Source organism: uncultured Roseibium sp. (genome assembly GCF_963675095.2).
In the GTDB taxonomy this organism is placed as follows: Bacteria; Pseudomonadota; Alphaproteobacteria; order Rhizobiales; family Stappiaceae; genus Roseibium.
Window position 1 is genome coordinate 1 of record NZ_CAXXSJ010000031.1, and the last position, 51928, is coordinate 51928.

Annotated in this window: 47 protein-coding genes, 1 tRNA gene and 3 pseudogenes; 28 read left to right on the forward strand and 23 right to left on the reverse strand. The window is 61.2% G+C overall.

Annotation, left to right across the window (positions count from 1 at the left end):
- The 4 genes and pseudogenes from ABIN98_RS12195 to ABIN98_RS12210 all read left to right on the forward strand — a co-directional run.
- The coding region (locus ABIN98_RS12195) for a GntR family transcriptional regulator (protein WP_346910307.1) at positions 1–265 on the forward strand (265 nt) is incomplete at its 5' end.
- Positions 190–672, forward strand: a complete 483-nt coding sequence (locus tag ABIN98_RS12200; RefSeq protein ID WP_346910309.1) for an FCD domain-containing protein — start codon at positions 190–192, stop codon at positions 670–672. The genes ABIN98_RS12195 and ABIN98_RS12200, both read left to right, overlap by 76 nt.
- Positions 669–1358, forward strand: a pseudogene (locus tag ABIN98_RS12205) (flavin reductase family protein). Before ABIN98_RS12200 ends, ABIN98_RS12205 begins: the two are co-directional and overlap by 4 nt.
- A 141-nt stretch (positions 1359–1499) precedes the next feature.
- A pseudogene (locus tag ABIN98_RS12210) lies at positions 1500–2599 on the forward strand (BMP family ABC transporter substrate-binding protein).
- 365 nt (positions 2600–2964) lie between these two features.
- Here the strand turns inward: ABIN98_RS12210 and ABIN98_RS12215 are convergent.
- A pseudogene (locus tag ABIN98_RS12215) lies at positions 2965–4513 on the reverse strand (2-isopropylmalate synthase).
- A gap of 482 nt (positions 4514–4995) precedes the next feature.
- On the opposite strand from ABIN98_RS12215, the gene ABIN98_RS12220 reads away from it, so the two are divergent.
- Entirely contained in the window at positions 4996–5334 is a 339-nt protein-coding gene (locus ABIN98_RS12220) for a Kazal-type serine protease inhibitor domain-containing protein (protein ID WP_346910311.1), read from the forward strand.
- A 31-nt stretch (positions 5335–5365) separates the two neighbouring features.
- The gene (locus tag ABIN98_RS12225) at positions 5366–5716 is read left to right on the forward strand and encodes a hypothetical protein (RefSeq protein ID WP_346910313.1); all 351 of its coding nucleotides are present in this window, start codon (positions 5366–5368) and stop codon (positions 5714–5716) included.
- 33 nt (positions 5717–5749) lie between these two features.
- On the opposite strand, the gene ggt is transcribed toward ABIN98_RS12225, so the two are convergent.
- The 3 genes from ggt to ABIN98_RS12240 form a co-directional block, all read right to left on the reverse strand.
- A complete protein-coding gene (gene ggt / locus ABIN98_RS12230) occupies positions 5750–7567 on the reverse strand; it encodes a gamma-glutamyltransferase (RefSeq protein ID WP_346910314.1) in 1818 nt (605 codons plus the stop codon).
- 38 nt (positions 7568–7605) lie between these two features.
- The gene (locus ABIN98_RS12235; RefSeq protein ID WP_346910316.1) at positions 7606–8028 is read right to left on the reverse strand and encodes a hypothetical protein; all 423 of its coding nucleotides are present in this window, start codon (positions 8026–8028) and stop codon (positions 7606–7608) included.
- A 163-nt stretch (positions 8029–8191) separates the two neighbouring features.
- Positions 8192–8956, reverse strand: coding sequence for an SDR family oxidoreductase (locus ABIN98_RS12240; protein WP_346910318.1), 765 nt, complete (start codon positions 8954–8956; stop codon positions 8192–8194).
- 176 nt (positions 8957–9132) lie between these two features.
- Between ABIN98_RS12240 and ABIN98_RS12245 the strand changes: the two genes are divergently transcribed.
- On the forward strand, positions 9133–10032 hold the full coding sequence (locus ABIN98_RS12245; protein WP_346910320.1) for an AraC family transcriptional regulator N-terminal domain-containing protein: 900 nt from the start codon (positions 9133–9135) through the stop codon (positions 10030–10032).
- On the opposite strand, the gene ABIN98_RS12250 is transcribed toward ABIN98_RS12245, so the two are convergent.
- The 3 genes from ABIN98_RS12250 to ABIN98_RS12260 form a co-directional block, all read right to left on the reverse strand.
- Positions 10029–10940: a PhzF family phenazine biosynthesis protein gene (locus tag ABIN98_RS12250; RefSeq protein ID WP_346910321.1), complete on the reverse strand. Its 912-nt coding sequence runs from the start codon at positions 10938–10940 to the stop codon at positions 10029–10031. The two genes, ABIN98_RS12245 and ABIN98_RS12250, sit on opposite strands and share 4 nt — an antisense overlap.
- 134 nt (positions 10941–11074) lie before the next feature.
- Positions 11075–12241, reverse strand: coding sequence for a GNAT family N-acetyltransferase (locus ABIN98_RS12255; RefSeq protein WP_346910323.1), 1167 nt, complete (start codon positions 12239–12241; stop codon positions 11075–11077).
- 167 nt (positions 12242–12408) lie between these two features.
- On the reverse strand, positions 12409–13311 hold the full coding sequence (locus ABIN98_RS12260; protein ID WP_346910325.1) for a pirin family protein: 903 nt from the start codon (positions 13309–13311) through the stop codon (positions 12409–12411).
- A 232-nt stretch (positions 13312–13543) separates the two neighbouring features.
- Here ABIN98_RS12260 and ABIN98_RS12265 point away from each other — a divergent pair, with 232 nt between their 5' ends.
- The 3 genes from ABIN98_RS12265 to ABIN98_RS12275 are packed head-to-tail and all read left to right on the forward strand — an operon-like array spanning position 13544 to position 16154.
- Positions 13544–14470, forward strand: coding sequence for an ABC transporter ATP-binding protein (locus tag ABIN98_RS12265; protein ID WP_346910326.1), 927 nt, complete (start codon positions 13544–13546; stop codon positions 14468–14470).
- A complete protein-coding gene (locus ABIN98_RS12270) occupies positions 14467–15228 on the forward strand; it encodes an ABC transporter permease (RefSeq protein WP_346910327.1) in 762 nt (253 codons plus the stop codon). Before ABIN98_RS12265 ends, ABIN98_RS12270 begins: the two co-directional genes overlap by 4 nt.
- Before the next feature lie 11 nt (positions 15229–15239).
- A complete protein-coding gene (locus ABIN98_RS12275) occupies positions 15240–16154 on the forward strand; it encodes a D-alanyl-D-alanine carboxypeptidase family protein (protein WP_346910329.1) in 915 nt (304 codons plus the stop codon).
- Between the two features lie 21 nt (positions 16155–16175).
- Here ABIN98_RS12275 and ABIN98_RS12280 read toward each other — a convergent pair whose 3' ends face one another.
- Positions 16176–17321: a GGDEF domain-containing protein gene (locus ABIN98_RS12280; RefSeq protein WP_346910330.1), complete on the reverse strand. Its 1146-nt coding sequence runs from the start codon at positions 17319–17321 to the stop codon at positions 16176–16178.
- Between the two features lie 572 nt (positions 17322–17893).
- Here ABIN98_RS12280 and ABIN98_RS12285 point away from each other — a divergent pair.
- From ABIN98_RS12285 to ABIN98_RS12295, 3 genes are all read left to right on the forward strand, one after another.
- A complete protein-coding gene (locus tag ABIN98_RS12285; protein ID WP_346910332.1) occupies positions 17894–19093 on the forward strand; it encodes a tetratricopeptide repeat protein in 1200 nt (399 codons plus the stop codon).
- Entirely contained in the window at positions 19008–20735 is a 1728-nt protein-coding gene (locus ABIN98_RS12290) for a tetratricopeptide repeat protein (protein WP_346910334.1), read from the forward strand. The genes ABIN98_RS12285 and ABIN98_RS12290 overlap by 86 nt, the downstream gene beginning before the upstream one ends.
- Positions 20736–20876: 141 nt before the next feature.
- Positions 20877–21344, forward strand: a complete 468-nt coding sequence (locus tag ABIN98_RS12295) for an SRPBCC family protein (RefSeq protein ID WP_346910335.1) — start codon at positions 20877–20879, stop codon at positions 21342–21344.
- Positions 21345–21406: 62 nt separating this feature from the next.
- Here the strand turns inward: ABIN98_RS12295 and ilvC are convergent, their stop codons facing one another.
- Positions 21407–22426: a ketol-acid reductoisomerase gene (gene ilvC / locus ABIN98_RS12300; protein WP_346910336.1), complete on the reverse strand. Its 1020-nt coding sequence runs from the start codon at positions 22424–22426 to the stop codon at positions 21407–21409.
- A 99-nt stretch (positions 22427–22525) separates the two neighbouring features.
- Positions 22526–23164, reverse strand: coding sequence for a TetR/AcrR family transcriptional regulator C-terminal domain-containing protein (locus ABIN98_RS12305; protein ID WP_346910376.1), 639 nt, complete (start codon positions 23162–23164; stop codon positions 22526–22528).
- Between the two features lie 195 nt (positions 23165–23359).
- Here ABIN98_RS12305 and ABIN98_RS12310 point away from each other — a divergent pair, with 195 nt between their 5' ends.
- Positions 23360–24160 (forward strand): siderophore-interacting protein, encoded by an 801-nt coding sequence (locus ABIN98_RS12310; protein WP_346910338.1) that lies wholly within the window; start codon positions 23360–23362, stop codon positions 24158–24160.
- Positions 24161–24188: 28 nt separating this feature from the next.
- Here ABIN98_RS12310 and ABIN98_RS12315 read toward each other — a convergent pair whose 3' ends face one another.
- Positions 24189–24647 carry a DUF805 domain-containing protein gene (locus ABIN98_RS12315; protein ID WP_346910339.1) on the reverse strand — a complete coding sequence of 153 codons (459 nt, stop codon included), beginning with the start codon at positions 24645–24647 and terminating at the stop codon, positions 24189–24191.
- Between the two features lie 187 nt (positions 24648–24834).
- Here ABIN98_RS12315 and ABIN98_RS12320 point away from each other — a divergent pair, with 187 nt between their 5' ends.
- Complete coding sequence (locus ABIN98_RS12320) at positions 24835–25428, forward strand: DJ-1/PfpI family protein (RefSeq protein WP_346910341.1); 594 nt, start codon at positions 24835–24837, stop codon at positions 25426–25428.
- 93 nt (positions 25429–25521) lie between these two features.
- A complete protein-coding gene (locus ABIN98_RS12325) occupies positions 25522–25872 on the forward strand; it encodes a ribbon-helix-helix domain-containing protein (RefSeq protein WP_346910342.1) in 351 nt (116 codons plus the stop codon).
- Here the strand turns inward: ABIN98_RS12325 and ABIN98_RS12330 are convergent.
- Together ABIN98_RS12330 and ABIN98_RS12335 are read right to left on the reverse strand one after the other, a co-directional pair.
- Positions 25869–26408 carry an NADPH-dependent FMN reductase gene (locus ABIN98_RS12330; protein WP_346910343.1) on the reverse strand — a complete coding sequence of 180 codons (540 nt, stop codon included), beginning with the start codon at positions 26406–26408 and terminating at the stop codon, positions 25869–25871. The genes ABIN98_RS12325 and ABIN98_RS12330 overlap by 4 nt on opposite strands.
- 84 nt (positions 26409–26492) lie before the next feature.
- Positions 26493–27239, reverse strand: a complete 747-nt coding sequence (locus tag ABIN98_RS12335; protein ID WP_346910344.1) for a pyridoxine 5'-phosphate synthase — start codon at positions 27237–27239, stop codon at positions 26493–26495.
- An 810-nt stretch (positions 27240–28049) separates the two neighbouring features.
- On the opposite strand from ABIN98_RS12335, the gene ABIN98_RS12340 reads away from it, so the two are divergent.
- Entirely contained in the window at positions 28050–29696 is a 1647-nt protein-coding gene (locus ABIN98_RS12340) for a HAMP domain-containing methyl-accepting chemotaxis protein (protein WP_346910346.1), read from the forward strand.
- A gap of 60 nt (positions 29697–29756) precedes the next feature.
- On the opposite strand, the gene serA is transcribed toward ABIN98_RS12340, so the two are convergent.
- A complete protein-coding gene (gene serA, locus ABIN98_RS12345) occupies positions 29757–31001 on the reverse strand; it encodes a phosphoglycerate dehydrogenase (RefSeq protein WP_346910347.1) in 1245 nt (414 codons plus the stop codon).
- A gap of 391 nt (positions 31002–31392) precedes the next feature.
- Positions 31393–32223: an arylamine N-acetyltransferase gene (locus ABIN98_RS12350; RefSeq protein WP_346910349.1), complete on the reverse strand. Its 831-nt coding sequence runs from the start codon at positions 32221–32223 to the stop codon at positions 31393–31395.
- Positions 32224–32318: 95 nt separating this feature from the next.
- Here ABIN98_RS12350 and ABIN98_RS12355 point away from each other — a divergent pair, with 95 nt between their 5' ends.
- Positions 32319–32690, forward strand: a complete 372-nt coding sequence (locus ABIN98_RS12355) for a hypothetical protein (RefSeq protein ID WP_346910351.1) — start codon at positions 32319–32321, stop codon at positions 32688–32690.
- An 85-nt stretch (positions 32691–32775) separates the two neighbouring features.
- Here the strand turns inward: ABIN98_RS12355 and ABIN98_RS12360 are convergent, their stop codons facing one another.
- The 4 genes from ABIN98_RS12360 to ABIN98_RS12375 form a co-directional block, all read right to left on the reverse strand.
- Positions 32776–33186 (reverse strand): hypothetical protein, encoded by a 411-nt coding sequence (locus ABIN98_RS12360; RefSeq protein ID WP_346910352.1) that lies wholly within the window; start codon positions 33184–33186, stop codon positions 32776–32778.
- 18 nt (positions 33187–33204) lie between these two features.
- The gene (gene ilvN, locus ABIN98_RS12365) at positions 33205–33780 is read right to left on the reverse strand and encodes an acetolactate synthase small subunit (protein ID WP_346910353.1); all 576 of its coding nucleotides are present in this window, start codon (positions 33778–33780) and stop codon (positions 33205–33207) included.
- Positions 33781–33792: 12 nt separating this feature from the next.
- Positions 33793–35568, reverse strand: a complete 1776-nt coding sequence (locus ABIN98_RS12370; protein ID WP_346910355.1) for an acetolactate synthase 3 large subunit — start codon at positions 35566–35568, stop codon at positions 33793–33795.
- A gap of 809 nt (positions 35569–36377) precedes the next feature.
- Complete coding sequence (locus ABIN98_RS12375; RefSeq protein ID WP_346908921.1) at positions 36378–37424, reverse strand: IS110 family transposase; 1047 nt, start codon at positions 37422–37424, stop codon at positions 36378–36380.
- A 297-nt stretch (positions 37425–37721) separates the two neighbouring features.
- Here ABIN98_RS12375 and ABIN98_RS12380 point away from each other — a divergent pair.
- A tRNA-Lys gene (locus ABIN98_RS12380) sits at positions 37722–37797 on the forward strand.
- A 119-nt stretch (positions 37798–37916) separates the two neighbouring features.
- Here the strand turns inward: ABIN98_RS12380 and ABIN98_RS12385 are convergent.
- A complete protein-coding gene (locus ABIN98_RS12385) occupies positions 37917–38201 on the reverse strand; it encodes a hypothetical protein (protein ID WP_346910357.1) in 285 nt (94 codons plus the stop codon).
- Between the two features lie 260 nt (positions 38202–38461).
- Between ABIN98_RS12385 and ABIN98_RS12390 the strand changes: the two genes are divergently transcribed.
- The 4 genes from ABIN98_RS12390 (at position 38462) to ABIN98_RS12405 (ending at position 44710) form a co-directional block, all read left to right on the forward strand.
- On the forward strand, positions 38462–39589 hold the full coding sequence (locus ABIN98_RS12390) for a tetratricopeptide repeat protein (RefSeq protein WP_346910359.1): 1128 nt from the start codon (positions 38462–38464) through the stop codon (positions 39587–39589).
- Positions 39590–39708: 119 nt separating this feature from the next.
- Entirely contained in the window at positions 39709–42540 is a 2832-nt protein-coding gene (locus ABIN98_RS12395; RefSeq protein ID WP_346910360.1) for a hypothetical protein, read from the forward strand.
- Positions 42541–42704: 164 nt separating this feature from the next.
- Positions 42705–43613 (forward strand): DUF1932 domain-containing protein, encoded by a 909-nt coding sequence (locus ABIN98_RS12400; RefSeq protein ID WP_346910362.1) that lies wholly within the window; start codon positions 42705–42707, stop codon positions 43611–43613.
- A 116-nt stretch (positions 43614–43729) separates the two neighbouring features.
- Positions 43730–44710, forward strand: a complete 981-nt coding sequence (locus tag ABIN98_RS12405; RefSeq protein ID WP_346910363.1) for an FUSC family protein — start codon at positions 43730–43732, stop codon at positions 44708–44710.
- Here the strand turns inward: ABIN98_RS12405 and ABIN98_RS12410 are convergent.
- Positions 44685–45440, reverse strand: coding sequence for a helix-turn-helix transcriptional regulator (locus ABIN98_RS12410; protein WP_346910365.1), 756 nt, complete (start codon positions 45438–45440; stop codon positions 44685–44687). The genes ABIN98_RS12405 and ABIN98_RS12410 overlap by 26 nt on opposite strands.
- Before the next feature lie 73 nt (positions 45441–45513).
- Between ABIN98_RS12410 and ABIN98_RS12415 the strand changes: the two genes are divergently transcribed.
- The 5 genes from ABIN98_RS12415 (at position 45514) to ABIN98_RS12435 (ending at position 50354) form a co-directional block, all read left to right on the forward strand.
- Positions 45514–47130 (forward strand): FAD-dependent monooxygenase, encoded by a 1617-nt coding sequence (locus ABIN98_RS12415; protein WP_346910367.1) that lies wholly within the window; start codon positions 45514–45516, stop codon positions 47128–47130.
- Entirely contained in the window at positions 47127–47309 is a 183-nt protein-coding gene (locus ABIN98_RS12420) for a hypothetical protein (RefSeq protein ID WP_346910369.1), read from the forward strand. The genes ABIN98_RS12415 and ABIN98_RS12420 overlap by 4 nt, the downstream gene beginning before the upstream one ends.
- A 112-nt stretch (positions 47310–47421) precedes the next feature.
- Positions 47422–48210 carry a rhodanese-related sulfurtransferase gene (locus ABIN98_RS12425; RefSeq protein WP_346910370.1) on the forward strand — a complete coding sequence of 263 codons (789 nt, stop codon included), beginning with the start codon at positions 47422–47424 and terminating at the stop codon, positions 48208–48210.
- Between the two features lie 116 nt (positions 48211–48326).
- Complete coding sequence (locus tag ABIN98_RS12430; protein ID WP_346910372.1) at positions 48327–48917, forward strand: hypothetical protein; 591 nt, start codon at positions 48327–48329, stop codon at positions 48915–48917.
- 243 nt (positions 48918–49160) lie between these two features.
- Positions 49161–50354: an IS481 family transposase gene (locus ABIN98_RS12435; protein WP_346910373.1), complete on the forward strand. Its 1194-nt coding sequence runs from the start codon at positions 49161–49163 to the stop codon at positions 50352–50354.
- Between the two features lie 208 nt (positions 50355–50562).
- Here ABIN98_RS12435 and ABIN98_RS12440 read toward each other — a convergent pair whose 3' ends face one another.
- The gene (locus tag ABIN98_RS12440; RefSeq protein ID WP_346910378.1) at positions 50563–51423 is read right to left on the reverse strand and encodes an SMP-30/gluconolactonase/LRE family protein; all 861 of its coding nucleotides are present in this window, start codon (positions 51421–51423) and stop codon (positions 50563–50565) included.
- A gap of 126 nt (positions 51424–51549) precedes the next feature.
- The coding region (locus ABIN98_RS12445; protein ID WP_346910375.1) for an Lrp/AsnC family transcriptional regulator at positions 51550–51928 on the reverse strand (379 nt) is incomplete at its 5' end.

Consider the following 51928-nt stretch of genomic DNA (forward strand, 5'->3'; position numbering starts at 1 on the left):
CATGGAACAGGATCTCAAGCCCGGAGCAAAGCTGCCGGAGGACGAGATCGGTGCGCCGTTCGGCATCAGCCGCACCATCGTGCGTCAGGCGCTTGCCCGCCTGCAGAGTGACGGCCTGGTCGAGGCCGGTCGCAAACGCACCGCCACCGTCGCACGTCCGAGCCTGAAGAGGCCAAGGATGTTTTCCGTGTGCGCCGCGCGCTGGAACGGGAGGCAATCCGCATCATCTCGGAGCGCTGGTCCGAAGAGGTTGCTGCGGCCTTGAAGGCGCATGTCGCGGAAGAGGACGAGGCGCGCAAGACCGGGGATCTTCGTATTTCCGTCCGGCTGGCCGAACGGTTTCACATTCTGCTGGCCGAACTGACGGAAAATGAAATTCTGCTCGGCTACATGACCCAGCTCGTATCGCGCTGCTCGTTGATCCTGGCCATTTACGGACGACCGCACTCGAGCGACTGTGCCGTGTGCGAGCACGGCGACATCCTGACCGCGCTGGAAAAGGGCGACCCCGAGGCCGCTGTCCGGCTCATGGACGACCATGTCGGCTCGCTTGAGGCCAGGGCGCTGAACCAGGATGCGGGCGAGGGGCCGAGCCTTGTCGATATCCTGTCGCGCCATGCCGGTGAAATCGGCCTGGATACGCCCGCCAACAAAAGAAAGCTTCATTCATGACCGGGCAGGACTACGAGCATTTCGATTTCGCAGAGCTGTCCCCGCGCGACCGCTACAAGCTGTTGATCGGCACAGTGGTGCCGCGGCCGATCGCTTTCGTGACGACGGTCAGCCCGGATGGCATCGTCAATGCCGCGCCCTGATTCGTTCTTCAACTGCCTGAGTGCCGATCCAGCCATTGTCGCGCTCGGCGTGGAAAACCATGCCGATATGCGCTTCAAGGACACGGCCTACAATATCCGGATGACCGAGGATTCACGGTCAACATCGTCGACGAGAACCTCGTCGAGGGCATGAATGTCTGTGCCGTGAAGTTTCCGCCGGAGGTGGACGAACTGGAGATGGCTGGTCTGACCGCGGTCGCCGGCACACAGGTCTGCAGCCCGCGCATCGCGGAGGCGCCGGCGGCGCTTGAGTGCCGACGCTACATGACACTGGAACTCGGAAAAAGCCGGGAAATCATCCTGGGCGAGGTCAAAGGCGTCTTCCTGCGCCCGGATCTCGTCGACCGGGGCAAGAAATACGTTGATCAGCTCGGGCTGAATGCGGTCGGGCGCATGGGCGGCCACGGCTATTCGACGACGCGCCAGCAGTTCGACCTGGTGACGCCGTCGCTTGAGGATTGGGAGAATGGATTGGCGGCGGGAATGCCGGTCATTCCGGGTCTTGGCGAAAAACAGACCTGACAGAAGCCGCACCAAGCGGACTCATTGAGACCAGAAACCGGCCGATGCGCCGGCAGCAACGCAGGGGCTGACGCTCAGGCGAACGGGAATTTGCGTCCGGACGGAATGCCGGCGCTTCGGTTGAAGAAGAGGGGAAGTGACATGAACAGACTGAACGTAACCCGCCGTGGTTTTCTGGCCGGAACGGCCGGCAGCGCACTCCTGGCGTCCGGGCTGCTGCCGGCACGGGCGGAGGCGACAACCATCGGCATGATCTATGTCGGGCCGAAGGATGACTTCGGCTGGAACCAGGCCCATGCGGTCGCGGCCCAGGCGCTGAAGGAGATCCCGGACGTCACCGTGGTGGAAGAGGAAAACGTGCCGGAAACCAACGCGGTGATGAAATCCATGGAGTCGATGATCCAGCTAGACGGCGCATCGCTCCTGTTCCCGACCTCGTTCGGCTATTTCGATCCGTTCATGATCGAGGCGGCGAAGAAATATCCGGATGTGGAATTCCGCCACCCGACGTCGCTGTGGTCCGCGGACAAGCACCCGCAGAACCTCGGCGGCTATTTCTGCTATCTCGATCAGGCGCATTACGTGAACGGTGTGGCCGCCGGCCTGTCTACGACCACCAACAAGATCGGTTTCGTTGCGGCCAAGCCGATTTCCCTGGTTCTGCGCAACATCAACGCCTTCACCATGGGCGCGCGCAAGGTCAATCCGGATGTGACGGTGCAACTGATCATCACCGGCGAATGGTCCCTGCCGGTGCGCGAGGCGGAAGCTGCCAATGCGCTGGTGGATGCCGGCTGCGATGTCATTACCTGTCACGTGGACAGCCCGAAGGTGGTGGTGGAAACGGCGGAAGCACGTGGCGTCAAATGCTGCGGCCACAATGCGGACCAGTCGCCGCTGGCGCCGAACGGCTTCATCACCGGGGCGGAGCTGAAGTGGGGCACGGTCTACTCGGCTTACGCGGGCATGATCCAGCGGGGCGAAAAGCTGCCGAACCTCAACGAAGGCGGATACGACAAGGACATGGTCGCCTCTTCCCCGTTCGGTGCGGGCGCGACGGAAGGTGCCAAGGCTGCGGCCCTGGCCGCGATCGACGAACTCAAGGGCGGGGCGCCGATCTTCGTCGGTCCGCTCAAGGACAACAAGGGCAACACGGTAATCGAGGGAACCCTCGGCCTCTACGACGGCGCGCTGTGGGAACGGATTACCTGCTCGAAGGCGTCGTCGGTTCCATCACCTGACCGGCTGCGGATGCCTGCTCAAACAAAAAACGGTGGCGCCAGATGCCACCGTTGAGGTTGACGGCAAAGCCTGAGCCGCTCATCAACTCCGTTGTGTGAAATGATTTCAGCAATACCCCTTGCACCCGTCTCACCCCTTGAGGGGGAGATGTCTGCGTCCGCAGACAGAGGGGGGTGTCCGGCCTCACAGCGCAATTTAGCGCTTCTGTATTTTGCTGCTGCCGTTACCCCCCTCTGTCACCTTTGGTGACATCTCCCCCTCAAGGGGGGAGACGGGAGCGAGCGGCACGACCATCAATCACAAAACAAAAAACGGTGGCGCCTGGCGCCACCGTTTCGTTTTTCAAAGCGCCTTTGAGCGCGGATCAGCTTGCCTTCAGTGCGCCCGGGTTGCTGCCCTGCTGGCGCAGGGCCAGCTTGTTGAGGGCGGAGACATAGGCGCGGGCCGAGGCGACCAGCGTGTCGGTGTCCGCGCCCTTGCCGGTTGCGATCCGGCCGCCGGATTCCAGACGAACGGAGACTTCCGCCTGGGCGTCGGTACCCTCGGTCACCGCATGCACCTGGTAGAGCTGCAGGGTAGCATCGTGGGGGATGATCGCCTTGATGGCGTTGAAGGTCGCGTCGACCGGGCCGTCGCCGGTGCATTCGCGGGTTTCGTGATGGCCGTTGACGTCCATGGTCAGGATCGCCTTCTGTGGGCCGCCGGTGCCGGCGATCACGGTCAGGGCAATGACGCGGGTGTTCTCGCTGGCGATGGAGATTTCGTCCTCGACCAGGGCCTCGATGTCCTCGTCGTAAACGTGCTTCTTGCGGTCGGCCAGGTCCTTGAACCGGCGGAAGGCATCCTGCAGGGCGTTGTCGCCCAGTTCATAGCCCAGTTCGCGCAACTTGTCCTTGAAGGCATGGCGGCCGGAATGCTTGCCCATGACCAGCGACGTGGCCTTCACACCGACATCCCCGGGCCGCATGATTTCGTAGGTTTCGGCATTCTTCAACATGCCGTCCTGGTGGATGCCGCTTTCATGGGCGAAGGCGTTCTTGCCGACGATGGCCTTGTTATACTGGACCGCGAAACCGGACGCGCCGGCGACCAGCTTGGACGCGCGGTCAGGTACTGCGGATCGACGTTGCAGGCATAGGGCAGCACGTCGGCGCGGGTGCGGATCGCCATGACGACTTCTTCCAGCGCCGCGTTGCCGGCGCGTTCGCCCAGGCCGTTGATGGTGCATTCGATCTGGCGGGCACCGCCGGCCACACCGGCCAGCGAGTTGGCAACTGCGAGCCCCAGGTCATCGTGACAGTGGACGGAGAAGATCGCCTTGTCCGCGTTCGGCACCCGGTTGCGGATGTCGACGAACATCTGCTTGTACTCGTCCGGCGTGGCGTAGCCGACCGTGTCCGGCAGATTGATGGTGGTCGCGCCGCATTTGATGGCGGCTTCCACGCAGCGGCACAGGTAGTCGATCGGCGTGCGGGTCGCGTCCATGGCGGACCATTCCACGTCGTCGATCAGGTTGCGCGAACGGGTCACCGTATCGGTGATGATATCGAGAACCTCGTCCTCGGTCTTGTTCATCTGAACTGCAGATGGATCGGTGAGGTGGAGACGAAGGTGTGGATGCGGCCCTTGCCGGCATGCTTCACGGCGTCGCCGCAGCGGTCGATGTCGGCGTGGATGGCGCGAGCCAGACCTGCGATCACCGAATTCTTGGAACGCTTGGCGATTTCACTGACGGCCTCGAAGTCGCCGTTGGAGGCGATCGGAAAGCCGGCTTCGATGATGTCGACGCCCATGGCGTCGAGGATCTCGGCGATCTGCAGCTTTTCTTCCAGGGTCATGGAGGCGCCGGGCGACTGTTCGCCGTCGCGCAAGGTGGTGTCGAAGATGCGAACCTGATCTTTTTCGGCAGTCATTCGTTTATTCCTTCCCGGGATCGGCGGCCTTGAGAGCGGATATCGGACAGTGCTCCGGCGCGCGATCAGTCTGTCTTTAACTGGTGAATGCGCTTTGTCTCCCCTAAGTGCCCGTCCGCAGGATACGGATCAGCCGACGCTCAGGGGCAGCTAAGCAGAAGGAGGTCGCCAAGTAGAATAAGGCCGCCGCGCGGGGGAAGCGCGTCGTTGAAAGAACCGGTCATGTCGCGCGTTGCGATCATCGGTGTTTCAGGGCCTTTGTTCAGGTCACTTGGGATCTTTGGCTTTGAAGCGTGCCGCAGAAACGTGACCGGGACGTTAATCTTTGATCAGGTTTCTAGGGGATCGGAAAATAATTGGCAAGAGGGAATGGGCTGCCGATTGGCTTGGTGGCCCACGGTCGAAAAAATAATACTGCGCCAATTCGAACCGAGGCATTAGGATTATTCCTGCCGTTGGTCCTGTCTTGAAAGGTCCTGCAGATGAGAGTTCCGGCTGTCCTGCTTCTGTTTCTTTTTGCTGTCTCTGTTGCTCGGCTCCCCGTTGCTTCGGCCGAAGTCGGCGCCCCCTGCGGCGGGATCGCAGGGGCAATCTGCGGCGATCTCGAGTTCTGCAAGTTCACGCCGGAGGCGAGCTGCGGCGCCGGAGACCGGAAAGGCGTCTGCGTCAGGAAGCCGGATCTCTGTACCCTGCAGTTCGATCCTGTCTGCGGCTGCGACGGCAAGACCTACAGCAATGCCTGCCAGGCCCATACCGCCGGCCAGAACGTGGCTCAGAAGGGCTTCTGCCCCGGAACCGAGACTGCGCCTCCGGTAAAATGAGCGGCTGACCGGAGCGTGCTATCATCCCGCCATGACGATCCTCGCGAAAAGTCTGTTCTCCGGAATGTTCTTCCTTTGCATCGGCGTGACCGCAAAGGCCGAAAGCGGATCCTGCTATTCGGCAAGGCAGATGGAAGATACCTTCACCGGCAACATGGTGCGCGATCTGATCGAGAAGGGGCATGCCTTCCGTCTTGCCAATGGCGACATCTATGCGGTTTTCGAAAACCTGCCGGGCGCCGCCATTTGCGATCTTGAAGATACCGATCTGTCCGACCTGGACCTATCGCAGGTCGACCTGGATCCGGCCGAGCTGAACGACGCGGTGTTGTGCAACACCGTCCTTCCCGGCGGAGCGATCAGTCGCCGGGATTGCCGATAGGGGATACCCGTTCCGGCAATATGCCGAAACGGCTTAATCCCCGAGGGCAATACCTTCCCGCCGCGGATCCGCGCCGCCCTGGAGCGTGTCGCCCACGGCAATCGCGTGGAGGCCGGAGTTGAGGTCGCGGGTGTTGACCTTGTAGCCGAGGGCTTCCAGCGGTTCGGCAAGGGTTTCCGCCTTTGTGCCGGCTTCCAGGTCATAGGTGCCGAAACGGTTGATCAGATGGGGCAGGGAGACGGCCTGCTGGACGTTCATACCCCAGTCGAGATGGGCGATGATCGCTTGCGCCACATAGCCGATGATCCGGCTGCCGCCCGGGCTGCCGACGACCAGTTCCGGTTTGCCGTCCTTCATGACGATGGTCGGCGCCATGGACGAGCGCGGCCGCTTGCCCGGCTCCAGCCGGTTGGCGATCGGCACGCCGTCCTTGTGGGTGCGGAAGGAGAAATCCGTCAGTTCGTTGTTGAGCAGGAAGCCGCGCACGAACAGCCGCGAGCCGAAGCCGTTCTCGATGGTGGTGGTCATGGAGAGCGCATTGCCGGCCGTATCCACGATGGAAATGTGGGAGGTGGAGGGAAGCTCGATTGCCTCGTCGTCGGAGAGCAGCATCGCGTGATCCCACGGCGGGGTGCCGGGCGCGACTTCGGGCAGGGCGACGTCGCTTTCAAGAAGCTCCGCGCGGTCGTCCAGATACTCCTCGTCGACAAGGCCCTTCAGCGGCATCGGCACGAAGTCATTGTCGGCCATGTAGCGGCCGCGGTCGGCGAAGGCGAGGCGGGAGGCATCGCCGATGAGCCGCCAGCTTTGCGGATCGAGTGGCCCGAGCGCCGCCAGGTCGTAGTGGTCCAGCATGCCGAGGATCTGGCCGACGGTAAGCGCGCCGGAAGAGGGCGGGCCCATGCCGCAGACGTCCCGGTCGCGATAGTCGACGCAGACCGGCTCACGCTCGATCACTTCATAGAGGGACAGATCCTTGTCGGAGAGATATCCCGGATTTCCGGGGGCGGTCTGAACCGTCTTGACGATGTCGCGCGCGATCTCGCCGTAGTAGAAGGCTGAGCTGCCGTTGGCTGCGATGGCTCGAAGGGTGGCGGCATAGTCCGGATTCTGGAGTATGTCGCCGGCCTTGATCGGTGTGCCGTTCGGAAAGAAATAGGCGCGCGTGGCGGGGAAGCGCTGCAAGCGTTCGGGATCTTCGGCGACCAGCGAGGCAAGGCGTGGGGAGACGGTGAACCCCTTGTCGGCAAGCTCGATCGCATCCTGAAACAGGGGCGCCCAATCCAGCTTGCCCCAGCGCTTGTGGGCCTCTTCCAGAAGCTTCGGCGTGCCCGGCGTTCCGACCGAACGTCCGCCGACGACGGCATCGAAGAATTTCAGCGGTTCGCCCTCGTCGTTCAGGAAGGCAGTCGGGCGCGCGGCCAGTGGCGCGGTTTCGCGTCCGTCGAGCGTGGTGAGCTTGCCGGTTGCCGCGTCGTACCAGACCAGGAAGGCGCCGCCGCCGAGGCCGGAGGATTGCGGTTCGACGAGGCCGAGCACGGTCTGGACCGCGACCAGGGCGTCGGCTGCACTTCCGCCGGCCCTAAGCACCTTGGCGCCCGCTTCCACCGCCAACGGGTTGGCGGCGGCAATCATCCAGTCTTTCGCCTCGACAGGTTTGCCGAGGGTCTTGGTCTCAATCGCAGACAGAGCTTTGGGCGACAGGGCATTGTAGCCTTGCGCGACCGTGCTTCCGCTTTCCGGAGCGACCGTATCGGTTGCCTGTTGCGCAAAGGCGGGAAGCCATCCGGCAAGAGCGAGAGCACTTGCGAGAACCAAGCGGGCGAGAAAGGTTTGCGGAGCCGAAGTCATCGAAATTTCCCTGCTGAAAATGCTTGCTGCGGAGGCGCTTACGAGAAGGCCAGGACTGCCAGAACGATGGTGCTAACGCCGAATAATGAGCCGAGCATGGCAATCTTCGGCATGTGTGGAGCAAAACGGGCCGGCTTTCCGGCCTTGATCCGGCTGATGGTGATCCGGCCCGTCACCGAGACGACGGTCAATAGCACGACCGACAGCATCTTCAGGTGAAATAGGGGGGCGAGCCCGGCGCCGCCGCTATAGGCGAGCCATAACAGCAACGGCCCGGTAATCCACAGCAGGATGACCGCATGAAAGCTCATGGTCGCGATACGCGGCATGATCCCGCGCAGGATCTTGGCGGCATCCGCATCGGCAGCCATGGCCGCGCGCAGGACCAGCAGGTTGGCAAGCCCGCCGCCGACGCCTGCGGTGAAGGCCAGAATGTGCAGCAATTTCAAAAGCGTAATCATGACGCCGTCATCTCTCCTCTTGGCCGCCTGTTCCGGCCCGATAGCGCACAGGCTAGACGATGGAAACGGGCGGTGCCATGGGGAAGTGTGCGGGGGAAGTGCTCGGGGGAATTGCCTTCCGGCGGCGTCAGGTTCGCCGGAAGGCATCCTCACCGGCGATGCCCTAGAGGCTCTGGCCGCCGGAGACCTCGATCCTCTGGGCGGTCATCCAGCCGAAGTCGCCGGCAAGCAGGCTGGAGATGGCGCCACCGATATCGTCCGGCAATCCGACCCGGCCCATGGCCGTCGCGGCGGCGATGTGGCGGTTGAGGTCTGCGTTGTCACGGACCACGCCGCCGCCGAAATCGGTCTCGATGGCGCCCGGAGCGACGGCGTTGACGGTGATCCGCCGGCCTCCAAGCTCCTTCGCCTGGTAACGGGTCAGGACCTCGATCGCTCCCTTCATCGCTCCGTAAGCGGCATAACCCGGCAGGGCGAAGCGGGCGAGGCCGGAGGAGATGTTGACGATCCGGCCGCCGTCCTCGATCAGCGGCAGCAGGCGCTGGGTCAGGAAGAACACGCCCTTGAGATGGATGTTCACCAGCCGGTCGAACTCGTCCTCAGTCGTCTCCGCGAAGGGTTTGAACACGCCGATGCCGGCGTTGTTGACGAGGAAGTCGATGCTGTCGCGGCCGCAGGTGTCTTTCAGGGCTGTCTTGAGGCGCTCCGCGAAAGCTGTAAATCCGCTGGTGTCAGACGTGTCGAGCTGCAGGGCGACCGCCTTGCCGCCGAGGGCTGCGACCTCAGCGGCCACGCTATCGGCATCCGTCTTGCCGGAATGATAGGTCAGAACCGTGTCGATCCCCTTGCGGGCAAGGTGAACGACGGTGTTGCGGCCCAGGCCACGGCTGCCGCCGGTGATCAGGGCGATTTTTCGGGTATCGGTCATATTGTCTCTCCGTTGGGGTGGAGTGGTTGGCGATAGCTCCGAAATAGGCGAAAGGGCGCGGTGGAACCTGCCGCATCCTCCTGAAAATCTGCCTGATCCTCCAAAAGATGGCTTTCCAGCGCTTGCGTTCGGCGCCTGCTGGATGTAGCCCGGAAACAAGCAGGAGAATAAGATCGGTGACGGTTGAGGAATTAGCCCGGAAAGTGCTGGAGTTCGCGGATATCCGCCAGGCGGGCGATCAGCCAATGCCGGTCGGGGTAGACGGACTGAGCCTGGTGCGCCAGCGTGCTCCCTCGGAGATTTATCCGGTGGTCTATCAGCCGATTTTCTGCCTGGTTCTCCAGGGGGCGAAGGAAACCTATCTGGGCAATCGAACGGTCAGGTTCGCCAGAATGGAATCGCTGATCGTCGGACTGGACCTGCCGGCGCTCGCCCGGGTGGTGCAGGCAAGCCAACGCGAGCCTTACGTGGCGCTGGCGCTGGCGCTCGACATGACGCTGATCCGGGAACTTGCCGGGGAGACCGGCAGCTGCGCGGGTTCCGGCCCACGGGCGGCAGAGGCGGTGGTAACGGGTCAGGCCGATGAGGCGGTGCTCGATGCCATGGGACGCCTCTTTGCCTTGCACGACAAACCGGACGCTGCCCGGGTTCTGGAGCCGCTGATCCGGAAGGAAATTCATTACTGGCTGCTGACTGCCCGCCACGGTCAGATCCTGCGCGATCTGGCGGAGCAGGACAGCCACGCGGCCAGGATCGCCCGGGCGATTGCCGTCATCAGGCGCAGCTTCTCCTCGCCGCTCAGGGTCGAGGATCTGGCTCGGGCGGCCGGCATGAGCGGGTCGGCCTTTCATGCCCATTTCAAGGCGATCACGGGGACGACGCCGCTTCAATTCCAGAAGCAATTGCGGCTGATGGAGGCGCGACGGCTGATGCAGGCGGAAAAGCTTTCGGTGGCCAGTACCGCGTTTCAGGTCGGCTATGAAAGCCCGACCCAGTTCAGCCGGGAATACGCCCGCCACTTTGGTGCCTCGCCACGGAGCGACCGGGCGAAGACACCGGTTGAAGCGCTTATCTAGACGAAGAGTTCGCCGCGGGCCACGAGGGTGGCCTGGCCGCCGATGCGGATGGCGTGCATGGCGCCGTTTTCGATGTCGATCTCCAGGTCGATCAGCGACGGGCGGCCCATTTCGAAGCCCTGCTCGATGCGGATATGGTGGGTGCCGCTGGGCAGATCGTCGAAAAAATGGACGGCGCCGGCGAAGGCTGCGGCCGCGGATCCGGTCGCGGGATCCTCGGTGATGCCCATGGCCGGTGCGAACATGCGCGCATGGAACGCGCTTTCATGGGCGCGGGTCTCGCGGCAATAGACGTAGGCGTCCGTGTGGGTGTCGTTGCCGAAGGCATCGTGCCAGACGGTGAGGTCCGGCTTGGCGCGGGCTAGCGCGCCGAGGTCGCGAACCGGAATGAAGTTGAACGGGGCGCCGACCTGATAGCGGGACGGTGCGTGGTTTTCGAAACCGATATCGACCGGATCGAGGCTGAGAGCGGCTGCGATCAGTTCCTTGTCGCGGGTCGGTCCGGCGGGTTCGGGCAGCTTCGGCACGTCGAATTCGGCGAAGGCGGCGGCATTTTCCCTGAGCACCACGGCGCAACGTACGGCACCGATCTGTTCCTTCAGAACGACGACCGCATCCTGTTCGCCGCTGATGTCACCGAAACGTTCCATCGCCATCAGGATCGCGGTGCCGACGGTCGGATGCCCGGCAAAGGGCAGTTCCAGCGTGGGCGTGAAAATGCGGATGTTGGCCGTATGCCCGGGATTTTCCGGCGGAAACACGAAAACCGTCTCGGAGAGGTTGAATTCCTTGGCGATCGCCTGCATTCGCTCGTCACTCAAGCCTTCCGCATCGAGCACAACGGCGAGCGGGTTTCCGGCGAGGGATTTGTTGGTAAAGACATCGAGGACGGCGTAGCGACGGCCCATCGGCAGCTTCTCCATTGGTTTTCAAAGGCATCGAACGAGACCGGACTGTTGCACGGAAGACTGCCGACTGCCACCCCGTAGCTTTGCGCATTGGACAATAAAAGATTAACCGGCTCATGGTCCGGACCCTGGTATCAGGCCGGCGCGGCGGCAGGCAGAAGCATTCTTGCGATGTCCCGGGCAAACGGTACGAAATTCGGAGATGTCAGATCCTGTGGATGACGCAGGATCCGGATATCGGAGAGTTCCTGTTCCTCACTCGCCATCGAATGCCGCAGGATCCGGTCGCGCAAGGGTTCGGCGGCAAGCGGAACGTCGAGGACACGGGCGATGGAGATCCGGGGCCCGTCCATGATCGCGTAAAGTGGTCCGGCGGTGATGTCGTCGGCGCCAAGGCCCGTTTCCTCGTCGAGTTCGCGTAAAATGGCACCGAGAATATCCACGGTGCCGTCTTCCCGAATATCCGAGGGATCCAGGTTGCCGCCCGGCGGATAGATCCTGCCGGCATTGGCCGTGTTTTGCGACATGACCCCGTAGAGCAGGGCGCCGTCCGACGATCTCAAGACCGCCGAGCCGAAAATATTGTGCGTGTCGAGGTCCGGAGCGCCCCAGTCGCGCCAGGTCAGAAAAGCGGCATAGGAGCATTCCCGGCAGGTGCCGGTGAAATGGCCGTCGGCGAGCGTGTAGCCAGCAAGTTTCAGCGTGCGACCGTTCCAGAGGGAGGGGTTCTTTCGGAGGAGTTCGGCCCAATGGGCTTTGACTTCCCCGGCATGCCGGCGTTCGAATGCCCATGGCGTAGCGCGGTCAATGGTGAGCCTTACCGACTTCAGGGGAAAGATTTCGGCGCGAAGCGGCTTTTCCATGATCGGAATGACCCCGTCGGGAGACATCCGGCCCGGCCGCTCGGACAGGGTGGAGAAGCCCCGGTTTTCGTAAAAGGCGCGCGCGAAGTGGTCGCTTTCGAGTACGATCCGGTTTTTGCCGCAGGCCCGGGCCCGATCGGCCATGCGTTGCAACAGCAGACTGCCGATGCCTTGCCGCATCGCCTCAGGCGCAACGAACAGGAACTCAAGATAGAGGCAGTCCTCACGCATCTTGCCGCCGGCGAAGGCGACGGGCCGGCCGTTTTGCTCGGCGACGATCAGATCAAGGGACGCGAGCGTTGCATGGGTGATGCGGTACTCGCTGCGAAACGCCTCGATACGCTCCAGGGGGTATCCCCAGGAGGCTTTGGACCGGTGCAGGATATCGGTGAGTATGCCGGTATCGCCCGCATGCGCCGGGCGGAGTTTCAAGGTCATCCGCAGTCTTTGGCCCGTTCCGTTGTCTCCCCTCAGGGGTAGCCTGCCAGCGTAAATCCGGCAAGCAGGAGGCTGCCGGGCAGACAAAAAAGGCGGCATCCATCGGAGATGGACGCCGCCAGTGGTTGCTTGGTGGGCAAGCAAAGCGGGAAGTTAGGGGCCTGGCCCTAGCGGATGAACGTGCCGCTGCGCAGTTCGTTGACGGCCTGTATCAGTTCCTCACGGGTGTTCATGACGATGGGGCCATGCCATGCGACCGGCTCCCGGATCGGGGCGCCGGAGACGAGAAGGAAGCGGATGCCTTCTTCGCCGGCCTGGACGACGATTTCGTCGCCGGAACCGAACATGACCAGGGTTCGGTTTCCGGTCTGGTCACGCACATGCAGTTCCGTGCCGTCCAGTTCCTTTTCGGTCAGAACCCCAACGGGATCGGAGGCATCAGCAAAGGCTCCCGAGCCTTCGAAAACATAGGCGAAGGTCTGCTTGTAGGTGTCGACCTTCAGCCGCTTCTTCACCCCGGCGGGCACGGAGACATCCAGGTATTGCGGTTCGGCGGCAATCCCGTCGACGGGGCCGGATTTACCCCAGAAATCGCCGCAGATGACGCGCACAGTGGTGCCGTCGTCGTCGACGACAACGGGGATGTCGCCTGAGCTGACGTCCTGGTAGCGCGGTTCGGACATTTTCAGCGACGAGGGCAGATTGGCCCAGAGCTGAAATCCGTGCATGCGTCCCTTGTCATCGCCCTTGGGCATTTCCTGGTGCATGATGCCGCGCCCGGCGGTCATCCATTGAACGTCCCCGGCGCCCAGGTTTCCGGTGTTGCCCAGGCTGTCGCCATGGGCGACCGTCCCCGCCAACACGTAGGTGATCGTTTCGATCCCGCGATGGGGATGCCAGGGAAAGCCTGCGAGGTAGTCCTCGGGCCGTTCGCTTCTAAAATCGTCGAGGAGCAGAAACGGGTCAAGCATCTCCGGATCCTGAAATCCGAACACGCGTTCCAGTTTCACTCCGGCCCCTTCAAGGGTCGGCTGGGTGCTGCCGATATGAGTTATGGGCCGAATGGACATTAAACCTGACTCCAGTATGTATTGGTCCTAAAATAGTGGACGGCATGCAGGTTCCCATCGGCCTGAGACAAACAGTCTGTTCACTGTGGGGAAACAATAGCGGGCCGGTCTTGGAAGTGGCCGAGGTGAGGCCTATCTTCTGCAAACAGCCTCAGGCAGGTTCGGCGCATGTGGCCCGAACCCAAAACGTCCTGTCTCCGTCTTCTCAAACGCTTCAAGATCCAAACGATTTATGTCCGCGATCATTTCTGTCCAGTCCCTTACGAAATCCTATGACGGCGGATTCCAGGCGCTCAAGTCGGTGTCGCTCGACATCGCCGAGGGCGAGGTTTTCGCTCTGCTCGGTCCGAACGGCGCCGGCAAAACGACGTTGATCAGCACGATCTGCGGGCTGGTCCGGCCGACTTCGGGGAGCATCACCGTCGGAGGCTTCGATGCCATCCGGGACTATCGGGAGGCACGAAAGCTGATCGGTCTGGTGCCCCAGGAAATGCCGGTCTCTCATTTCGAGAAGGTCATCGACATGGTGTCCTTCAGCCGCGGGCTGTTCGGCCTGCGGAGCAATCCCGCCCTGGTCGAGGGGATCCTGAAGGACCTGAGCCTGTGGGACAAGCGCCGGGCGCCGATCATGGCGCTGTCGGGCGGCATGAAGCGGCGGCTCCTGGTCGCCAAGGCGCTGGCCCACGAGCCGAAGGTGTTGTTCCTGGACGAACCGACAGCCGGCGTGGACGTGGAATTGCGCCGCGACATGTGGCGTATCGTCGAAAGCCTGCAGGACCGGGGCGTGACGATCATCCTGACCACTCACTACATCGAAGAGGCGGAGGAGATGGCCGACCGGGTCGGGGTGATCAACAAGGGCGAGATCATCCTGGTGGAGGAAAAGAACGAGCTGATGCGCAAGCTCGGCCGCAAGGAACTCACTCTATACCTGCAGTCCCCGATCAGTGAACTGCCGGCAGGGCTGGAGGCGCATGACCTGACCATCGGCGCGGAAGGCAGGTCGCTGGTCTATACCTACGACACCAAGGGCGACCGCACCGGCATCACCACGCTTTTGAACGATCTGTCGAAGGCCGGCGTTCATTTTCACGATCTGAACACGACCCAGAGTTCCCTGGAGGACATCTTCGTCGATCTGGTAAAGGCAGAGACATGAATTTTCAGGCGGTCAAGGCGATCTATTTCTACGAAATGGCCCGTACGGGCCGCACGCTGATGCAGTCGATCATCTCGCCGGTGATTTCCACGACGCTTTATTTCGTCGTCTTCGGCGCGGCGATCGGCTCGCGGATCAGCGAGGTGGACGGGGTTTCCTACGGCGCCTTCATCGTGCCGGGTCTGATCATGCTGTCGCTGATGACACAGAGCCTGTCCAACGCGGCCTTCGGGATCTATTTCCCGAAATTCACGGGCACGATCTACGAGATCCTGTCGGCGCCTGTGTCCTTTTTCGAAATCACCGTCGCCTATATCGGGGCTGCGGCGACCAAGGCCGTTCTCGTCGGGGCGATCATCTTCGTGACCGCCACGTTTTTCGTGCCGATCGAAGTGCAGCACCCGGTCTGGATGGTGGCGTTCTTCCTGCTGACCGCGATGACCTTCGCCCTGCTCGGCTTCATTATCGGGATCTGGGCCGATACGTTCGAGAAGCTGCAATTCGTACCGCTTCTGATCGTCACGCCGCTCGCCTTCCTCGGTGGCAGCTTCTATTCCATCAGCATGTTGCCGGATTTCTGGCAGAAGGTGACGCTGGCCAATCCGGTCGTGTATCTCATCTCCGGCTTCCGCTGGAGTTTCTATGGCAAGGCCGATGTCAGTCTTCCGCTGTCGCTCGGCATGACCCTTCTGTTCCTTGTTATCTGTCTTGTAATCATTCGCTGGATATTCAAAACAGGGTACAAGCTGAAGGCCTGAGGGGCAAAAACGTGGCAGACAAGGTGAAGCGGATCATGTCGGGAAATTCGGGAAGGCCGTTGCTTGCCGTGGCCATGGCGCTTGCGCTTGCCGCCTGTCAGACGGCGGGCGGAGCGGTGGCGCCAGCGCCAACGCCTGTCGTCTCGCAGGCTGCCCCCCCGCCACAGGTTGAGGCGGTCGCCTATACGTCGTCGGCACCTGCGTCGGCTGCGAGCTACTCGGAAGTCGTCATTGATATGGCAACCGGGTCGCAGCTTTATGCCCATGACGCGGACAAGATCCGCTATCCGGCCTCGCTTACCAAAATGATGACGCTCTATCTGCTGTTCGATGAGGTCGGCAGCGGCCGGTATTCGCTTTCAAGTCCCTTGATGGTCTCGGCGAAAGCGGCAAGCCAGCCGCCGGCCAAGCTCGGCTTGAAGCCGGGGTCGACGATCACGGTGGAACAGGCTGCCCGGGCGCTGGCTGTTAAGTCGGCGAACGACGTGGCGGTGGCGATCGCGGAGAATATCTCCGGCAGCGAAGACGCCTTTGCCGCCAAAATGAACGCGCAGGCGCGGGCCCTGGGCCTCACCAGAACCCGGTTTGTCAATGCCAGCGGATTACCGGACGCGGGTCACGTGTCGACCGCGCGGGACATGGCCCGGCTCGGTCGGGCGCTGAAAACCCGGTTTCCCCAATATGCCGGCTATTTCCGGGCGAAGTCCTTCACCTACGCGGGCCGGACCTACAAGACGACGAACAACCTGCTCGGCAAGGTGCCCGGTGTCGACGGACTGAAAACGGGACACACCAACGAGGCGGGCTATAATCTGGTGGCGACAGCGCACCGGGGCGGCGAACGGCGCCTCGTCGTGGTCATGGGCAGCAGGAGCGAAGGCGCCCGCGACAAGGAAGTCACCCGCCTTCTTGAGGCGTCCTTCTAGCCTACCGGAAAAGGCCGGCGCTCAGGCGGCGTCGGCAAGGCAGACACGGTTGCGGCCGGTGTTCTTGGATTGATAGAGGCCCTGGTCGACACAGCGCATCAGGCCCTTGTGGCCGAGATCGCCGCCCGTGCCGTGATAGACGCCGGCCGACAGGGTCAGCCGGAATTCGGCCGGGGCGAAGTCCAGAGGGGCCTCGGCCACGCTCTGGCGGATCGCTTCGGCGATCCGGACCGCATCTTCCTGGGAAACGTCCGGCAGAATGGCCGCGAACTCCTCGCCGCCAAGGCGGGCGAGACAATCTTCGTCGCGCAGGTGCCATTTGATCAGGTCGGCGCAAAACTGGAGCGCCTCGTCGCCCGCAACATGGCCGAAACGGTCGTTGACCTGCTTGAAGTGATCGAGATCGAACTGCAGGACTGCGAAGGCCTTCCGGGCTTCATCCGACAGCAGGGCCTTCAAGCGGAGTTCGAATTCGCGCCGGTTATAGACGCCGGTCAGGGGATCGCGATGGGCCGCATCGCGCTGTTCCGCAACCGCTTGCTCAAACGCAATGGCGAGAGAAAAGGCGCCGCTCGCGCTCACATAGATCAGGGATATTAGCATATGGAATGTCTGGACCGCGTCGCTCGGCAGACCGATGTCCACATTCTGCCAATTGGCAACCCCCTGGATGACGCGCACCAAGAACGAGATGCCGACCAGGACATAAGCAAGGGTCAGACCGTGTCGGGAAGAAAGATGGGTTGCCTTCATGTCCCAATATTCCCGTGCCGTGCCGAAAGCGAGCGCTGACAGCATGACACTGGTCACGGTGTAGATCAGTGCGTAGTCGTGCATGGCGAGCGCCGGTAGGCCGGCTGCGACCAGGATGGTCAGAGGCATCCAGATTCTGACACCGCAGGGTTTGTTGCCGGCAAATTGGCGGGCCGCGTTCCAGTGCAGCGCGAAGCCCGCCAGAAAAAGGCCGTTGGGAACGAGATGAGCGACGGCCGCAGGCAGGTGCGCTCTGGCGAAAACGAAAATCAGGGCGGAGGCCAGGACGAGGTTCGCAACGGTCCATGTCCGCCAGTAGCGGGCCCGTTTCATGTCGCGGAAAGCGGCCAGGAAAGCGATTGAAAATACTACCAGAATAACGGCATTGGCCGCCAAAAGGGTAAATTTGTCCACGGCAGAAAAGCCTTCGAATGGGAATGATAAGGTAAAAGACGTATCGATGTGATGTCGCGGACTCTAGGCAGGACCCCTTGCAGCGTGTTTAACGGACTCGGTAAAATTTTATCGACCCGGGCAGGAAATTGTTTCAGCCGTGTGAGGGGGCGTGAGGAGGTTGGTGCTAAGCCTTTGAAAGCGTGGCTTGATCAGGGACGGAAACATTCAGAAATGCGGCAAAACCGCGCTTTTGGGCATTGTTATTTTTTCCAATGTTTTTTTGACGTTGCCGGGTCACGGTTCGGTTTTCCTGCATTCAACTGGAGGTCGTGGAGTTAACAAATCCAAACCGGATACCTCGTCGGTCGGATTGCCGGCCAGGGCGTGTTAACGCCTTATGACCCCGGGTCACTGTGTTTTTGCCAGCACAAACAATACCTTGCAGTGGCAAATGGATCATCGGCGGCCACAATTAAGAGATGCGGGCGGTTTTGAGGTGTCGGGATTGAATATGATCCGCAGGATGAGTCATTATCAAAAGCGGTCGGTGTCGGGTCTCGGGCTATATGAACAGGAAGACGTCAGCGTTTTTGCTCTGTGCCTTTTGGCTTTCGGCGGCGGCATCGCCTGCCGGCGCGGTCGAGAGCGGCCATGACGTGCTCAAGTCCCTGAGCCGGGAGACGGTCGAAGACAGCCTGTCTTCCCGTGGGCGCGACAGTCTGGATGAAACCCTCGAGCCTGAATTTCTGGAGCTGGATACCTTGCGGGCCGCGGCTGGGGAAGGGGATCCGGAGGCGCATTTCCGCTTGGGGTTGGCCTATGAAAACGACCGGTTCTGGACGCCGGACTACGACAAGGCCTTCGCTCATTTCAAGGCGGCGGCGGATGCGGGTTATCCGGCAGCCAAGGGCGCTCTGGGGCAATATTACCAGCTTGGTCTGGGGGCGCCGAAGGACCTGAAAAAGGCGGTCTGGCTTTATCAGGATGCCGCCGATTACGGCCACTACTGGAGCGGAATGCGGCTCGGAGCCATGTACCTGAATGGTCTGGGCGTGCGCAAGGATCTGGGCCGGGCCCATTTCTGGATCAAGTGGGCGTCCGAAAATGGTGTGCTGCAGGCGACCGACTGGTTGGGCTGGCTTTACGAGAACGGCTGGGGCGTCGAGCAGAATTACGAAACCGCAGCGAAATACTACAGGCAGGCGATCGAGGACGGCTACACCGACAGTTATGCTTCGCTCGGGTTGCTTTACGAGGATGGTATGCTGGAGCCAGGCGGCGCTGAGAAGGCCGTGGAGTTTTACCGGCAGGGGGCGGATCGCGACGATCCCCGCTCGATCCACTACCTGGGCGAAATGTACTGGGCCGGGTCGGGTGTGGCGCGGAACTACGCGAAAGCGGCTGAGCTTTTCCGGCGGTCCATAGCGCTGGGCCGGGAGCGTGCGAATATCTCTCTCGGTGTCGCCTATGAAACCGGTAAGGGGGTGACCGAGGATGCCGCAGCCGCCTTCAAACACTACAAGGCGATGGTGGATTATGACCGGGACCCTCAGGCGGTCGCCTATATGGCGTCCCTGATGGATCGAGGTCTGGGCACGCAAAAGGATCTGGAAAAGGCGCGCGCGCTTTTCATCGAGGCGGCAGACAGAGGCTACGGCTACGCCCAATACGAAGCCGGACGGATGCTGCTCTACGGGCTGGGCGGTGAGGCACAGCCGCAACGGGGCGCGCAGATATATCCGGGCGGCGGCAGAAGACGGGCGCTCCTATGCGCAGGTTCTGCTGGGTAACATGTACTACTGGGGCAATGGGGTCGCGGAAGACGACAAGGAGGCGTTCGACTGGTTCACGAAGGCCTACGAAATCGATCCAGAGGCCGGCGCCTTCGCGCTCGCACAGTGCTATCAATACGGTGTCGGCGTTGAACAGGATGTCGCAAAGGCCCGCGAGATTTATCTGCAAGTTGCCTCCGAAGATGCCGATGCGGCAACCGGGCTCGGCGATATTTATGCGGACAAGAATGCGGGCTTTTATGACCTGAAGCAGGCGTACGCTTATTACCGGCAGGGCCATGAAGGCGGGGATATCGACGGAACCGTGATGCTGGGCGAGGCCTATTTCAAGGGCGAAGGCATCGGGCGGGATTACAAGCGTGCGGCGGAGCTTTTCCGGAAAGGCGCCGAACACGATAATGCGCTTGCGATGGCCTATCTCGGCCACATGGCGGAGGACGGGCTTGCCACCGCAAAGGACGTCAAGGCCGCGGTCGGATGGTACGAAAAGGCTGCACTTGGGGACAACGCCTATTCGGCGCGACGCCTTGTCGACATCTACACCAACAGCCGGGACGCGCTGCGGGATCGGAAAAAGGCGCTTCACTGGCAGATCAAGCTTGGAGCAGGCGGTGACACCAAGCTGGCTTTCGAAGCGGCAGAGGCATTGTCGGGTAGCGCCATGCTCGGCGATAAACAGACGGCGCTGGACCTTTACAAGGTCGCCGCGGATGACGGGAACCTGGAGGCGACGGTCAAATGGGGCCGGGGGCAGATCCTGGAAGAGGCGTCCGAACCGGATTTTCACGGTGCTGTCGAACGGTTACTGAAGATCTCGAAGTCCGATCCCCTGGCGAGCCTCGGGCCGCTGTCCGGTCTGGTGCGCAACACGGAAACCGGCAAGTGGCAGAAGCAGGGGGAGCGGAACAGGAACCTGTTTCTCGGTCTGGCTTATCAATACGGGATCGCGCTACCGGTCGACCCGGGAAAAGCGGAAAAGCATCTGAGGCTGGCCGCCGAAGACGCGGATCATCTTCCCTCGGCCCGCTATGCCCTGGCCGATTTTCTGCTGACGCAGGTGGCAGACCGTCCCGGTGCGCAGGAAGAGGCGTTTGGACACCTGGAATTTGCGGCCAATCGTGGCCTGACGGTCGCCCAGCAACGTCTGGGGGCTGCCTATTTCGACGGGACCGGGACACCTCGCGATAAAGATAAGGCTGCATTCTGGTGGCAGCTTGCGGCCAGGAAATCCAACAAGGCGCGGCTTGCCACCGCGGACCTCGTTCTTGACACCAAAACGGATGCAGACGAGCGGGAAGAAGCTGTGAGTTTTCTGGAAGACGAGGCCGAAACCGGAAATGCGGCGGCCGCGGCGGCTCTGGGCACCTACCATGCCTATCGGGCCGACCAGCCGCGCTTCGATCTGGCGCTGCACTGGTTCGAAAAGGCCGCCCGGTTCGGGGAACCGCATGCGCTGACGGATATCGGCTATCTCTACAAGAACGGCAAACTCGACAAGACGGATGCTGCGCTTGCGTGCGACTATTTCCTGAGAGCCGTCCAGGCGGGAGATGAGCAGGCGGCGGCGGAAGTGGAACTGTGTACCCAGGCCGGGACCAGAGTGGCGCATGGCAAATCGAAGGCGCCGAATTCACACTGAGGTCCTTCGGGGCCTCGCGGTGTTCGGCCTTATGTGCAATGTGAACCGGCAAGCGGGCAGGTGCGTGCAGGCTTAAGCCGGGGGCTTTGGCTGTCAGGCGAATGGCCCGATCGGAGGCAACACGATGGAACGGAGGGGGCCATGAGCGAACGCGGTGTTGTCCATGCCATGTTTACATTGGAACGGGTCTACAGGGCGCCGAGGGATCGGGTTTTCGATGCCTTTGCCGATTTCGAAAAGAAACGGCAATGGTTCGGAAACCGGGAGGCGACTTCGGCCGCATCGATGGACTTCCGCGTCGGCGGGCGCGAACACAGCCACGGCGTCGTGAACTATCACGACCACAGCCATTCCTACCGGTTCGATTCCATCTACCTGGACATCGTCGCGGATGAGCGGATCATTTATGCCTATGACATGGATGCGGACGGCCGGCATATCTCTGCATCACTGACCACCATCGAGCTGTTCGATGTGCCGGGCGGTACAAGGCTGAAATTCACCGAGCAGGGGGCCTTTTTCGATGGCTACGATGACCCGGAGATGCGCGAGGCCGGGACCGGCGATCTCCTGGACGCGCTGGGGCGGGTGGTGGAGGGTATGGCCTAGCGCGCACAAAGCAAAACGGCCCGCCGGTGGGCGGGCCGCTGCAAGCCGGTTGATACCGAAACTTAGTTCTTGGTCTTGTCAACCAGGGCGTTGGACTTGATCCACGGCATCATGCCGCGCAGGCGCTCGCCGACTTCCTCGATCTGGTGCGCGTCGTTCAGACGGCGGGTTGCCTTGAACTTGGCGGCACCTGCCCGGTACTCTTGCATCCAGTCGGAGGTGAACTTGCCGGTCTGGATGTCGGTCAGGACGCGCTTCATTTCAGCCTTGGTTTCGGCGGTGACGATGCGCGGGCCGGTGACGTATTCGCCCCATTCAGCCGTGTTGGAGATGGAGTAGTTCATGTTGGCGATGCCGCCTTCGTAGATCAGGTCCACGATCAGCTTCACTTCGTGCAGGCACTCGAAATAGGCCATTTCCGGAGCGTAACCGGCTTCGACCAGGGTTTCGAAACCGGCGCGGATCAGTTCGACGAGACCGCCGCACAGAACGGCCTGTTCGCCGAAGAGGTCGGTTTCGCACTCTTCCTTGAAGGAGGTTTCGATGATGCCCGAACGGCCGCCACCGACGCCGCAGGCGTAGGACAGGCCAAGGTCATGGGCATTGCCGGAGGCGTCCTGGTGGACGGCGATCAGGCAGGGCACGCCGCCGCCGCGCTGGTATTCGGAGCGCACGGTGTGGCCCGGGCCCTTCGGCGCGACCATCAGAACGTCGACGGTGGACTTCGGCTCGATTAGGCCGAAGTGGACGTTGAGGCCGTGGGCAAAGGCAATGGCAGCGCCGTCGCGGATGTTGGCGGCGATGTGATCCTTGTAGATGTCGGCCTGGAGTTCGTCCGGGGTCGCCATCATCATCAGGTCGGCCCAGGCAGCGCCTTCCGCCACGTTCATGACCTTGAAGCCGTCGGCTTCGGCCTTCAGAGCGGTGGTGGAGCCTTCGCGCAGCGCAACGGCGATTTCGGTGCAGCCGCTGTCCTTCAGGTTCATGGCATGGGCACGGCCCTGGGAACCGTAACCGATGACGAGGACTTTCTTGGACTTGATCAGGTTCAGATCGGCATCGCGATCGTAATAAACACGCATGGGTCTTCCTTTCTCCCGTTTGTCATGGGGGACCCGGCCTTTTTTCCGGTGTCCCGATCTTTCGAACGTATTCCGTGGTTGTTGGCTTTCCGGTGCCTGTCAGGCCCCGAAGAGCCGGTAAAACCTGTCGACCGCGTCTCTTGCCTGGGCTTCGAGATCGCGTTCCGCATCACTTGGCGTATCGCCGAGCAGCAGGCGGATATGAACGTCGCGGACGGCCAGGCCGTAGAGCACCTGATAGGCCTCTTCCGCGTCGTTGAACTTGATCAGTCCGCGGTGGCGGCCGGCTTCCAGCAGAGAGCGGGCGCGGGCGGAGATCATGTGCTTGCCGCGCACCAGAAGCAGCCGTCCGAGACGGCTGTCGTCCCGGTTCGACTGGCCGATGGAAAGCCGATTGAGCGCCAGCGACGTCTCGCCGAACAGAACCGCAAGCAGTTCCGTGGCGAAGGCGACCAGATGTGCCTTGAAGGTTTCCGCATCCGCCGTGGCGCCGCTTTCAGGCGGGAAATGCACCTTGCTCGCCTGATAGGCGACGACTGCGGCCAGCAAGCCGTCCCGGTCGCCGAACCACTTGTAGAGGCTTTCCTTGGAGCAGTTGGCGGTGCGTGCCAGACCCGCCGTCGTCAACGCCTTTTCTCCACCGCCGACGAGCAGCGCGAGCGCATGCTCCAGCACCGCTTCCTGGCGCGGCGTGAAGGCGATGTCTTCGAACTCGGGGTCGATGGTGCGGGCGGACATGGACATGAGCGTTGCTGAAAAGTGTTTGTACCGTACGGTACGGTTCGGGAGTTATGGCGGAGCCGGAGAGGAAGGTCAAGGGGGAAATTGAGGGCGGTGAAAGCCTGTCCTGTGAGGTCTTCTGCCGCAGCCCCTCTTTTCAAACAGCAATCCAAACTATAAATATGAGTAATTAACTCATATTTAGGAATTCCAATGGCTGCCCCCCAGAAACGCAAACCCCGCATCCTGATCGTCAAATCCTCCCGCTACCTTACCCCCCACATGGTCCGCGTCACGCTGACCGGCGACGATCTGGCCGATTTTCCCGAAGGACAGGAAGGCGCCCATTGCAAGCTTGTTTTTCCGCACGCCGATGACAGCCTCGAGGCGTTCTCCGTCCTTTACGCGGAAGGGCGGCCGAAGGAGCGCCTTCATCCGATCCGCACCTACACGGTGCGTTCTTTCCGTCCCGAGACCCAGGAAATGGATATCGATTTCGTCGCCCACGGGGACGAGGGGCCCGCAACGCTCTGGGCACAGAAAGCGGCGCCCGGTGATTTCCTGGCCTTCATGGGGCCGGGGCCGGTAAAGCTGACGGAGTTTTATGCCGACTGGTACCTGGTGGCCGCCGACATGTCGGCGCTGCCCGTTGCCGCCGCGACCCTGGAAGCCATGCCGGAGACCGCCAGGGGGATCGCGATCTTTGAAGTCCATTCGGAGGCGGACCGGCAGGAGATCGACATGCCTGAAGGCATCGAGGTCCACTGGCTGGTCCAGGACGTCCCGCATCTGCCGTCGGCAGCGCAGATCGACTTCATTCGTGATCTCACCTTCCCGGAAGGCCGGATCCAGACCTGCATTGCCGGCGAGAGCGGCGTTATCCGCGAGCTGCGCATGCTGGTGCAGAACGAGCGCGGCATCGACAAGGCCGACGCCTATATTTCCGGCTACTGGAAGATCGGGATGGTCGAGGACCAGCATCAGGAAGCCAAGCGGGCAGGGGCTGCCGGGTAGAACGTCTGCGCCGCCGGTCGCCGGGCGGTTATGCCTGCCTGCGGCCGAAGGTCTGACGGCTCCGTTGCGAGGGGATCTGCACCGACGGGGGCGGTGCGTAGGTCTGAGGCGTTGGCGTGTCCGTGTCGGTGGATGGCTCGAAGCCCCCGATACCCATGTCCCGGCTGCGCTCGATGCCGCAGAAATAGATCATCAGTCCGGTTCCGACGGTTGGAAGCAGGAAGGTCAGATACCAGAAACCGCTTCGGCCGCTGTCCCTCAGCCGGTTGAGGCATGTCGAGAAATTCGCGAACAGGACCGAAAGGAGTATTCCGATGAGCGCCCATGTCTCACCGGATGTGCGTGTGCTGACCGGCTCGGAGCGGTCCGACAGAAGAAATGCGGTCAGAAAAAGCCCGGCAAAAGCGGCGCCGAATATTCCAAGCTGCGCCAGCCACCACTGGAGCCTGGTCATCTGCCCCTGAAACGGATTGAAAAGAAAAGCCATACTGAAACTCCTGACAATAGGGGTTTCGTATCCTGCGCAGGTGAAAATTCACTAAATGGAACCCTGGGTTTAGTCATCTGCGGGACGGCCCGCATGAAAAACCGCCCTGTAGTAATCGCCTAATACCCGTTCCCGCCGCGCGCCTGCTAGCGTTTCTCCCGTTCAAGCTTGCTAACGGGAGGTTGCGATGAGCGCGAAAAAGATCCTGATGATTACCGGTGACTTCACCGAAGACTACGAAACCATGGTGCCGTTCCAGACGCTGCTGGCGGTCGGCCACGCGGTGGATGCGGTCTGTCCGGGCAAGAAGGCCGGTGAGACGGTGGCTACCTCGATCCACGATTTCGAGGGCGACCAGACTTACTCGGAAAAGCGCGGGCACAATTTCGCACTGAATGCCACGTTCGCCGATATCGATCCGGCCGATTACGATGCTCTCGTGATCCCGGGCGGTCGGGCGCCGGAGTACCTGCGTCTCGATGCGGATGTGATTGCCGCCGTGAAGCATTTCTTCGACGCGGGCAAGCCGGTCGCCGCCATCTGTCACGGCGCCCAGCTCCTTGCCGCAGCAAGGGTGATCGAGGGGCGAACGGTGTCGGCCTATCCGGCCTGCCGTCCGGAAGTGGAACTTGCCGGCGGCACCTACGCCGAGATCGCCATCGACGCGGCGGTCACCGACGGTAATCTGGTCACGGCCCCGGCCTGGCCGGCCCATCCGGCATGGCTCAGCCAGTTCATGGCCGTACTGTCCGGCGAGGCGGCAGGCTCGCTGGCCGCCTGATAAAGGCTTTTTGGCCTGCAGAGTTTCGGACGGTTCCTGCCTTGGCAGCGGGCCGTCCGGACCTTATTTTCAGACTGGCCCGAGGAGGATCCGATGTGCAAACTGTTCATTGAAGCGGACGCGACCCTTTGGGAAAGCACGACCCGGTCGCTCAGGATCGACGGCATGGTCACCAGCGTGCGGCTGGAGAACTTCTTCTGGACGACGCTGGAGGAGATCGGCGCACGCGACGGCATGAACGTGGTCCAGCTCATCACGAAGCTGCATCACGAGTCCATCGACGCCGGCCATGATCTCGGCAATTTCACCTCGTTCCTGCGTGTCTGCTGCGGCCGCTATCTGGCGCTGCAATTGTCCGGCGACGTTCCAACCGACAAGCGTCTACCGATCGCGGGCCTCGACGCCGACGACATCCTGCAGTCCGAACGTGGCCGGATGCACTAACGGTTCTGCCGGATGTAGCCGGCAAACCGCATCAACGTTTCTCTGATGGCGGTGGCGATCTCCGGATCGCCGGCAAGCGCTTCGACGTCGATCCGGTTGGTGGTGGCCGGCAGGACGAAGCTTGCCTCTTCGACGACATCGGCAGCCATGGTCTTCAGGACATCCCGCAGCAGGGCCGGAACGTATTCATGGCGTGAGGTCGCCTGAAACAGCGCCACCGGCTTTCCGGGAAATTTCTGGCAGCCCACCATCCAGTCGAGCGCATTCTTGAAGCTGCCGGGAAGGCAATGCATGTATTCCGGGCAGGAGATCAGCAGTCCGTCGGCGTCCTCCACCCTGTGCCGCAAGTCCCTCGCGGCTTCCGGCAACAGCGCGTCGTCATCCAGATCCGGCGAAAAATGCGGCAGGGCGCCGATGCCGTCGTAGATGGCAATCCCGATCCCATCCGGCTGAACCCGCCGCGCGGCTTCCAGCAGGGCCTTGTTCGAGGACCCGGCGCGCAGGCTGCCGCACAGGGCGAGGAGGTGGATCGGCATGGGCAGGATCCGGCTAATGGGGCTGGTTGCGCTAGAGCGGTCCTGCTTAGCAGATTCGTGCGGAGCCCGGTGTGACCCTCTGTGTCACACCTCCCCCATTGCATGCCGGAACCGCCTGACACTCTCCGCAAAGCCGTAGATCAGCGCGTCGGCGGTGAAGCCGTGGCCGATCGACATTTCGCGGATGAACGGCGCGCGGGCGAGCAGGGGTGGGATGTTTTCAACCGTCAGATCGTGGCCGGCGTTGACGCCGAGGCCGCAGTCCCGTGCCGCTTCCGCTGTGGCGACCACCTTGGCGAGTTCCTTTTCCGCCCGGTCCGGGTCGTCGTAGCAGGCGCCGTAGGGGCCGGTGTAGATCTCGATCCGCTCCGCACCGAGGCGGGCGGCATGTTCCGGGGCCGACGGATCCGGATCACAGAACAGGGACACCGTCACCGCCCAGTTCTTCGCAGCCGTTATGGCCGCTGCAAGGGTGGAGGTGTCGCGGTCGAACTGCCAGCCGTGGTCGGAGGTCTGCTGGTCCGGGTCGTCGGGTACGAACAGCACCTGTTCCGGCCGGGCCTCCTCGACGAGCTTTAAGAAGTCGGCGGAGGGATAGCCTTCCAGGCACAGTTCCTTGTTCGGATAGCGCTCCTCGATCAGTTCGGCGAGCTCGTAGACGTCCGTTTTGCGGATATGCCGCTCGTCGGGACGCGGATGAACGGTGATCCCCTTGGCGCCGGCTTCCATGGCAATCGCCGCAAGGCCGGTTACGCTCGGCCAGGGCAGGTCGCGCCGGTTGCGGAGCATGGCGACGGCATTGACATTGACGGAAAGGCGCGAGGCGGTCATGGGTTTGGTCCGAACTGAGTGAATTGAAAAACGGACGACTTCAAACGTCCGTTTGAAGCAAAATTGGCGTGAACAGCGTTGGAGTCAAACGGGAAATTGTCTCTAGGGACAATGGTCTCGGCGTCTGCATCCGAGGTCTGTCGCGACTGCATGGTCACCGCATCCTAAGATGCACCGCTGCGTATACCCCGACCTAGATAAGAGCAGTTTCCAGGGCGCGAAGAAAATGGAGTGGAACAATCCCAGGTGGGCTATGTCGAGACATTAAGATCGATCGGGACAAGGGCGCGGTGTTGTGGCGATGCTCAATAGATTGGATGTTATTTCGATGCGATATTCCTGCAAAGTAACAAACCTTGGGCTGTCGTCGATCTGTCTCATAATATCTAATGCGGAATTTTCTTCCCAAATCCCGTCCAGGAAAAGGAGCTTGTTTGGGATGTTAATCCCGTTATTTCGAGCGAAAACTAAGAAATGCATCGATTCTTGTTGGTGAGATAAATTGTATTAGGCTTCATGCGTAATAATCCCTATGAATTTATACTTTTAATAAACATTTCAAAGCCAATTGCGTGCGGGAACGACCGTGGGTTCCGCTTGGTTCGATTTCCTGTTTTATTGATGTGTATTATTATTCTGTTTTAAACTTAATCTACGCTTCCATTTCAAATTCAATGTAAGAAATCCCTATAAGTCATATGTATTTTTGTTGTTAACCAGTGTTTAGCTTTCGTGGATGAGTATTTTATTAAATAGTGATTTGGGGGTTTCATGGCAAATTTATCAAGTGTGCGAGGGCGTCTGCTCCTTGTGACCACAGGTGTCATTTTCGCGTTCTGCGTCATGGTCGCGGTTGCGTGGGTTTCGGCGCGTAAGAGCGAACAGGCGATGCATGACGTGGAAAGGCTGAGCGCCAGTCTTTCGGTGGTTGAGGGAATGCGCCTGGCAAATGTGGAACTCGTGCTTGCTGCCATGGATTCCATCATCGACAAGGACGAGGGCAAGGTTTTGCCTGAGCGGGCAGAGGCCATCGAGGATGCGATCACGACGATCCGTGACGGCATCGCAACCGCCAGGGCGACCGCTGAACTGCTCGGTCAGCCGGATCTGATGGCGACGTTCGAAACCGATCTCGCCATGGTTACCAAGGCAATCCAGGTCGATCTGAAAGAGATGATCGAAGCAAATGCCCCGACAGAGGAGTTCGCCAAGCTTGACGATGCCATCGACGGCGGCGGCGAAAACATGATCGACACCCTGTCGACCCTGTCCGAAAAGGGGGGGCAGCTCTTGCGTGAAACCATCGCAGGCGCGAATTCCACCGCGGCGATGGCACGATATGCGCAGGTCGGGACCGCCCTGCTGGCGATCCTTCTGATCGCGCCGGCCATGCTGTTCGTGGTCCGCTCCATTACCGCACCGCTCACCCGTATTCGGGAAAACATGGTCCAGCTTGCCGATGGTGAGCTTGAAATCGACATTGTGGACGCCGGACGGAGTGACGAGATCGGCCATATGGCCCGCGCCGTCGAGGTCTTCCGTGCCAACGCCAGCGAACGGGCAAGGCTTTCTGTGGCAAGTGAAGCCGAGCAGTTGCAAAAGGCGCAACGGCAGGAGCGGGTCGATAGCCTGATTGTCAATTTCCGCACGAATGTTCTGGAGCGTCTGAGCACGGTCGAGGCCAATACGGGCAAGATGGAAGAGACGGCCGTGGCGCTGACCGAGGTCGCCAATGCGACCAATCAGCAGGCAAGCGATGCGTCCGCCGCCTCGCAGCAGGCTTCAAGCAATGTCCAGACCGTGGCCGCGGCGGCCGAGGAGCTGGCTGCCTCGATTGCCGAAATCGAGCGTCAGGTCGAGCAGACCGCGACGATCGTCGGCGAAGCCACCGGGTCCGCCCAGGAAACGAATGAAAAAGTGGCGAGCCTTGCCAGTGCCGCCCAGAAGATCGGCGATGTGGTCTCCCTCATCCAGGCGATCGCCGAGCAGACCAACCTTCTGGCGCTGAACGCGACGATCGAGGCGGCCCGCGCCGGCGATGCCGGCAAGGGCTTCGCGGTTGTCGCAGCCGAAGTCAAGGAACTGGCGACCCAGACGTCGAAGGCGACGGAAGAAATCAGCCAGCAGATTTCGGCAATCCAGGGATCGACCGATCAGGCGGTGGAGGCCATCGGCGTGATCGCGGAAAAGATCGGGAGCGTCAATTCCTTCACGACGGCGATTGCCGCTGCCGTACGCCAGCAGGGCGATGCGACTGGTGAGATTTCGGCAAACGTCAATCAGGCCGCTGTCGGCACCCAGCACGCGACAGACAATATCGCCGGTGTCACGGAAGCGGCTTCCAGGGCGACCATATCGGCCGAAGACGTTCGTCTCGTTTCCAGCGACATGGCCCATCAGGCTCACGCCCTGCAGGAGGCGATCAACAGCTTCCTGGAGGATGTCGCCGCAGCCTAAGCCGCGTCAGGATCGAAAATGAGAAACCCCTCTCCTTGCGGAGAGGGGTTTTTTGTTGGGTTAGACCCGGTTCAGCAGCCGCGCCCGGATGGTGTTCGGCAAGGCACGGATTTCCTCCAGGATGGCCTCGGTGTTTTCGACCGGGCTGTCCACATCGACGACCACGTAACCGATGTCCCGGTAGGACTGCAGGTACTGGGAGCAGATGTTGAATTCGTGGCGGGCGAACAGGTCGTTGAGGGTGCGAAGCGCCCCCGGCGCATTGTGGTGCACCTGGATGAACCGGGTGGCGTCCGTCCCCTTGGGCAGCTGCACGGATGGGAAATTGACCGCGCCGATGGTGGAGCCGACATCGGAATATTCCACCAGCCGCTTGGAGACTTCCTCGCCGATCCGGTCCTGCGCCTCTTCGGTGGATCCGCCCACATGCGGGGTCAGGATCACGTTGTCGAGGCCGCGCAGCGGGCTGACGAATTCGTCCTTGTTGGACTTCGGCTCCACGGGGAAGACGTCGATAGCGGCACCCGCCAGGTGACCGCTCTTCAATGCTTCCGCCAGGGCGTCGATATCGACCACCTTGCCGCGGGCGTTGTTGATGAGGAAGGCGCCCTTCTTCATCTTCGCGATTTCGCTTGCTGTGATCATGTTGCGGGTCGCGGCCGTGTCCGGCACGTGCAGCGAGACCACGTCGGACTGTTCCAAAAGCTCGTCCAGGCTTTCGGACGGCATGACGTTGCCGTGCTGCAGCTTGTCGGTGAGATCGAAGAAGATCACCCGCATACCCATGGCCTCGCCCAGGTTGGCGAGCTGGGTGCCGATGTTGCCGTAGCCGACGATGCCGAGCGTCTTGCCGCGCACTTCATGGGAGCCAACGGCCGTCTTCATCCACTTGCCCTGATGAGCGGCAGTGGATTTGGGGAAGACGCCGCGCATCAGCATGACGGTTTCGGCAATCGTCAGCTCCGCGACGGAGCGCGTGTTGGAGAAGGGCGCGTTGAAGACCGGAATGCCGCGGATAAGGGCTGCTTCCAGATCCACCTGGTTGGTACCGACCGAGAAACAGCCAACGGCAACCAGCGTCTTCGCCGCTTCCAGCACTTCTTCGGTCAGCTGGGTGCGCGAACGGATGCCGACCACGTGGACGTTCTGGATCTTTTCGATCAGGGCTTCCTTGTCGAGGGCGGTCGAAAGGACCTCGACATTGGTGTAGCCGGCTTTTTCCAGAATCGCGTGCGCGGTCGGGGAAATCCCCTCCAGCAGCAGCCAGCGAATCTGGTTTTTCGGTCGGGAGAGACCGTGGATCATGGCAAAGGCCTTCCTGATGGGATGTGGCAGGAACCTGTCTAGGGCCGGAGGGTCACTCGCGGCCGTCCGGGCGCGCACATATACGCAAAGACATAGGCAGGCGTCTACCGCTCACACCCCTGTCTTTCGCGATTGCGACATAAAAACACGGGATTCCGTCGGGAAGGGGCGCTTTGATAGGAGCATATCTCGCTCCCGTCATTCCAGACAAGTGAGGCGTAGCCGAACGCTGATCTGGAATCCGGAAATCAGCCGCGCGTAAGCGCGCCTTCTTTTTGTTTGCAGTAGTGCTCGCTGGCGCTCGCGCTGTCAGCTGGATTCCGGATCTCGTGATGGCACTTGCGTGCCACACGGTCCGGAATGACGGGAGATAGCGGCGGGATCAGACGCGTCAATCTTCAGCGCCGAGAGGCGGGTGAAGCGAGCTCATGCGGGACCAGAGAGCGTCGATGGTGGTGTCGTCATAGCCTAGACCCAGATCGTTGGTGACATAGCTGTGAAACGCGGCGCGATCCGTTATCTGCCAGGCCTCGCCGGTGCCGTCGTCCTTGCGCCGGGCCGTGCCGTTCAGGAAGCTGAAGCGGCCGCCGTCCGTCAGGCGGAAGAAGATCAGGTTTTCGACAAAGGGCTTCTGGTTCCAGGTGGCGCAGATGTAGTTCGCGGCCACGATGTCGGGGAAGGTGGGCAGCATCCGGTCGAAGCTGTAGAGCTCGAACCAGCCGTCGGGCATGTCCCGTTCCAGAACCTGCTCCTGGGCGGCTTCGTCGAAACGGATGCGGAAACCCTGGCCGCGAATGGTCTGGGGTGCCTCGGTGTCGAGGCTGATCGGTTCTGCCGGAGCAGGTCCGCCGAAACCGCAATCGGTCAGCCATTCCTTGCCGTCGATGGTCACGACGAAGGCGAGATGGCTCCTGTTGCGTCCTTCCGGCGGTCCCTTGCGCACCCGGGCCAGCACCGGCAGGGCGGAAAAGCCGATTGCGGCGAGCGCTTCGCCGAACAGTGTGTTCTGCTCGAAGCAGTAGCCGCCAAGCCGGTTCTCGACGATCTTTTTCCAGACCGCTTCGGAACGGACATCCGGGATCTGCCCAAGGAACGGCAGCACGTTCTCGAACGGGATGGCCGCCATGTGGTGGGACTGCAGCGTGCGCAGGCCTTCTACGGTCGGTGCGCAATCGGACAGGCCGATGCGGTGGAGGTAGGCTTGGAGATCGAATTCCGTCAAAGTCTGCTCCGGCTCGAGTGTGTTCTTGGTTGTCGTTTGCTAACGTTTGCGCAATCGGATAACTCCTGTCTCACAATCGATTTCAAGGGTAAAGAATGATTTCCAATCAGAATTATCTTGGCACGCGGGGTGTTGTATCTAAAGGTAATGAAATGGATTTTCACGAATCGACTGTTGAAACACTTCAACAGATTGGCGGGGATTTATACCTCAAGTTGTCTGGCGTTTTTAAAGACGATGGAACCACGAATGCGCGAATTATTGTGCGAGAGATTTCAAGCGTAATCATCGACGGGGAAGAGAATTCCAAGATTTCCATGAACTTTCCCGATGGCGAGGTTTTGGCGTTGAGAGTTAAGGAGAGGGAGCTGTTTTTTGTCGTCGAGTGGAATGATTTTGGCTCAAGACGATCTCAGACAAACAGCTATCTCATTAAGGGAAGTGCCGTTGAAATCGATAACAATTAGATCTCTTTAGTTCGCTGCGAGATGTCACAAGCAGTCGACAAGGGGTGCCCAAGGGTCCCTCGAGGACCTATCAAAACAAACAACCTCATTGGGCGAGATCGGTACGGGCCAGATCCAACGCGACCGCCAGCTTGATCTGATCGATTTTTGTCAAACGCTTCGCATACTCGGCCATGGTGGTCGTCCGCAACATCAGCGGTTCTCCGGCCGGATCGATGCGCGGAACTTCGAGTTCAGCGATCACGTCGTCATTGACCAGAATGGTGCAAATGTCTTCGCCTTGTTCCGGGATCCATTGCAGGACATAGGCGGTTTTCAGCTGTCCGAATTTCTCTTTCAGGAAGGCTAGGAGCCTTGCGCCTGTCTCTTCGTGAAAAAGGGAATGGTGGCCGCGAGATAGCTCGGCGCGAAATTGTTTTTCCTGAAGGCTGTCGACCAACTTCATTTTAAGAACGAGCGTTGAAAAAAAGGGTGTTGCCCCGCCGCCTGGTTTCACTAGCGGCGGGGCAGACTATCAAAGCCCTTCAGGACCGCGTTGGACGGCAGCGACGCCGGTGCGGGAGACTTCCACCAGGCCGAGCGGTTTCATGATGGACACGAATTGCTCGATCTTGGAGCTGCGGCCGGTGATCTCGAAGACGAAGTGATCCGTCGTTGCGTCGATGACACGGGCGCGGAAGGCATCGCCCAGGCGCAGGGCCTCGAGACGCTTGTCGCCGGTGCCGGCGACCTTCACCAGCGCCAGTTCCCGCTCCAGCGGTTTTTCCTGGTTGGCCAACTGCGCCTGGACGGTGAGGTCGATCACCCGGTGGACGGGCACCAGCCGGTCGAGCTGGTTGCGGATCTGTTCGATCACCATGGGCGTGCCGGTGGTGACGATGGTGATCCGCGACAGGTGCCGTTCGTGCTCGGTTTCGGAAACCGTCAGGCTGTCGATGTTGTAGCCGCGGCCGGAGAACAGGCCGATGACCCGGGCAAGGACGCCCGGTTCGTTGTCGACGAGGACGGAGAGCGTGTGGGTCTCGATCTTGTCGCTGACCTCGGCCATGAAATAGATGGACGGGGCGGTCGGGTTTAGCTGTGCGTTCATCTCATTCAGTCCTTACACCAGAACCTTGCCGGCGGCGTCGATGGCGTTGGCAACGGCCTCGTCGGTGGCCTCGTCCGGAAGCAGCATTTCGTTGTGGGCCTTGCCCGAGGGGATCATCGGGAAGCAGTTGGCCAGGTTCGCGACCCGGCAGTCGAACAGGACCGGCTTGTCGACGGAGATCATCTCGTCGATGGCGCCGTCCAGATCACCCGGCTTGTCGACGCGGAAGCCGACGCCGCCATAGGCCTCGGCCAGCTTGACGAAGTCGGGCAGGCTGTCCGTGTAGGAATGGGACAGGCGGTTGCCGTGCAACAACTGCTGCCACTGGCGCACCATGCCCATGTACTGGTTGTTCAGGATGAAGACCTTGACCGGCAGGCCGTATTGAACCGCGGTCGACATCTCCTGGATGTTCATCAGCACCGAGGCATCGCCGGCAATGTCGATGCACAGGGCGTCGCGATGGGCGGTCTGGGCGCCGATACAGGCCGGCAGGCCGTAACCCATGGTGCCCAGGCCACCGGAGGTGAGCCAGCGGTTGGGCGCCTCGAAGCCGTAGAACTGGGCGGCCCACATCTGGTGCTGGCCGACTTCGGTCGAGATATAGGTGTTGCGGTCCTTGGTCGCCTCATACAGCCGCTGGATGGCGTATTGCGGCATGATGATATTGCTGTTCGGCTTGTAGGCGAGCGAATTGCGCGCCCGCCAGGCGTCGATCTGCGCCCACCAAGCCTTCATCGCGGCCGGTTCGGCCTTCAGCGAAGACGAGCGCCAGATGCGAACCAGATCTTCCAGAACGTGACCGACATCGCCGATGATCGGCAGGTCGACCTTGACGTTCTTGTTGATCGACGACGGGTCGATGTCGATGTGGATGATCTTGGCATCGGGTGCAAAGGCATCGACGCGGCCGGTGATGCGGTCGTCGAAGCGCGCGCCGACGCAGACCATGACGTCACAGTCGTGCATGGTCATGTTGGCTTCGTAGGTGCCGTGCATGCCGAGCATGCCGAGCCAGTTCTTGCCCGATGCCGGATAGGCGCCGAGGCCCATCAGGGTCGAGGTGATCGGGAAGCCGGTCAGGTCGACCAGTTCGCGCAAGAGCTGTGCTGCGTGCGGGCCGGAGTTGACGACGCCGCCGCCGGTGTAGAGCACCGGCTTTTTCGCGTTGGCCATCAGTTCGGCGGCCGCCCGGATCGACTGGGCATCGCCCTTGACCTGGGGGCGGTAGCTCTTGTGGACTGCGGCCGGGTTGGCGCTCGGTCCCTGATAGGTGCCGGTGGCGAACTGGACGTCCTTGGGAATGTCGACGACGACCGGGCCCGGGCGGCCGGAGGTGGCGACATAAAACGCCTCGTGCAGGACACGGGCGAGATCGTCGACGTCGCGGACCAGCCAGTTGTGCTTGGTGCAGGGCCGGGTGATGCCGACCGTGTCGCATTCCTGGAAGGCGTCGGTGCCGATCAGATGGGTCGCGGTCTGGCCGGTGATGCAGACGAGCGGAATGCTATCCATCATCGCGTCGGTCAGCGCGGTGACCATGTTGGTCGCGCCCGGACCGGAGGTGACGAGCACGACGCCCGGCTTGCCGGTGGAGCGGGCATAGCCTTCGGCCGCATGGCCGGCGCCCTGTTCATGGCGCACAAGGATATGCTGGATCGAATCCTGCTGAATGATCTCGTCATAGATCGGAAGCACAGCGCCGCCCGGGTAGCCGAAAACGGTGTCAACTCCCTGGTCCTGCAGCGCCTGGATCACCATGTTGGCGCCGGTCATCTCCCGTGTCATTCTCGATTTCCTTGCGTTTGGCCTATTGGCATGTGGCTCGTCGTGTCTGTTTTCTGGTCTTTTGTCAGGGTTTCGAATTCGCGACCTTGATCTGGCTCGTTTTGGAAGCACGAAACGGAACGGGGAGGCATAAAAAAAGGCCCCGTCGGGACCTCAGCGCGCGCCAGCCTGTTCCGAACGGGTCATCCCGTTCCGGCGGCGCGCTTTCCTACTACTAGAATGAGAGACGTCATGATGTTGTCTTCCCGAATCCAAACCTTGTGACATTTCAACGGCCGGAAACCCCGGACCGGAGATCGCGAAGGAACACAACCTCCTTCTTGATGCGCCGCACCCTAGTCAGGGGGGCAGGCAGGGTCAAGCCTAAAAATTCCATTTATTGCGTTTTGGGTGGCAAGGCTTTTTGAAAATTACAGGAGTGGGGTGGCGGCATGCGTTAGGAAAGGAAGCAACTGCACGGAGAGCAAGGCCTGTCATCACCCCGGTTGTCATCCCGGCCGGAGCGTCAGCGGAGAGCCGGGACCCATATGTGGACGGCCCCGTGGTTGCAAGGTTGAAGTTGGCAGGTGTTCCGGATCGCTTGCGGTCATATGTACGGCCTGCTTTGCGGCCGTTTTGCCGCTGGCCAAGATGGGTTCCGCAGCGGATGGGATCCAAACAGTACAGCGATATCGGCCTTGAAGCCGCCACTGGATCCCACGGTATTTCCCATCCGCCTCGGTTCGACCGAACACACCTTCTCATCTTCCCTTGCAAGTTCCTCTGTCGCGCCAGCCTGTCTTTGGCCGGGGCAAGTGTTTTGTCGATCGTCAGGCGAGTCCCGGTTGCTCTTGCGGTGACTGCGGGTGATAGGTTTCGCCGCTGACCATCAGCTTCCAGGCGATGCGCGCCAGCTTGTTGGCGAGCGCGACGGCAGCCAGCTTGTGCGGCTTGTGACGACACAGTTTCTCCAACCAGGGCCAGGGCGTTTTGATCCTCCCCTGCCGGCACTGCAGCAGAACGGCGCTTGCGCCGGCAACCAGGGTGGCGCGCAGCATCTCGTCCCCGGCGCGGGTGATCACACCGAGCCGGTTCTTGCCTGCCGTGGAATGGTTTTTCGGCGTCAGGCCGAGCCAGGCAGAAAAATCGCGCCCCGATTTGAAGGCATGCGCGTTGCTCACCTTGATCGCCAGCAGGGTCGCACCAACCGGACCAATGCCCGGGATGCCGGCCAGCCGCTGGCTGAGTTCATCGGCACGGTGAAGCTCTCGCAGTTTTGCGTTGAGATCGGCTATCTCCTTGTCCACTCGCGCGTAGTCACGGACCAGCGTTTCGAACATATCCCGTGCCATCTCCGGCAGCGTCTCGTCCGCGCGGATCCGCTCGACAAGCCGGTCAAGCTGGAACAGGCCCTTCGGGGCAACCAGACCGAACTCTGCCGCAAAGCCGCGGATCGAATTGGAAAGCTGCGTACGCCGGCCAAGGAATTGCCCTCGCAGCTTCGCCAGCATCTGCGCAGCTTGCTGCTCTGGACTTTTCACCGGCACGAAGGTCCGGGCCAGCTTCGGACGGCTCATCGCCTCGCAGATCGCTTCCGCGTCCGCCGCGTCCGATTTGCTCCGCTGCACATAGGGCTTGACGTATTGCGGCGGGATCAGCGCGACCTCATGCCCCAACTTCCGTAACTCCCGAGCCCAATAATGCGAGGCTCCACAGGCCTCAAGGCCCACCTGCGCCGGAGGCAGGCCGGCAAAAAAGTCGAGAACCTGACGACGGCGAAGCTTCTTGCTCAACACCGGATGGTCCCCAGCATCCACACCATGCAATTGAAAAACAGACTTGGACGTATCCATTCCAACGCGGCTAATATTCTTCATGGACGGCTCCATCGTTTGAGATCTTTAACAACCTCATTCTGGCACATCGATGCCGTAGGGGCCGTCCACCCCAACAGTAATCCGTGAGGCTGATTACTTGAGCAGAGACGATACAGGGTACTGGGTCCCCGGTCGCGCTGCGCTTGCCGGGGATGACAACAGAGGGTGGGGCGCTGCTGAAGGTCTTGCTCCCACGTCATTCGGGAAATGCCAAAAAAATGTCACGAAAGGGATTGTGCCCGGCCGATCCCGACGATATATACCCGCCATCCGGTGCGCTTCGAGCGCGGCCGCGATGGGTGTATAGCTCAGTTGGTAGAGCATCTGACTCTTAATCAGACGGTCCCGGGTTCGAATCCCTGTGCACCCACCATTTTCCCTTCAGCACCGACTTCAGGCCGCAAGCCGACCCTGTACGCCAAACGGGCGCGGGAGCAGGCGTTGATGTCCTTGGCTTGTGACTCAATCCTGCAATCCCCGGCCGGTTTCCCGTCAGCGTGATGCGGCCGCCACCTTCGCATTGTAGCATTCGCGAATCTGGGCCGTTTGGGCGTCGGTCAGATTGCCTTCAGGCACGAAGTCTTCGAATTTCAGACCGTCCTTGGGTTTGAAACTGGCCTTGAAGTTGACGCCCTGGCCGTTGTTCGCCTCCTTGACGCAATCCACATAGATAAACGTCAGTTCGGACGTCTTGGGTCGGCCTGAAGTCGAGACACAGCCCGTCACAACGACGGACGAGGCAATGATCATTGTGCACAGGCGGGCAAATCTTTTCATGAAGGATGCTTTCTTCCCGAAGACTGTCCGATCGGTTAGTCGATTGACGATTTCGGGTGGGGTCAAAGGTAGGCGTTGCTGCTCCCTGAAACCCTAAGTTTCGGACTTTGCAGAGTCAATTTCGTCTTTGGTGCCGGTTTGAACTCTCCTAATAGTTATTCTTACGGAGTTGCGTGGCGGACCGGCTATGACAGGGTCTGTCGAGCATTAGTCTTGCCGGGTTGAATGTTTTGAACTGCGGGGTCGGGGGGAGAATACGGATGTTTCTGCGTGCTTTGCTGATTGCCATGGCAATGACGGCTTTCGGGGACTTAGCTCACGCGCAATCGGATCAGGGCGAGATCACCTTTTGGCAGAGCGTGCAGGACAGCAAGGATCCGGCCGAACTGGAGGCCTATCTGCAGGCATATCCGGAAGGCAAATTTTCCGCACTGGCGCGCATCCGCATCAACAAGCTCCAAGGCGCCGCCGAACCGCTGAGCCCCGGGCAGCCGGCAAATGCGGTTAGTAATTCGGCTCTCACTACCGATCAGCCGCCTGTGACCGAATGCGACCGGCTGGCGGCGCAACCTTCGGATCCGCGCAAGGTTGCCGAGGGCGTTCGATATACAAGGATTCGCTTTGATGCCGCCATCGCGGCATGCCGGAAAGCACTTGAAAGCTATCCGGGAACGCCTCGTTTTCATTTTCAGCTCGGCAGGGCCCTGGAACAGAAGAAGCAGCTTCCCGAGGCATATGAAGCTTATCACAGCGCAGCGGAAGCCGGTTATCCGATGGCCATGGTCAATATGGCTTTCATGCTGGCCTTCGGTTCGGGTGTGCCGAAAGACGTTGCGGAGGCAGCCAGATGGTTTCGCAAGGCGATCGACGAGGGGGAACCCGAAGCCATGACCGGGCTGGGCGATGTGCTCATGATGGGGGGAGGCGGGATTGCCAAAGACGAGAGCGGAGCCATCAAGCTGTATCGCAAGGCCGCAAGCCTGGGAGAACCCTATGCCATGCTCAATCTCGGCTTGTCATACATGAATGGTGAAGGCGTGCCGAAAGACCTTACGGAAGCCGCCAGGTGGTATCGCAAGGCTGCGGACCTGGGGGAGCCCACATCCATGTCCTACCTCGGAGGCATGTTTGAGGAGGGCGAAGGGGTCGCCAAGAACGAGGCAGAGGCTGTCCAATGGTATCTCAAGGCGGCGGAATTGGACGATCTCGGTGCGATGTTTGCTTTGGCCGGGATGTATGAGGACGGCCGGGGTGTTCCCAAAGACCCGGCCAAGGCCGCGGAATGGAAGCGCAGGTTTGAAGACGAGCTCAATGGGCGTGAGCCCTCCGACGTCCCCGCAGATGATCTCGGGCTCGATGAGCTTGAATCGCTCGACAAGCTGGACTGAATTACCGTGGAGGCGGGTTCGGGACAGCTGATGGCAATCCGCAAAACGCCTCGTGTTTATCCTGATTTATGCTGTGCCTGATTTTGTGAATGACTTGAACAGTCAGTGGGGGATGTCGGATGGACCGATACGGAGATTTTTGTTGCGCATATGTCTTCCCATTCCTGTTTGTTCTTTTACTCGCGATTGCATCTCCGGCCCGCGCGGAAGGGGCTTGCCAGGATGTCGTCGACTGGTATCGCGACAATGATCAGACGCCGCCGCATATCCAGTTGGCCGTCGAACCTGATGCGCCGGACCAGAAAATGTTCGAACAGGTCCATGCCCGCGCGTTGTTGGCCCAATTGAAATACGAGCTGGCAACAGGAACGTACTGGGGCGTCGGCAAGTCCGAGCGGGATGGGCTCATTGCCGTTCTGGATGACCCGAAAGCGCGGTTCATCTACACGGGCAAGGCGAACAACTCCATAATCAACCCGTATACCGCCGCGGGACAGACGCTTGATGGCGATACGATCCAGCTCCATCACGCGGCTTTCGCGTCCGATCTCGGTCTCACCGACGGGTTTTATCCGCCCCACAAGATCGCCACCACCATGCTGCACGAGCTGGTTCACGCCAGCTTTTACCGCAATTCCGTCCTCCACAATCTCAATCCATTCAAGGAAGACGTACCGGAAGCCGCCGAGGAACAGTTCAAGGGTGCTACGGCCTGCTTTACCGAGGCGCACATCGCGGAACTGGACCGCTTTCTTCGAGACCCGGATGGATACAAGCCGCAGGATGCCGCCGCGCAGGCTGGCGAACCGTCAGTGTCAGCAGAGGCGTTCGACCCGCGTGATCTTCAGGCGGTCTTTTATTCTCTTGAGGCGCTGGTCAACGCGCAGGATGCCCAGAAAAAAGCCCTTGATGATGCTTGCCACGCAGCGGGGACGTGGAACGAATTTCTTTCCTGGACCCGGGAGATGGAAGCGACCGGGTTCAAGCCCGACATATCCTTTGCGCCCGCGCTGGAAGCCGAGCAGTTGAAATTGCAAAGACTGGAGACGCTGATCGCGAAAATCGATGCGCTTTCGCGAACGGCAACCGTGCAGTCGGAAAATGTCTGCAAGGAGTTCGCGCAGGAGCCGCCCCGGCTCGACGTGGCAAAAGCCGATGCGGCGACAACCAGGGAAGCTGCTGTGAACGCCAGGGAGCTTTACGGTCAAGCGAAGCAACTTTTTGACGATTTGACGGTTTCGCTTTCCAACAACAAGGACCTGCCAAATCTGGATGTGGCGGTCGAAAAGGTGACCGCGGACAGTGCGGAAAAGATATCGGCCCTGAAAGATCAGTGCCTGAAACCGGTCAATGAGATGTTGCACGCCGCGGATCGGGCGGATGCAAATGACAAGGCCGCTGAAATCAACGCCAAGAAGACCCTGGCGCTCCAACTCCTGGAAGACGCCGAAAAGGCCGGTTACGAGCATGCCGATATCTACAGGGCCCGCTACGAAGAGCTTTCCGCCATCAGTCAGAAGCACGGGCAACTTCGCGATTCTGCGCTTAGCTGCCGGTCGAACGCAGGGGAATTCAAGGACCTGTGCACGGAGATGGAAGAGAACCTGAACACGCTCCGCGAACAGATCAGTCTGGAATTCGCACGTCGGTACCGGGCAGCTTTGGCAAAACGCAGCCAGCAGTTGGATCTCGCCAATGGTTCAAAGTCGAAGGCCGACGGTGCATTCGGCCTGGTCTACTACGCAGCGATAAAGGCGGAGAAATGCCTTCGCGCCATTGAGGCAAAGGAACAGGATCCGAAAGCTGATACCGAAACCGGGCAGCCGATCGATCCCGGCAAGGCGCAGGTGCAAGCACCGGATTGCCAGGCGGAAAAATCCGAACTGGAGGCAGCCTCAGCCAGAATTGATGGAGGCGACCTTTCTGGCGCCGACAGCGCACTTAGCGGCGTCGATGTCGCAGCCTGTCCCGATCTGGACCCGCTAGTCTCCGCAAGTCGAACAAGGGTTGCGGAGCTTGCCGATCGGCTGATCGCCCAGGGCCGGGCTGCGCTTGAGTCCTGCGATCTTAAAAATGCCATCCGCGAGCGTATCCTTGCGCTGCCAGCCTCCGCCAAGAGGGACGCCCTGGCGGAGGAATGGAAAGGCGCCTACGCGCATGAGCGCGCTGCCCGCGACCTGATCAGGCAAGCCATTGCTCTCAACAAGAACGGACAGTTGCCGGCTGCGACCGCAAAGCTGCACGAGGCGCAAGGCGTACCTCCCTATTGCGCCAGCACGCGCACGAAACTGGCCGGCGCCATAGCCAAGGCCGACGGCCGGATGGCCGATGCCGAAGCGGTTCGGATCACGGAGATGGTCAGGGTCTGTAACTTCAAGGATAGCCGGGCCTTGATCAAGAACCTTCCCGAAAGCGCGCGCCGGGCGGAACTGGTGGACTTATGGAACCGGTCCCGCAATGCCGAAATCGATGCTCGGCGTCTGCTCAAAACTGCGATGTCCCTTAAGGATGCGGGGCAGGTGCAATCGGCCCGGACCAAGTTGGCCGAAGCGCGCGGCAAAGCAAGGTGCAAGTCAACCCTGGCGAGGATCGATACCCTTGGTAAAGGTCTCGTCCAGCCCTCAGCCCCAACCCAGGTCAAAGACAATCCGCGCGACAAGCCCAAGGTGGCGTCGCAATCGCCGGACGATTTTCTGGTTTGGGTCCACGAAGCCGACAGGACCTGTTGCAAGAATACCGGGGGCGGCACGCTTCCCTATGCCTTTCATGCCTCCCAACGCCGAGCTCTCAAAGACGGAGCCATCGTGCTCGGAACATTTCCAACCCACAAAGAGATGATGAAATGGGTTTGTGCCCGAAAGCTGACAAAGGCGGCTTATTATCCTGTGGGTGTTTACGGGATCATCGGGCCTTACACAGTCAGCCGGATTCCGTGTGATGTCGTGAACTAGCAGCCGACGGGCGGCCGGAAGCGGCCACAACAACGCGCTTGATGTGTTGGGCATGGCAGATTGTGCTTTCCGGACAATGAACGCCCTTCCGGCAAAGCTTCGCGCTTGCGCGCGAATGGACGCCCGACACATAGTCCCTCACCAAGACTGTTTCGGAGAGCACAATGAGCACTGAAAACCCCATTATCGGCCTTCTCGGCATCGGTGAGATGGGCGGGAACATGGCCCGGGAACTGACCGGGGCCGGGTTCCGGGTGGTGTCGGTGCTGAAGGGTCGCAGTGCGGAGAGTGTCGCGCGGGCGAAAGAGGCGGGGATCGAAGGGGCGCCGGATCTGAAAAGCCTCGTTGCCGCCTGCGATATCCTGTTTTCCGTGCTGCCGCCCTCCGCTGCCGAGGAAGAGGCCCGTGCCGTGGCGGAGTGTCTGCGCGATGCCCCCAAACCGCTCACCTTTGTCGAAGGCAACGCGATTTCGCCGGTGCTTGTCCGGGAAATCGCAGACCTGTTCGACGGCATGCCGGTCAGGTTCGTCGACGGCGGAATCATCGGCCAGCCGCCGAAGGACGGCAAGGTGCCGCGGCTTTATCTCTCCGGGGCGGGGAGCGGGGGGCTCGACGCGCTCGACGGCCCTGCGTTCGAGATCATTCATTTAGGGGACACCATCGGCGACGCCTCCGGTTTCAAGATGGTCTACGCGTCCCAGACCAAGGGCCACAACGCGCTGCTCACGGCGGGGTTCGTGGCAGCCGAACGGATGGGACTGCTGGAGGCCTTTGTCGCGGAGCTGAAATACAGCCAGCCCGGGTTTCTTTCCAAGGCGGAAGCCAATATTCCGCGCCTGCCCGCCGATGCGGGGCGCTGGGTGCGGGAGATGGAGGAAATCCGCGATACCTACGAGGCGCTGGGCCTGACCGGCGGGTTCCATGAGGGCGCGGCGGCGATGATGCGGCTGCTTGCGAATTCGCCCTTCGGTCATGAGACCCGGCGCACAAGGGACACGTCGCGCGGCATGATCGAGACGGTGAGGGCGCTGGCCCCGCAGGCGGCGAACGAGAACCTTCGGTCCGGCAACTGATCCATCGTGAGCCGCTAGCCCTGCCAGATCTGACAGGGCTGGCGGCGACCACGAGAAGCTGTCACAAAAGAACGGAGCTGCGGCTCTCGGGAGGAAGCTGTCCGGAAGGGAGCATCATGCGCGCCACGGTTTTCAATGCTGCGCAATTGTTCGTTGCGGCCTTCGTCGCGCTCCTGATCGCCATTTCCCTTGATCTCTATCATCCGTTCTGGGCGGCGATGCCGGTCTGGGTGGTCAGCCAGGCCTATCGGGAGGACCTTCTGATCCGCGGTGTCCTGCGCGTTGTCGGCACGATCGCCGGGGCGGCGCTCGCGCTGGCGGTGCTTCACTATTCTCCCTCTCCTTACGTGCTCGTGCCGGCGCTCGCACTCATCATGGGACTGTCGACGGCAGCGGCTTTCTGGATCGGAACGATCTACAGCTATGGCGCGGTCATGATCGGGATCACATCGGTGATCATCATCGTGCCCTCGCTGATCGGTGGTGCGGGAACGATAGAGCTCGCCATCGACCGGTTCTGGTGCACGCTGATCGGGGTCATCTGCGTCACCGTTGTGACCTTCTATTTCACACCGCGCCGGACCGAACCTCATCCCGAGCGCATCACGGAGGGGCGGCTCAAGCTTGCCTCAATGCGGGGCGTGGTCAGTTTCGCGGTGAGCTTTGCCGGAATGGCGGTGCTGACCGCCTATCCCCATTTCGCGGTCATGAGCGCGGTTCTTTCGCTGGGTATTTACTCGGTCATTCTGGGGGCTGCAGCGGATCCGACGCCCATCATCCGCTTCATGGGGCCGGGCAGCACCCTGGGCATTCTGACGTCGATCGTCTACCGCATGATCCTGGACTGGGGCATCCCGAGCGAGGCGCTGCATCTGACCTTGATCGGGGTCTTTGTCGCGGCTGGGGCCTTCCTCAGGGCCAATCCGCGCACGGCGCCGTTCGGGCTGAACTGCAATCTCTGCTTCCTGCTTTCAGGCGAGGTCGGCGGTGAGGTGCACACCCTTCAGCACGTGATCATCGGTGGCGCGATTCTGGCAATTGCCGCCTATTCGGTTTCGAAACTCTACCACTTCATGCCCCGCTACCAGACCAGCTGAAGTTTAAAGTCCGGCAGATGGCGAACAGCTCGCCGCGGGAGTTGATGCCCAGCTTCTCGTAGGCCCGCTGCCGGTAGGTGGCGACGCTGGTCGGCTTGATGCCGAGTTCGTGGCCGATCAGTTCCGCCTTCTTGCCGGCCAGAATGCCGAGGCAGATGTCCCGCTCGCGGGCCGACAGCACCTGCAGGGCGGGCGGTTCGGTCGAGGGCACAAGGGCGTCGAAATGGAGCTGGACCAGGCGGGCGGCGATATTCAGAAGCTCCGGTGAAGTGTCATACGGCGCCTGCCAGTAGAAGCTGATCGCCAGCCGGTGCCGGCCGATGGCAAGGACCGTGGTCTTGTCCTCGATGTCCGGGTCGGCGAAGAACCGGCGCCGGTAGTCCTCGGAAACGTCCGGCAGGACGTCCTTCAGGCGATGGGTCTCGAAGCTTCCCTCGTCGAGCGCCATGATCCGGGTGTAGAGCGGGTCCTGAAGGAACCAGTCGTCCAGATAGTCTGCAGCCAGGCGCTTGCCGATGCCGCCTTCGATGAAATTGCGCGACAGCAGGCACTGGGCGTGGTTCTCGCTGTAGCTGAAGACCATGATCTGGGCAGTCGTCATGGATCTCAGAAGATCGAAGAAAGGCTCCAGAAACGCCGGTTTGCCGAGCGTGCCCAGGCATTGAGAGATCTCTCCGAGAGTGCCGGCAGTGGCGTCGATGTGGTTCTTGTCCTCCATAAAAGAGGACATATTCCATGGCGCTTGCGATGTATAGCAGGGGAAAGGCAGGCGCTCAGCCTGTTCCAGAAAGGGAGGAAACCTCATGCGTCCCGCAGGCCGATCGGAGCTCGACTCGCTCTATTTCACCTATCCGCATTTCGACGGTCCGTCGGAACGTGGCCATCTGGGTGACGAAGTGCCTGTGGCGATTGTCGGTGCAGGACCGGTCGGGTTGACGGCGGCGCTGACGCTCGCCAGTGAAGGCGTGCGGTCGGTGGTTCTGGAAAAGAAGCCGACCTTCAACGACGGCAGCCGCGCCATCTGCATCGCCCGCCAGAGCTATTACATTCTCGACCGGCTCGGCGCGCTGACGCCGTTCTTGGATAAGTCGCTCGGCTGGACCACGGGCCGGACCTTCTATCGCGGCAAGCAGATCCTGGAATTCCAGATGCCGGACAGCGAGGCCGAGCGGTTCCGGCCGATGTACAATCTCGAACAGCAGTATATCGAGCAGTTCCTGTGGGAGGCCGCCGCCGCCTCGCCGCTGATCGAGATCCGCTGGCAAAGCGCGGTGACGGGCGTCGCCGATGAAGAAGACGGGGCGAGGCTTTCTGTCTCCGATCCGGGTGGGGACTACGCCTTCAAGGCCGATTGGGTTCTGGCCGCCGACGGCGCCCACAGTCCTGTCCGGAAAATGCGGGGGCTGCGGCTTCAGGGCGAAAATTACGAAGGCCGTTACGTGATCGCCGACGTGCGCATGAAACATGACTATCCCACCATCCGGCGGGCCTTGTTCGATCCGGAATGCCGGCCGGGGGGAACCGTGCTGGTGCACCGTCAGCCGGATAACATCTGGCGGATCGACTACCAGCTGCGAGATGGCGACTCCGCAGAAGACGCGACGCAAGAAGCGGAAGTGCGCCGGAACGTGGAAGCGGTGCTGAAAGACCTCGGCCATACCGGCGGTTATGACCTGGAATGGTGGAGCGTCTATTCCGCCAATACGCTGGCGCTCGACGACTACCGGGACGGGCGGATCTTTTTCATCGGCGACAGTGCCCACATCGTGCCGATCTTCGGCGTGCGCGGGTTGAACAACGGGCTCGCGGATGCCCAGAACATCGGCTGGAAACTGGGCTGGGTGCTCAATGGCCGTGCGGGAGAAGGGCTGCTCGACAGTTACACCCCGGAGCGGCGCGGGGCGACGCTGGACGTCTTTGCCAATGCCTCCAAGAGCACCCGGTTCATGACGCCACCGAGCCATGGCTGGCAGGTGATGCGCGATGCCGCCCTGTCGCTTGCGCTCAGCCATCCTTACGCGGGCGCGCTGGCGAACCCGCGGCAAATGGTGCCTTACACCTATGCCGACAGCCCTGTCACCCTGGCCGATGACCCGGCCTTTTCGGCCGGGCCCGCGCCCGGGGCGGTGGCTGCCGATTCTCCGCTGGAGCAGGGGCACCTCTCGGAACGGCTGTCGGGGTTCACGGTTCTCGTTTTCGGCGATCAAATCGACCTGGCCGGACTGGAGCGGATCGAGGGCGTGGCCGTCCTGCGGCTCGGCGCAGAGACCGATGTGGCCCGCGCCTATGACGCGGAAGAGGGCACGATCTATCTGATCCGACCCGACATGCACGTGGCCGCAAGGTGGCGGCAGGTCGATCCGGATACGGTCGAAACCGCACTGCGCCAGATTCTTCAAATTTCAGGAGAGAGCCTATGACCCCGGCCGAGATCGAAACGGTTTACGAGACCATGGCGGAAACGATCGACGCAGTCGGAGCCGAACAACGGGAAGTCTTCCTGGCGAAGCTCTGCCTCGCGCTCGCCCACGAGCTTGGCGCCGGCGGCAAGGTTCTGGAGCTGATTGCCGACTGCAGGAAGGATCTGGCGGGCGGATAGGCCCGACTCGGGGTCCGATGAATTGCGGACTTCTCTTTTGCTCCGGCATGGCTGTATAAGCGGCGGATCATCCTGACCGCAAAGACCCGAAGCCGCCTGAAGCTTGAACGCCATGTCGAACCAGTACCTGATTGCCGCCCTCTACAAGTTTGCCACCCTCGAGAACTACGAGGAGATGCGCGATGCGCTGAAGCGGTTCTGCGTGGAACGGGACGTGCGCGGCAGCCTGCTGCTGGCGCGCGAAGGCATCAACGGCACCGTCTGCGGTCCGCAAGACGGCGTCCGGGAATTGCTGGAGCACCTGCGCGCCGACCCGCGCCTGGCCGACCTGGAGCACAAGGAGGCCTGGAGCCACCGGCACGTGTTCAAGCGGATGAAGGTGCGCCTGAAGCAGGAGATCGTGCGCCTTGCGGTCGATGGCATCGATCCGAACGAACTGGTCGGCACCTATGTGAAGCCGGAAGACTGGAACGATCTGATCAGCGATCCGGACGTGGTCGTCATCGATACCCGCAACGACTACGAATATGCCTTCGGCACCTTCGAGCGCGCGCTCAATCCGAATACTCAGTCGTTCCGCGAGTTTCCGGACTGGGTGCAGAAAGCTGTGGAGCTGGAGAACAAGCCCAAGGTTGCCATGTTCTGCACCGGGGGTATTCGCTGCGAAAAGGCCACCTCGCTCATGCTGCGGGAAGGCTTTGAAGAGGTCTATCACCTTCAGGGTGGCATTCTGAATTACCTGGAAAAGGTGCCGGAGGACAAAAGCCTCTGGAAGGGCGAGTGCTTCGTCTTCGATGACCGGGTGTCGGTCGACCACAAGCTCGAGCCGCGCTGGGGCGAATGGGTGCCGGAACAGGCCCGGCACGTGATCAACGAGGATACGGATTACGACAACGGGTAATGCATTGCCCATCGGAATCTGACCCTACGGCTTTTAAAGCTTTAACACTTCGTTAATTTTTCCTAGACTTCGCCTAGCGGCCTGTCATTTCACAGGCTTGGACAGGGGGAAGTGTCATGCGTCGAACCGTTGTCAGTGCCAGTTTGGGTCTTTTGCTGGCTCTATCCCAGACACAATCGGTCCTTGCCGGCGGCAGGGCGCTTTCCTGCTACGAACAGGCCGTCGTTCCGGCCGTCTACCAGACCGTCCAGGAACAGGTACTGGTCAGACCGGCTTCCAGCCATGTGGTGACCCAGCCCGCGGTCTATGCCTATCAGACACGGCAGGTGGTGCTTCAGCCGGAACGGGTGAGCTATCGCACGGTTGCGCCCGTCTATTCCCTCCAGTCCCGCCGGGTGCAGGTCCGGCCGGCAAGTTACGGCTGGGAATACCGGATCCGGAAGGGGCGCAAGATCCTGTGCAAGGTCGCCTATCCGGCCGCTTATTCCACGGTCCAGGAGCGCGTGCTGGTGAAACCGGGTGGTCGGGTCGCAGTCCGCCAGCCGGCCATCTACGGTTCGGTCAAGGAACGGGTGCTCGTGCAGCCGGCATCACAGCGCGTCGTGCGCGAACCGGCCGTCTACAGCACCGTGACCCGCACCGTGAAGGTCCGCGAGGCACAGACCGTCTGGAAGCCGGTCAAGGTGCGCAGCGGCTGCCGGTACTGAAGTTTTACGGATATCAACCACTGGTGTCCGGTTTGCCTACGACGTCTTTTGCCAAGTATTTGACATATCGTGGGCTTTCCTCCTCCGGGCCAAAGTGGACACGAAAAGCAGTTCCACCCACCCCGGTCTCCCCCCTTGAGGGGGAGATGTCGGCGCGGGTATGAACCGGTATGATGGGTAACAGTTCTATCCGGGAGGATGGGTAACAGGTCAGACTTACGCCGAACGAGGGAGGTTCGGGGTATGGGATTTCGGGAGACCTGTGCGATGGAAGAGCGTGTCCGGTTCTGCGTTTCGGTTGAAAGCGGAGAGGTGTCGATGTCGGAGCTTTGCCGTCAGTTCGGGATTAGCCGGAAGACCGGTTATGAGGTACTGAGGCGCTGGCGTTCGGGTGGCGCGGCAGCTTTGGCACCGCGCAGTCACGCCCCGCATCATTGTCCGCATGCGCTTGCGGAGACATCCCGGGAGGCGGTGCTTGCGTTGCGCCGGCGATATCCAAGCTGGGGTCCGAAAAAACTGCGCGCCTTTCTTCAGGCGCATGCCGATCCGGTGATTGTGGTTCCAGCTGCTTCGACGATCGGCGAGTTGCTGCGCCGGGAAGGCTTGAGCGTTGCGCGCAAACGCCGCCGCCGCGCGCCGCCCTGCTCCGTGTCCCCCTTTGACCAGGCCTTGCCCAACGACGTGTGGAGCATGGACTTCAAGGGCTGGTTCCGGACCGGTGACGGTCGCCGCTGCGATCCCTTCACGTTGCAGGACCAGGCGAGCCGCTATCTCTTGCGGGTGGTTGCCGTCCCCCGTCCCGACACGACCCATGTCTGGTCCGTTCTGGAGGCAGCCTTCCGCGAGTTCGGCCTGCCACGGGCTATCCGTTCCGACAATGGGGCGCCCTTTGCCTCGACCGGAGCTGCCGGCCTGTCGGGGCTGGCAGTCCGGCTCATCAAGGCTGGCGTTCGTCCTGAACGCATTGCCCCGGCCTCGCCGCAGCAGAACGGCCGGCTGGAGCGCTTGCACAGAACCTTGAAGGATGAAACCGCCAATCCACCGGCGGCCAACCTGAAGGCCCAGGCCGACCGATTTGTCCGCTTTCGGCAGACCTACAATGAAGAGCGTCCGCATGAGGCACTCGGCATGGCAACCCCGGCAGCCGCCTATACAGACTCATCAAGACCCTGGAGCGGCAGGCTGAGATCACCCGACTATGATCAAGGAACATGCGTGCGCAGGGTGCGCCAGAACGGCGAAATCAAGTGGCGCGGCGGCACCGTTTATGTCTCCATGGCCCTCGTCGGAGAGCCGGTCAGCATTGAAGAAGCCGACACCGGGCAGCTTGAACTCCGTTACGGACCGGTATTCATCGGCTACATCACAGAAGACCTAAAACTGCGGTGGCCCACACGAGGCAGAAAAACAAAAACTGTTACCCATCCTCCCGGATAGAACTGTTACCCATCATCCGGGTTGCACACGCGAGCCGACAGAGGGGGGTGAAACGGTACCGCATTTTCCGAAAAGCCGAACTTTCCGAGGGGCTTTTACCCCCCTCTGTCTCCTGACGGAGACATCTCCCCCTCAAGGGGGGAGACGAAAACAAGCGGAAAAATCCGAATTTCAAACCATACGCTGTCAGACTGGACAGCTGTGGATTTCAGTCCTGCGTGGCCAAGGTCCTGAAACGGCCTGCGGGCAGGCCGGTAATCCCGTGCCCTTCCACCAGATAGAGCCCGCCGGATACACCGTCGTCGGTTTCCGGCGAAGCCTTCAGGCTGGTGACGACCAGCTGGTCGAGATCGGGGCCGCAGAAACAGGGCATGGTCGGTTTCGGACAGGGCATGGGGATGACCTGCTTCAGATCGCCATCGGGTGAAAAGCTGTTGAGCACGCCGGCGGAAACACCCGCGCTCCAGTAGTTGCCTTCCGCATCCACGGTGGCGCCATCCGGTCGTCCGGTTTCCTCCGTCTGCTGGGCGAAGAGCATTTTCGCACCGAGTGAACCGGTTGCCGGATCGAAGACATAGGCCTCGATCCATCCCGGAGAACTGTCGGAATGATACATGAGGGTGCCGTCCGGAGACCAGGCTAGCCCGTTGGAGACCTTGAGCCCTTCGCGGATCTGCCAGACGTCACCACCGGCATCCACCCGGTATAGCCCGCCGATCGGTTCGCGCGGATCCGACGTGTCCATGGTACCGACCCAGTAGGCGCCGTCCGGGCCTACCTTGCCGTCGTTCAGGCGGGTCTGGGGCAGGTCGGTCTCGATCTCCGCCAGAACCGTTCTTTCGTCGCTCTCCGGATCGAACAGGATCACCTTGTCCCACACGCTGACGACAAGCCGGCCGTCATCCGTCAGACCGAAGGACCCGACCTCATTTTCGAATTGCCACGATGTGATGGATTTGGTGGCCCAGTCCATGGACTGGATGGTCCGGCCTTGAATATCGGTCCACAGCAGGCGGCCGGTTCTGTCGTCCCAGGTCGGGCATTCGGCCAGCTGATAGGTCGGATCGATAAAGCCGGGTTACCTTGTAGGTCACCCTGCGGTTTCTCCTTTGGTGCAGCTCAATGTGCTGTTGCGACTATAACTTGCGTGTTCGAAGGCGTCGATACGGATTGTCCACCGATGTGCACCGGTCGATCAATCGTGCTTTTCGGCCATGGGGAAGGCGGTCTTGCGCACGACCGGACGGATGGCGAAGGAGGATTTCATCCTGAGAACGCCGGGCAGGCGGGCCAGTTCCTCCCGGTGAATGCGCTCGAAATCGGTCGGGTCGGCGGCCGTCACGCGCAGCATGTAGTCGGCGTCGCCGGCCATCAGGTAGCATTCCATGATCTCGCCGGACCGGGCGACCGCCTTTTCGAAATTCTCCAACACTTCGTTCGATTGGCCGGTCAGGGCGATTTCGACAAAGACATCCATGCGCCGGCCGAGCTTGCGCTGATCCAGAAGTGCGACATACTTGTCGATAACACCGACCTCTTCCAGCGCACGCACGCGGCGCAGGCAGGTCGACGGC

Excerpts from the sequence above, each read along its gene's own strand:
- ABIN98_RS12220 (WP_346910311.1), top strand. The coding sequence starts at position 4,996 with ATGAGAGTTCCGGCTGTCCTGCTTCTGTTTCTTTTTGCTGTCTCTGTT.
- ABIN98_RS12225 (WP_346910313.1), top strand. The coding sequence starts at position 5,366 with ATGACGATCCTCGCGAAAAGTCTGTTCTCCGGAATGTTCTTCCTTTGC.
- ggt (WP_346910314.1), bottom strand. The coding sequence starts at position 7,567 with ATGACTTCGGCTCCGCAAACCTTTCTCGCCCGCTTGGTTCTCGCAAGT.
- ABIN98_RS12235 (WP_346910316.1), bottom strand. The coding sequence starts at position 8,028 with ATGATTACGCTTTTGAAATTGCTGCACATTCTGGCCTTCACCGCAGGC.
- ABIN98_RS12240 (WP_346910318.1), bottom strand. The coding sequence starts at position 8,956 with ATGACCGATACCCGAAAAATCGCCCTGATCACCGGCGGCAGCCGTGGC.
- ABIN98_RS12250 (WP_346910321.1), bottom strand. The coding sequence starts at position 10,940 with ATGGGCCGTCGCTACGCCGTCCTCGATGTCTTTACCAACAAATCCCTC.
- ABIN98_RS12255 (WP_346910323.1), bottom strand. The coding sequence starts at position 12,241 with ATGACCTTGAAACTCCGCCCGGCGCATGCGGGCGATACCGGCATACTC.
- ABIN98_RS12260 (WP_346910325.1), bottom strand. The coding sequence starts at position 13,311 with ATGTCCATTCGGCCCATAACTCATATCGGCAGCACCCAGCCGACCCTT.
- ABIN98_RS12265 (WP_346910326.1), top strand. The coding sequence starts at position 13,544 with ATGTCCGCGATCATTTCTGTCCAGTCCCTTACGAAATCCTATGACGGC.
- ABIN98_RS12270 (WP_346910327.1), top strand. The coding sequence starts at position 14,467 with ATGAATTTTCAGGCGGTCAAGGCGATCTATTTCTACGAAATGGCCCGT.
- ABIN98_RS12295 (WP_346910335.1), top strand. The coding sequence starts at position 20,877 with ATGAGCGAACGCGGTGTTGTCCATGCCATGTTTACATTGGAACGGGTC.
- ilvC (WP_346910336.1), bottom strand. The coding sequence starts at position 22,426 with ATGCGTGTTTATTACGATCGCGATGCCGATCTGAACCTGATCAAGTCC.
- ABIN98_RS12305 (WP_346910376.1), bottom strand. The coding sequence starts at position 23,164 with ATGTCCGCCCGCACCATCGACCCCGAGTTCGAAGACATCGCCTTCACG.
- ABIN98_RS12310 (WP_346910338.1), top strand. The coding sequence starts at position 23,360 with ATGGCTGCCCCCCAGAAACGCAAACCCCGCATCCTGATCGTCAAATCC.
- ABIN98_RS12315 (WP_346910339.1), bottom strand. The coding sequence starts at position 24,647 with ATGGCTTTTCTTTTCAATCCGTTTCAGGGGCAGATGACCAGGCTCCAG.
- ABIN98_RS12320 (WP_346910341.1), top strand. The coding sequence starts at position 24,835 with ATGAGCGCGAAAAAGATCCTGATGATTACCGGTGACTTCACCGAAGAC.
- ABIN98_RS12325 (WP_346910342.1), top strand. The coding sequence starts at position 25,522 with ATGTGCAAACTGTTCATTGAAGCGGACGCGACCCTTTGGGAAAGCACG.
- ABIN98_RS12330 (WP_346910343.1), bottom strand. The coding sequence starts at position 26,408 with ATGCCGATCCACCTCCTCGCCCTGTGCGGCAGCCTGCGCGCCGGGTCC.
- ABIN98_RS12335 (WP_346910344.1), bottom strand. The coding sequence starts at position 27,239 with ATGACCGCCTCGCGCCTTTCCGTCAATGTCAATGCCGTCGCCATGCTC.
- serA (WP_346910347.1), bottom strand. The coding sequence starts at position 31,001 with ATGATCCACGGTCTCTCCCGACCGAAAAACCAGATTCGCTGGCTGCTG.
- ABIN98_RS12355 (WP_346910351.1), top strand. The coding sequence starts at position 32,319 with ATGATTTCCAATCAGAATTATCTTGGCACGCGGGGTGTTGTATCTAAA.
- ilvN (WP_346910353.1), bottom strand. The coding sequence starts at position 33,780 with ATGAACGCACAGCTAAACCCGACCGCCCCGTCCATCTATTTCATGGCC.
- ABIN98_RS12370 (WP_346910355.1), bottom strand. The coding sequence starts at position 35,568 with ATGACACGGGAGATGACCGGCGCCAACATGGTGATCCAGGCGCTGCAG.
- ABIN98_RS12375 (WP_346908921.1), bottom strand. The coding sequence starts at position 37,424 with ATGAAGAATATTAGCCGCGTTGGAATGGATACGTCCAAGTCTGTTTTT.
- ABIN98_RS12385 (WP_346910357.1), bottom strand. The coding sequence starts at position 38,201 with ATGAAAAGATTTGCCCGCCTGTGCACAATGATCATTGCCTCGTCCGTC.
- ABIN98_RS12390 (WP_346910359.1), top strand. The coding sequence starts at position 38,462 with ATGTTTCTGCGTGCTTTGCTGATTGCCATGGCAATGACGGCTTTCGGG.
- ABIN98_RS12395 (WP_346910360.1), top strand. The coding sequence starts at position 39,709 with ATGGACCGATACGGAGATTTTTGTTGCGCATATGTCTTCCCATTCCTG.
- ABIN98_RS12400 (WP_346910362.1), top strand. The coding sequence starts at position 42,705 with ATGAGCACTGAAAACCCCATTATCGGCCTTCTCGGCATCGGTGAGATG.
- ABIN98_RS12405 (WP_346910363.1), top strand. The coding sequence starts at position 43,730 with ATGCGCGCCACGGTTTTCAATGCTGCGCAATTGTTCGTTGCGGCCTTC.
- ABIN98_RS12410 (WP_346910365.1), bottom strand. The coding sequence starts at position 45,440 with ATGTCCTCTTTTATGGAGGACAAGAACCACATCGACGCCACTGCCGGC.
- ABIN98_RS12415 (WP_346910367.1), top strand. The coding sequence starts at position 45,514 with ATGCGTCCCGCAGGCCGATCGGAGCTCGACTCGCTCTATTTCACCTAT.
- ABIN98_RS12420 (WP_346910369.1), top strand. The coding sequence starts at position 47,127 with ATGACCCCGGCCGAGATCGAAACGGTTTACGAGACCATGGCGGAAACG.
- ABIN98_RS12425 (WP_346910370.1), top strand. The coding sequence starts at position 47,422 with ATGTCGAACCAGTACCTGATTGCCGCCCTCTACAAGTTTGCCACCCTC.
- ABIN98_RS12430 (WP_346910372.1), top strand. The coding sequence starts at position 48,327 with ATGCGTCGAACCGTTGTCAGTGCCAGTTTGGGTCTTTTGCTGGCTCTA.
- ABIN98_RS12435 (WP_346910373.1), top strand. The coding sequence starts at position 49,161 with ATGGGATTTCGGGAGACCTGTGCGATGGAAGAGCGTGTCCGGTTCTGC.